Annotated in this window: 55 protein-coding genes, 2 pseudogenes and 1 riboswitch (1 of these 58 cut by a window edge); of the genes and pseudogenes, 31 read left to right on the top strand and 26 right to left on the bottom strand. The window is 71.4% G+C overall.

Annotated elements, in window-relative coordinates; genetic code table 11:
* Positions 1-13: 13 nt before the first annotated feature.
* Positions 14-337, bottom strand: a pseudogene (locus OG246_RS42900) (EamA family transporter); the annotation flags it as partial.
* Between OG246_RS42900 and OG246_RS19105 the strand changes: the two are divergent.
* On the top strand, positions 287-415 hold the full coding sequence (locus OG246_RS19105; RefSeq protein ID WP_266463675.1) for a hypothetical protein: 129 nt from the start codon (positions 287-289) through the stop codon (positions 413-415). The pseudogene OG246_RS42900 and the gene OG246_RS19105 sit on opposite strands and share 51 nt — an antisense overlap.
* A 24-nt stretch (positions 416-439) precedes the next feature.
* Here the strand turns inward: OG246_RS19105 and OG246_RS42895 are convergent.
* A pseudogene (locus OG246_RS42895) lies at positions 440-730 on the bottom strand (EamA family transporter); the annotation flags it as partial.
* A 143-nt stretch (positions 731-873) separates the two neighbouring features.
* Positions 874-1,695, bottom strand: coding sequence for an AraC family transcriptional regulator (locus OG246_RS19095; protein WP_266463669.1), 822 nt, complete (start codon positions 1,693-1,695; stop codon positions 874-876).
* Positions 1,696-1,828: 133 nt separating this feature from the next.
* Between OG246_RS19095 and OG246_RS19090 the strand changes: the two genes are divergently transcribed.
* Complete coding sequence (locus OG246_RS19090; RefSeq protein ID WP_266463666.1) at positions 1,829-2,605, top strand: MerR family transcriptional regulator; 777 nt, start codon at positions 1,829-1,831, stop codon at positions 2,603-2,605.
* Complete coding sequence (locus OG246_RS19085) at positions 2,602-3,228, top strand: hypothetical protein (RefSeq protein WP_266463663.1); 627 nt, start codon at positions 2,602-2,604, stop codon at positions 3,226-3,228. The genes OG246_RS19090 and OG246_RS19085 overlap by 4 nt, the downstream gene beginning before the upstream one ends.
* Here the strand turns inward: OG246_RS19085 and OG246_RS19080 are convergent.
* Positions 3,179-4,609 carry an RNB domain-containing ribonuclease gene (locus tag OG246_RS19080; RefSeq protein ID WP_266463660.1) on the bottom strand — a complete coding sequence of 477 codons (1,431 nt, stop codon included), beginning with the start codon at positions 4,607-4,609 and terminating at the stop codon, positions 3,179-3,181. The genes OG246_RS19085 and OG246_RS19080 overlap by 50 nt on opposite strands.
* 122 nt (positions 4,610-4,731) lie before the next feature.
* Between OG246_RS19080 and yaaA the strand changes: the two genes are divergently transcribed.
* Positions 4,732-5,532: a peroxide stress protein YaaA gene (gene yaaA / locus OG246_RS19075; protein ID WP_266463657.1), complete on the top strand. Its 801-nt coding sequence runs from the start codon at positions 4,732-4,734 to the stop codon at positions 5,530-5,532.
* A gap of 73 nt (positions 5,533-5,605) precedes the next feature.
* The gene (locus OG246_RS19070; RefSeq protein ID WP_266463654.1) at positions 5,606-6,250 is read left to right on the top strand and encodes a bifunctional 4-hydroxy-2-oxoglutarate aldolase/2-dehydro-3-deoxy-phosphogluconate aldolase; all 645 of its coding nucleotides are present in this window, start codon (positions 5,606-5,608) and stop codon (positions 6,248-6,250) included.
* 8 nt (positions 6,251-6,258) lie between these two features.
* Here the strand turns inward: OG246_RS19070 and OG246_RS19065 are convergent, their stop codons facing one another.
* Genes OG246_RS19065 through OG246_RS19055 form a run of 3 tightly spaced genes read right to left on the bottom strand, consistent with a single transcriptional unit; the run spans position 6,259 to position 9,362 of the window.
* Positions 6,259-7,749, bottom strand: coding sequence for a bifunctional RNase H/acid phosphatase (locus tag OG246_RS19065; protein ID WP_266463651.1), 1,491 nt, complete (start codon positions 7,747-7,749; stop codon positions 6,259-6,261).
* A 21-nt stretch (positions 7,750-7,770) separates the two neighbouring features.
* On the bottom strand, positions 7,771-8,514 hold the full coding sequence (locus OG246_RS19060) for a zinc ribbon domain-containing protein (protein WP_266464365.1): 744 nt from the start codon (positions 8,512-8,514) through the stop codon (positions 7,771-7,773).
* On the bottom strand, positions 8,511-9,362 hold the full coding sequence (locus OG246_RS19055) for a Nif3-like dinuclear metal center hexameric protein (protein ID WP_266463649.1): 852 nt from the start codon (positions 9,360-9,362) through the stop codon (positions 8,511-8,513). The genes OG246_RS19060 and OG246_RS19055 overlap by 4 nt, the downstream gene beginning before the upstream one ends.
* Positions 9,363-9,640: 278 nt before the next feature.
* On the opposite strand from OG246_RS19055, the gene OG246_RS19050 reads away from it, so the two are divergent.
* Positions 9,641-11,080, top strand: coding sequence for a hypothetical protein (locus tag OG246_RS19050; protein WP_266463646.1), 1,440 nt, complete (start codon positions 9,641-9,643; stop codon positions 11,078-11,080).
* Between the two features lie 45 nt (positions 11,081-11,125).
* Positions 11,126-11,278, top strand: a complete 153-nt coding sequence (locus tag OG246_RS19045) for a hypothetical protein (protein ID WP_266463643.1) — start codon at positions 11,126-11,128, stop codon at positions 11,276-11,278.
* 143 nt (positions 11,279-11,421) lie between these two features.
* On the opposite strand, the gene OG246_RS19040 is transcribed toward OG246_RS19045, so the two are convergent.
* The 3 genes from OG246_RS19040 to OG246_RS19030 all read right to left on the bottom strand — a co-directional run bounded on the left by OG246_RS19040 (position 11,422) and on the right by OG246_RS19030 (position 14,425).
* Complete coding sequence (locus OG246_RS19040; protein ID WP_266463640.1) at positions 11,422-12,360, bottom strand: 3-oxoacyl-ACP reductase; 939 nt, start codon at positions 12,358-12,360, stop codon at positions 11,422-11,424.
* Between the two features lie 33 nt (positions 12,361-12,393).
* Complete coding sequence (locus OG246_RS19035; protein WP_266463635.1) at positions 12,394-13,470, bottom strand: Zn-dependent alcohol dehydrogenase; 1,077 nt, start codon at positions 13,468-13,470, stop codon at positions 12,394-12,396.
* A 79-nt stretch (positions 13,471-13,549) separates the two neighbouring features.
* Positions 13,550-14,425 carry a MaoC/PaaZ C-terminal domain-containing protein gene (locus tag OG246_RS19030; RefSeq protein ID WP_266463632.1) on the bottom strand — a complete coding sequence of 292 codons (876 nt, stop codon included), beginning with the start codon at positions 14,423-14,425 and terminating at the stop codon, positions 13,550-13,552.
* A 340-nt stretch (positions 14,426-14,765) separates the two neighbouring features.
* Here OG246_RS19030 and OG246_RS19025 point away from each other — a divergent pair, with 340 nt between their 5' ends.
* Positions 14,766-15,968, top strand: a complete 1,203-nt coding sequence (locus OG246_RS19025; RefSeq protein ID WP_266463627.1) for a sensor histidine kinase — start codon at positions 14,766-14,768, stop codon at positions 15,966-15,968.
* Here OG246_RS19025 and OG246_RS19020 read toward each other — a convergent pair.
* Positions 15,952-16,917, bottom strand: a complete 966-nt coding sequence (locus OG246_RS19020; RefSeq protein ID WP_266463623.1) for a zinc-binding alcohol dehydrogenase family protein — start codon at positions 16,915-16,917, stop codon at positions 15,952-15,954. The two genes, OG246_RS19025 and OG246_RS19020, sit on opposite strands and share 17 nt — an antisense overlap.
* A 139-nt stretch (positions 16,918-17,056) precedes the next feature.
* Between OG246_RS19020 and OG246_RS19015 the strand changes: the two genes are divergently transcribed.
* Together OG246_RS19015 and OG246_RS19010 are read left to right on the top strand one after the other, a co-directional pair.
* On the top strand, positions 17,057-17,575 hold the full coding sequence (locus tag OG246_RS19015) for a MarR family winged helix-turn-helix transcriptional regulator (protein ID WP_266463619.1): 519 nt from the start codon (positions 17,057-17,059) through the stop codon (positions 17,573-17,575).
* Positions 17,576-17,580: 5 nt separating this feature from the next.
* The gene (locus OG246_RS19010; RefSeq protein ID WP_266464361.1) at positions 17,581-18,213 is read left to right on the top strand and encodes a response regulator transcription factor; all 633 of its coding nucleotides are present in this window, start codon (positions 17,581-17,583) and stop codon (positions 18,211-18,213) included.
* Positions 18,214-18,301: 88 nt separating this feature from the next.
* On the opposite strand, the gene OG246_RS19005 is transcribed toward OG246_RS19010, so the two are convergent.
* Entirely contained in the window at positions 18,302-20,464 is a 2,163-nt protein-coding gene (locus OG246_RS19005; RefSeq protein WP_266463614.1) for an acyl-CoA dehydrogenase, read from the bottom strand.
* A gap of 223 nt (positions 20,465-20,687) precedes the next feature.
* Between OG246_RS19005 and OG246_RS19000 the strand changes: the two genes are divergently transcribed.
* The 6 genes from OG246_RS19000 to OG246_RS18975 all read left to right on the top strand — a co-directional run bounded on the left by OG246_RS19000 (position 20,688) and on the right by OG246_RS18975 (position 27,019).
* Positions 20,688-22,427, top strand: coding sequence for an MFS transporter (locus tag OG246_RS19000; RefSeq protein ID WP_266463612.1), 1,740 nt, complete (start codon positions 20,688-20,690; stop codon positions 22,425-22,427).
* A 113-nt stretch (positions 22,428-22,540) separates the two neighbouring features.
* Complete coding sequence (locus tag OG246_RS18995) at positions 22,541-23,191, top strand: class I SAM-dependent methyltransferase (RefSeq protein ID WP_266463607.1); 651 nt, start codon at positions 22,541-22,543, stop codon at positions 23,189-23,191.
* Between the two features lie 64 nt (positions 23,192-23,255).
* Complete coding sequence (locus OG246_RS18990) at positions 23,256-23,894, top strand: LysE family translocator (RefSeq protein WP_266463604.1); 639 nt, start codon at positions 23,256-23,258, stop codon at positions 23,892-23,894.
* A 69-nt stretch (positions 23,895-23,963) separates the two neighbouring features.
* Complete coding sequence (locus OG246_RS18985; RefSeq protein ID WP_266463599.1) at positions 23,964-24,917, top strand: N-acetylmuramoyl-L-alanine amidase; 954 nt, start codon at positions 23,964-23,966, stop codon at positions 24,915-24,917.
* A 160-nt stretch (positions 24,918-25,077) separates the two neighbouring features.
* A complete protein-coding gene (locus tag OG246_RS18980; protein ID WP_266463597.1) occupies positions 25,078-25,896 on the top strand; it encodes a hypothetical protein in 819 nt (272 codons plus the stop codon).
* 112 nt (positions 25,897-26,008) lie between these two features.
* Positions 26,009-27,019 (top strand): LLM class F420-dependent oxidoreductase, encoded by a 1,011-nt coding sequence (locus OG246_RS18975; protein WP_266463594.1) that lies wholly within the window; start codon positions 26,009-26,011, stop codon positions 27,017-27,019.
* 21 nt (positions 27,020-27,040) lie between these two features.
* Here the strand turns inward: OG246_RS18975 and OG246_RS18970 are convergent, their stop codons facing one another.
* The gene (locus OG246_RS18970; RefSeq protein WP_266463583.1) at positions 27,041-27,601 is read right to left on the bottom strand and encodes a hypothetical protein; all 561 of its coding nucleotides are present in this window, start codon (positions 27,599-27,601) and stop codon (positions 27,041-27,043) included.
* Positions 27,602-27,742: 141 nt separating this feature from the next.
* Between OG246_RS18970 and OG246_RS18965 the strand changes: the two genes are divergently transcribed.
* Entirely contained in the window at positions 27,743-28,030 is a 288-nt protein-coding gene (locus tag OG246_RS18965) for a hypothetical protein (protein WP_266463580.1), read from the top strand.
* Between the two features lie 20 nt (positions 28,031-28,050).
* Here the strand turns inward: OG246_RS18965 and OG246_RS18960 are convergent, their stop codons facing one another.
* Genes OG246_RS18960 through OG246_RS18950 form a run of 3 tightly spaced genes read right to left on the bottom strand, consistent with a single transcriptional unit; the run spans position 28,051 to position 31,300 of the window.
* Positions 28,051-29,121 carry a prenyltransferase/squalene oxidase repeat-containing protein gene (locus tag OG246_RS18960; protein WP_266463571.1) on the bottom strand — a complete coding sequence of 357 codons (1,071 nt, stop codon included), beginning with the start codon at positions 29,119-29,121 and terminating at the stop codon, positions 28,051-28,053.
* Positions 29,118-29,864: a class I SAM-dependent methyltransferase gene (locus OG246_RS18955; protein ID WP_266463568.1), complete on the bottom strand. Its 747-nt coding sequence runs from the start codon at positions 29,862-29,864 to the stop codon at positions 29,118-29,120. The genes OG246_RS18960 and OG246_RS18955 overlap by 4 nt, the downstream gene beginning before the upstream one ends.
* A complete protein-coding gene (locus OG246_RS18950; RefSeq protein WP_266463565.1) occupies positions 29,858-31,300 on the bottom strand; it encodes a glycosyltransferase family 4 protein in 1,443 nt (480 codons plus the stop codon). Before OG246_RS18950 ends, OG246_RS18955 begins: the two co-directional genes overlap by 7 nt.
* Positions 31,301-31,550: 250 nt before the next feature.
* Between OG246_RS18950 and OG246_RS18945 the strand changes: the two genes are divergently transcribed.
* A complete protein-coding gene (locus OG246_RS18945) occupies positions 31,551-32,243 on the top strand; it encodes a TetR family transcriptional regulator (RefSeq protein ID WP_266463563.1) in 693 nt (230 codons plus the stop codon).
* A gap of 17 nt (positions 32,244-32,260) precedes the next feature.
* On the opposite strand, the gene OG246_RS18940 is transcribed toward OG246_RS18945, so the two are convergent.
* Both OG246_RS18940 and OG246_RS18935 read right to left on the bottom strand, forming a co-directional pair.
* Positions 32,261-32,494 (bottom strand): ferredoxin, encoded by a 234-nt coding sequence (locus OG246_RS18940; RefSeq protein ID WP_266463562.1) that lies wholly within the window; start codon positions 32,492-32,494, stop codon positions 32,261-32,263.
* Between the two features lie 2 nt (positions 32,495-32,496).
* The gene (locus OG246_RS18935) at positions 32,497-33,954 is read right to left on the bottom strand and encodes an aldehyde dehydrogenase (protein WP_266463559.1); all 1,458 of its coding nucleotides are present in this window, start codon (positions 33,952-33,954) and stop codon (positions 32,497-32,499) included.
* 158 nt (positions 33,955-34,112) lie between these two features.
* Between OG246_RS18935 and OG246_RS18930 the strand changes: the two genes are divergently transcribed.
* The 3 genes from OG246_RS18930 to OG246_RS18920 all read left to right on the top strand — a co-directional run bounded on the left by OG246_RS18930 (position 34,113) and on the right by OG246_RS18920 (position 36,840).
* Positions 34,113-34,457 carry a hypothetical protein gene (locus tag OG246_RS18930; RefSeq protein ID WP_266463555.1) on the top strand — a complete coding sequence of 115 codons (345 nt, stop codon included), beginning with the start codon at positions 34,113-34,115 and terminating at the stop codon, positions 34,455-34,457.
* A 149-nt stretch (positions 34,458-34,606) separates the two neighbouring features.
* Complete coding sequence (locus tag OG246_RS18925; RefSeq protein WP_266463552.1) at positions 34,607-35,728, top strand: serine protease; 1,122 nt, start codon at positions 34,607-34,609, stop codon at positions 35,726-35,728.
* 86 nt (positions 35,729-35,814) lie between these two features.
* Positions 35,815-36,840 carry an MBL fold metallo-hydrolase gene (locus OG246_RS18920; RefSeq protein ID WP_266463549.1) on the top strand — a complete coding sequence of 342 codons (1,026 nt, stop codon included), beginning with the start codon at positions 35,815-35,817 and terminating at the stop codon, positions 36,838-36,840.
* A gap of 69 nt (positions 36,841-36,909) precedes the next feature.
* On the opposite strand, the gene OG246_RS18915 is transcribed toward OG246_RS18920, so the two are convergent.
* Positions 36,910-39,042: an NB-ARC domain-containing protein gene (locus OG246_RS18915; protein WP_266463545.1), complete on the bottom strand. Its 2,133-nt coding sequence runs from the start codon at positions 39,040-39,042 to the stop codon at positions 36,910-36,912.
* Between the two features lie 194 nt (positions 39,043-39,236).
* Here OG246_RS18915 and OG246_RS18910 point away from each other — a divergent pair, with 194 nt between their 5' ends.
* Positions 39,237-40,532 (top strand): PP2C family protein-serine/threonine phosphatase, encoded by a 1,296-nt coding sequence (locus tag OG246_RS18910; RefSeq protein WP_266463542.1) that lies wholly within the window; start codon positions 39,237-39,239, stop codon positions 40,530-40,532.
* Positions 40,533-40,561: 29 nt separating this feature from the next.
* Here OG246_RS18910 and OG246_RS18905 read toward each other — a convergent pair whose 3' ends face one another.
* Positions 40,562-41,470 (bottom strand): LysR family transcriptional regulator, encoded by a 909-nt coding sequence (locus tag OG246_RS18905; RefSeq protein WP_266463539.1) that lies wholly within the window; start codon positions 41,468-41,470, stop codon positions 40,562-40,564.
* A gap of 212 nt (positions 41,471-41,682) precedes the next feature.
* Here OG246_RS18905 and OG246_RS18900 point away from each other — a divergent pair, with 212 nt between their 5' ends.
* Positions 41,683-42,570, top strand: a complete 888-nt coding sequence (locus OG246_RS18900; RefSeq protein ID WP_266463538.1) for an SDR family oxidoreductase — start codon at positions 41,683-41,685, stop codon at positions 42,568-42,570.
* 61 nt (positions 42,571-42,631) lie between these two features.
* Here OG246_RS18900 and OG246_RS18895 read toward each other — a convergent pair whose 3' ends face one another.
* Positions 42,632-43,315, bottom strand: a complete 684-nt coding sequence (locus OG246_RS18895; RefSeq protein ID WP_266463534.1) for an aminoglycoside phosphotransferase family protein — start codon at positions 43,313-43,315, stop codon at positions 42,632-42,634.
* Positions 43,316-43,405: 90 nt separating this feature from the next.
* A riboswitch (cobalamin riboswitch) is annotated at positions 43,406-43,494 on the top strand.
* Positions 43,495-43,710: 216 nt separating this feature from the next.
* On the opposite strand from OG246_RS18895, the gene OG246_RS18890 reads away from it, so the two are divergent.
* The 7 genes from OG246_RS18890 to OG246_RS18860 all read left to right on the top strand — a co-directional run bounded on the left by OG246_RS18890 (position 43,711) and on the right by OG246_RS18860 (position 50,972).
* Positions 43,711-44,946, top strand: coding sequence for a prenyltransferase/squalene oxidase repeat-containing protein (locus OG246_RS18890; RefSeq protein WP_266464358.1), 1,236 nt, complete (start codon positions 43,711-43,713; stop codon positions 44,944-44,946).
* On the top strand, positions 44,943-45,566 hold the full coding sequence (locus OG246_RS18885; RefSeq protein ID WP_266463531.1) for an SCO2322 family protein: 624 nt from the start codon (positions 44,943-44,945) through the stop codon (positions 45,564-45,566). The genes OG246_RS18890 and OG246_RS18885 overlap by 4 nt, the downstream gene beginning before the upstream one ends.
* 79 nt (positions 45,567-45,645) lie before the next feature.
* Positions 45,646-46,860, top strand: a complete 1,215-nt coding sequence (locus OG246_RS18880) for a CbiQ family ECF transporter T component (protein ID WP_266463528.1) — start codon at positions 45,646-45,648, stop codon at positions 46,858-46,860.
* A complete protein-coding gene (locus OG246_RS18875) occupies positions 46,857-48,533 on the top strand; it encodes an ABC transporter ATP-binding protein (protein ID WP_266463525.1) in 1,677 nt (558 codons plus the stop codon). The genes OG246_RS18880 and OG246_RS18875 overlap by 4 nt, the downstream gene beginning before the upstream one ends.
* Complete coding sequence (locus OG246_RS18870) at positions 48,530-49,357, top strand: ECF transporter S component (RefSeq protein WP_266463522.1); 828 nt, start codon at positions 48,530-48,532, stop codon at positions 49,355-49,357. Before OG246_RS18875 ends, OG246_RS18870 begins: the two co-directional genes overlap by 4 nt.
* Before the next feature lie 377 nt (positions 49,358-49,734).
* Complete coding sequence (locus tag OG246_RS18865; protein ID WP_266463519.1) at positions 49,735-50,151, top strand: lytic transglycosylase domain-containing protein; 417 nt, start codon at positions 49,735-49,737, stop codon at positions 50,149-50,151.
* A gap of 104 nt (positions 50,152-50,255) precedes the next feature.
* On the top strand, positions 50,256-50,972 hold the full coding sequence (locus OG246_RS18860) for a YoaK family protein (protein WP_266463516.1): 717 nt from the start codon (positions 50,256-50,258) through the stop codon (positions 50,970-50,972).
* A 36-nt stretch (positions 50,973-51,008) separates the two neighbouring features.
* Here OG246_RS18860 and OG246_RS18855 read toward each other — a convergent pair whose 3' ends face one another.
* Positions 51,009-51,884, bottom strand: coding sequence for an LLM class flavin-dependent oxidoreductase (locus OG246_RS18855; RefSeq protein ID WP_266463513.1), 876 nt, complete (start codon positions 51,882-51,884; stop codon positions 51,009-51,011).
* A gap of 46 nt (positions 51,885-51,930) precedes the next feature.
* Positions 51,931-52,950, bottom strand: a complete 1,020-nt coding sequence (locus OG246_RS18850) for an aldo/keto reductase (protein WP_266463510.1) — start codon at positions 52,948-52,950, stop codon at positions 51,931-51,933.
* 258 nt (positions 52,951-53,208) lie between these two features.
* On the opposite strand from OG246_RS18850, the gene OG246_RS18845 reads away from it, so the two are divergent.
* Positions 53,209-53,805, top strand: coding sequence for a TetR/AcrR family transcriptional regulator (locus OG246_RS18845; RefSeq protein WP_266463508.1), 597 nt, complete (start codon positions 53,209-53,211; stop codon positions 53,803-53,805).
* 37 nt (positions 53,806-53,842) lie between these two features.
* Here OG246_RS18845 and OG246_RS18840 read toward each other — a convergent pair whose 3' ends face one another.
* From OG246_RS18840 to OG246_RS18830, 3 genes are all read right to left on the bottom strand, one after another.
* Positions 53,843-54,226 carry a hypothetical protein gene (locus tag OG246_RS18840; RefSeq protein ID WP_266463505.1) on the bottom strand — a complete coding sequence of 128 codons (384 nt, stop codon included), beginning with the start codon at positions 54,224-54,226 and terminating at the stop codon, positions 53,843-53,845.
* 297 nt (positions 54,227-54,523) lie between these two features.
* Positions 54,524-55,024 (bottom strand): hypothetical protein, encoded by a 501-nt coding sequence (locus OG246_RS18835; protein WP_266463503.1) that lies wholly within the window; start codon positions 55,022-55,024, stop codon positions 54,524-54,526.
* Positions 55,025-55,057: 33 nt separating this feature from the next.
* Positions 55,058-55,456, bottom strand: partial view of a hypothetical protein gene (locus tag OG246_RS18830; RefSeq protein ID WP_266463500.1) — the 3' portion only. It continues 240 nt past the right edge of the window; only the last 399 of its 639 coding nucleotides appear in the window; the start codon falls outside the window, past its right edge — the gene reads right to left on this strand; the stop codon is at positions 55,058-55,060.

Below are 55,456 nucleotides of genomic sequence, written 5' to 3'. Positions count from 1 at the left end.
CTGTGGTCAGGGACTCGTCCAGGAAGGTCACGCCTGCTATCACCGCGACCGCCGGGTTGACGTACGTGAAGACGACCGCCCTCGTCGCGCCGGCCTCGCGGATCAGTTCCAGGAAGACGACGAAGGCGAGGGCCGTGCAGATGACTCCCAGGCCCGCGAGGGAGGCCAGGACCGAGGGCGAGGGGACCTCAGAAGGCCAGGTCAGCGCTGCCGCGGGGGCGTATACCAGGGCCGCGAGCAGCAGGCACGGGGCTATCAGCTGGAGCGTGGGGACCGGCTTCAGGTAGTGGGCGACGATCAGGGGTGCGGTCGCGTAGCCGAGGACCGTGATCAGCATCTCCGCGAGGGAGCGGGCGTCGCCGCCGGTGAGGTGCGGGACGGTCAGGACCGCTACGCCGGACAGGCCCAGGCCTAGGCCGGTGATTCGGCGGATGCCGAGGCGTTCGGTGTCGCCGAAGAAGCGGGCGAGGACGACTCCGACGATCGGTACGCCCGCGATCAGCAGGCCGGCCGTGGAGCTGGAGAGGTGGCGTTCCGCGTCCGTCAGCGTCCACCAGGGGCCGATGATCTCGATGACGGCGAAGGCCAGCATCGGGCGCCAGTGCGTCCGTACGACGCGGACCAGGCCCCCTTGCCGTACGGCGAAGGGGAGCAGGAGCGCGGCGCCCAGCGCACAGCGTGTGAAGACGACCATGGACGGGGAGACCCCGTCCACCGCCACTTTGATCATCAGGTAGGGGATGCCCCAGAGGACTCCCATCAGGGAGAAGAGAAGCCAGCCGCGTGCAGTCATGCGGGCAGTCTCGGGGCGGGGCGACGGGCGTGTCTTGAACGCTGTTGCGCCGGCCCATCCGGTGCTGGGGTCGCGAAGAGCTACGCCGCCGGGAACACGCTCATGCGGTACGCCGCCGGAGTCACACCCAGCACCCGCCGGAACCAGCGTGTCAGGTGCGCCTGGTCCGCGAAGCCCACCAGGCCCGCCACCTCTGCGGGGCGCCGCCCGGCCTCCAGGAGACCGCGGGCCTGCGTCACCCGGTGCTGGGCGAGCCAGGCGTACGGCGGCATCCCCATCGTCGTACGGAAGGCGCGCAGGAGTTGGTAGCGGGAGAGGCCTAGGTCGGCGGCGAGCGCGGCGAGGGAGGGAGGGCTTTGCAGTTCGTCGGCGAGGCGGTCGCGTACCGCGTGGGCGATGTGGCCGGCGCCCGGGATCGTGTCGCACACCGGGCGGGCCGTGGAGTGGCGGCGGGCGAGGGCGGTGAGCAGCCATGGGAGGCGGGACTCGGCCTCCAACGGGTCGGGGCAGGCGCTGAGTTCGGTGTGCGCGGTGCGCAGGGCGGCGGCCAGTTCGGGGTCGTCGAGGAGCGGTTCGCGGAAGTGCGGGAATGTCAGGGTGCCCTCGGTGAGGAGGGAGGGGGCCGGGTACATGGCGCGGTACGCATAGCCCTCGCACTCGGCGGGCCCGCCGGTGTGCGCCTCGCCGGGGGCGAGTACGACGATCGATCCCGGGCCGGTGCGGATCCGGCCGCCGCGGTAGTCGATGAGCTCGGCGCCGCGGACGCAGACGCCGACGGTGAACTCCGCGTGGGCATGCGGGGCGTAACGGTGCCGGTCGAAGCGGGCGGTCAGCAGATCGAGCGGGCCCCCGTCCCGCCCGAGGGTGGCCCGGGTCCACAGGGCCTGCTCACGTCCGCTCACCCCGTGCCCCTCCGCAACCTCGGCTCACTCTCAGGGGTGCAACGCCTGAGCGCCCCGCTTCCATGCCGCGAGCGGGTTACGCGCTCAGAGCGTCGCTTGACCCTGCCGCAACGTCAACGTTTCTACTGGGGTCATGCGGATCGGAGAACTCGCCACGGCCGTCGGTGTCACGACGCGGACCGTGCGGCACTATCACCACCTCGGGCTGTTGCCCGAGCCCGAGCGGCGGCCCAATGGGTACCGCGAATACGGGCTGCGGCACGCCGTCGTCCTCGCGCGGATCCGGCGGCTGACCGAGCTGGGGCTCGGGCTCGCCGAGGTACGGGACGTGCTCGCGGACGACGCGGGGCGTGAGCTCGCCGAGGTGCTCGCGGAGCTGGACGAGGATCTGGCGCGGCAGGAGGAGGCGATCCGGGAGCGGCGGGAGCGGTTGCGGGCGCTCATGCGCGAGGGGGTGCCGCCGGAAGGGCCCGTCTCGCCCGAACTGACCGCGCTGTTCGGCGAGATGGCGCACGGCACGGGGCACGGACCCGAGTCCGCCATGGCGGCGAAGGACCGCGAGATGCTCGCGCTCATCGATACGACGGCCGACCCGGAGGACCGGGACCGGCTGCTGGCAGCGCTGCGCGCGGCATTCGCGGCGCCGGGTGCGGTGGAGCGTGCGCACAAGGCGTACGCGCTGCTCGACGAGCTGGCGGACGCGGATCCCGGCGACCCGCGCGTGGACGAGGCCGCACGGGCTCTCGCCGACAGCATGCCGGAGGCCCTGCTGCCCAGCGGCGACGTGGACCAGGACAACAGCTTCCTGCGTGCCTTCTTCGCCGACTTCCCGCCGGCCCAGGCGGAGGCGATCCGCCGCACGATGCGGATGGTCGCGGAGCGACAGCGTACGGAAGGGAGTTCACCATGAGGGCCGTGTACGGACTGCTACGGCTGCTACGGCTGCTCATTGCCCACGAGCTGCGGCTGATCGTGAGTCTCTGGCGGTGGGTGGCCCGGCGGCCGCCCCACGGGGTGGGCGAGGGGCGCGGGTTCGGTCATGCGCGTGGGCAGGCCGCGATGATGTTCGGGTTCGCGTTCGTCTGCGTCGTTGAGAGTGTCGGGATGTCCGTGCTGCTGCGCGACTATCCCGTCACGCACCAGGTCGTCCTCGTCCTCGACGTCTACACGGTGGTCTTCGTGATCGGCCTCTACGCGGCCGGCGTCACCCGGCCCCACGTGCTGGACTCCACCGCCCTGCGGGTGCGCAACGGCGCCCATGTCGACCTACGGATACCGCTGGAGGACATCACCTCCGTACGCCGCGAGATGCGCTTCACCCACGAGCGGGCGGACGGCGAACTGAACCTCCCCGTGAGCGCGCAGACCGAGGTCACTCTCGAACTCGCCACCCCCGTACGGCACTTCACCTTCATGGGCCGGGAGCAGACCGTACATCTAGTACGTCTCCACGCGGACGACCCCGACGAACTGGTCCGGAGCCTCACGCGGGCGCGAACCGCACTTTCGCCGCTCCCGGATCAGCCTGCGTGAGCCGCACCCGCAGCCGCTCCCCCAGCGGCAGCGGCGCGGGCCCGCCCACCAGCCGGGCGAACACCGCCGGAGACTCCAACTGCACGGTCCCGACGGTGGGTTCACGCTCCTGTACGTCCACCACGCAGCCGTCGAAAACCTCGCCGACCCGGTCCTTGAGCAGCGCGGCCTCCACGATGTCGACGCACTCGCGCTCGACGGTGCCCTGACGCCGGGTGCCGTCGGCCATCTCCTTGGGGAGTTCGGCGAGGGCGGCCAACACCCAGTCGGGGGGCGACTGTTCGGCGACGGCGGCGAGGCAGATCTCGGAGGCGTAGCGGTCGGCGAGGCGGCGCAGTGGTGCCGTGCAGTGGGCGTAGGGCGCGGCGACGGCGGCGTGCGAGGTGACCTCGGGGAGGACGCCGTCCTGGAACACCGTGTAGCCCGCGCCGCGCAGCAGCGTCGTGCATTCCTGGAGGAAGGCCGCGTGGTGCGGCCGGTGCGGGTCGAGGGAGCGGATGAGTCGCGCATACGAGACGTGGTGCGGCCATTCGATGTGCAGGGCCTTGGCGGTGCGGCGGAGCCGGCCGACCGCGCCGTCGGGTGCGGCGGGGAGGGTGCGCAGGACGCCGGTGCCGTGGGCGAGCATGAGATCGGCCGCGGCCATCCCGGTGAGCAGGGAGATCTGCGCGTTCCAACCGTCGGCGGGGAGCGGGGCGCGGTAGGCGAGTTCGTACGTCCCGTCCTTCTCGACGATCTCCTGCTCGGGCACGTTGAGCGAGATGCCGCCGCGCTCCACCTCGAGGCCCTCGCGCAGCAGCCCGACGACCTTCAGCAGCGCGAGCGGCTCCTCCGCCGTCCCGTCGTCGATCCGCCGCTGTACGTGCGCGTAGTCGAGCTTGGCGCGGCTGCGTACGAGGGCACGGTGCACGTCGACGGTCTCCGTACGGCCGTCCGCGTCGAGGTCGATGGTCCACAGCACGGCCGGGCAGGTCTGGTCCGGGAGCAGGCTGGCGGCGCCCTCGGAGAGCCGGGCCGGGTGCAGCGGGACCTTCTCGTCCGGGAAGTACAGGGTCGTCACACGGCGGTGGGCCTCGGCGTCCAGGGCGCCGCCGGGTGCGACGAATGCGGCGACGTCGGCGATCGCGTACCGGACACGGAAGCCTCGCTCGCGGCGTGAGAGGTGCATCGCCTGGTCGAGGTCGTTGGAGGTCGGCGGGTCGATGGTGAAGAAAGGGATGTCCGTCGCGTCGCGGGCGGGCAGGCGGGGTGGCCGCGCGGCTTCCTCGAGCACTTCGGGCGGGAAGCTCTCGGGCACGTCGAGCTCGGTACGCAGTGCGCGCAGGGCGGCCCGCAGGGGGGCCTCGGCTGCGCCGGTGACACGGATGCGACGGCGAGGCATGGGTCGAGCGTAGGCCGCGCCGCATCGGGCGGCACGCCGACGCCGCACAAGGCGGCACTCCGAACGCTTTCAGACACCCCTTAGGCTGGCCCGGGCCAATTCCACCGTAGGGAGATACCACCGTGCTCGTGCTGCTGCCGCCCTCCGAAGGCAAGGCGCCCTCCGGCCGGGGAACCGCGCTGAAGCTGGAGTCGCTGTCGCTGCCGGGGCTCACCGAGGCGCGTCAGGCGGTCCTCGACGAGCTGGTCGAGCTGTGCGTCGGAGACGAGGAGAAGGCCCGCGAGGTGCTCGGGCTGAGCGAGGGCCTGCGCGGCGAGATCGCCAAGAACACGGAGTTGCGGACGGCGGGCGCGCGCCCGGCCGGGGAGATCTACACGGGGGTCCTGTACGACGCCCTGGACCTCGCCTCGCTCGACCCTGCGGCCAAGCGCCGCGCGGGCCGCTCCCTCCTCGTCTTCTCGGGTCTGTGGGGCGCGGTCCGGGTGACCGACAGGATCCCGTCGTACCGCTGCTCGATGGGTGTGAAGCTGCCCGCGCTGGGGGCGCTGGGCGCGTACTGGCGTACGCCGATGGCCGCCGCGCTCCCCGAGGCGGCCGGCGACGGACTCGTCCTCGATCTGCGGTCCTCCGCGTACACGGCCGCCTGGAAGCCGAAGGGCGAGGTCGCCGAGCGGACCGCGACCGTCCGGGTGCTCCACTCGCAGATCGTGAACGGCGTCGAGAAGCGGTCGGTCGTCAGCCACTTCAACAAGGCGACCAAGGGGAAGATCGTGCGCAGCCTGCTCACGGCGGGGGCGGCGCCGAAGACTCCGGCGAAGCTGGTGGAGGCCTTGCGGGATCTCGGGTACGCGGTGGAGGTGGCGGCGCCCGGGAAGGCGGGCAGGCCTTGGGCGCTGGACGTGGTGGTTACGGAGATCCACTGAGGCCTCATTAACTCCATTGCAGCATGTGCAATGACCATTGCGCATGCTGCACACCCCGGGCAGGATGAGCGGCATGACTTCGCCGCTGCCCTCATCTCCGCATGCCTCCGTGCTGGACCTCGCTCCGGTCGTCCCCGTCGTCGTGATCACGGACGCCGCCGACGCCGTGCCGCTCGCGCGGGCGCTGGTCGCGGGCGGGCTGCGTGCGATCGAGGTGACGCTGCGGACACCGGCGGCGCTCGACGCGATCCGGGCGGTCGCGGCGGAGGTGCCGGACGCGGTGGTGGGTGCCGGGACGGTTCTCTCGCCGGCTCAGGTGGATCAGTGCGTGTCCGCGGGGGCGCGCTTTCTGGTCAGCCCGGGCTGGACGGACGTACTGCTTGCCGCAATGGAGGGGTCCGGGGTGCCGTTCCTGCCGGGGGTGTCCACGACGTCCGAGGTCGTGGCGCTGCTGGAGCGGGGGGTGCGCGAGATGAAGTTCTTCCCGGCGGAGGCGGCGGGCGGTACGGCGTATCTGAAGTCGCTGGCGGGGCCGCTGCCGCAGGCTCGGTTCTGTCCTACGGGCGGTATCGGGCCGGTCTCCGCGCGGGAGTATCTGGCGCTGCCCAACGTCGGGTGTGTGGGCGGGAGTTGGATGCTTCCCGAGGACGCGGTCGCTGCGCGGGACTGGGGGCGGATCGAGTCGCTGGCGCGGGAGGCTGCCGCCTTGCGCCGGTAACGGCAACCTCAGCGGAGGTGGGACGTGTCGTTGAACAGGCGCAGGCTCGCGTTGCCGTCCGCGTAGTACGCCACCGCGGAGAGGGAGGCCGCGGACAGCTCCATGCGGAACAGGGACTCCGGCGGGGCGCCGATCGCGAGGCGTACGAGGGTCTTGATCGGGGTGACGTGGGTGACGAGCAGGACGGTGCGGCCCGCGTACGCGGCGATGAGCTTGTCGCGGGTGATGGCCATACGGCCGGCGGTGGCCTCGAAGCTCTCGCCGCCGCCGGTGGGTTCGGCCTTCGGCGACGCGAGCCAGGCGTTCAGGTCGTCGGGGTAGCGGTCCCGTACCTCGGCGAAGGTCATGCCCTCCCAGGCGCCGAAGTCCGTCTCGCGGAGGCCGTCTTCGACGGTCACGTCGAGGCCCAGGCGGGCGGCTACGGCTGCGGCGGTCTGCCTTGTGCGGGTGAGGGGGGACGCCACGATCGCCTGGATCGTGCCGCGGGCGGCCAGTGCGGTGGCGGCTCGTTCGGCCTGGTCTCGGCCTACGTCCGACAGGGACGGGTCCGATCCGCCGCTGCCTGAGAATCGCTTCTGGGGGGTGAGGGGGGTCTCGCCGTGGCGTAGGAGTACGAAGGTGGCGGGGGCGCCCATGTCCGGGGTTGAACCCCAGCCTGTTGACGGGGCCGTCGTGGCCACGTTTCGCGCGGCCCGCACGTCGGCTTCGGCCTTTGCGGCTGCGCCGCCGGACGGGGGGCTGGCGGGAGTCTTCGGAGTGCGGGTCGTCGGGGGCTGGTCGCGCAGTTCCCCGCGCCCCTGAAGGGGCGCTCCCGAGCCCGGCGCGCCAAGGGCTGCGCCTCCCGGTGACGGGGAACTGTCGGGAGTCCTCGGAGTGCGGGTCGTCGGGGGCTGGTCGCGCAGTTCCCCGCGCCCCTGAAGGGGCGCTGCCGCACCCTGTGTGTCTGAGGGCACCGACCCTGACATTGCCGCCCTTACCCTTGCCGCGCCCGCCGTTGCGTCCCCGGGTGGGCCCGAGGGCTCAGGTGCGGCCGGCCTCGACGCCCTCGTGTCCAGGTCCGCCGTCGACGCCGACGGGGACCACTGTTCGCCCCGCTTGCCTGCGTCCATCGCCTCGTTGGCGAGTCGGTCCGCGTGCTTGTTCTGCTCTCGCGGGATCCACTCGTACGTGACCTGGGACGGGGGGAGGATGCTGGCCGCCTCTGCCGCCAGGGGCTTCATGTCGGGGTGTTTGATCTTCCAGCGGCCCGACATCTGCTCGACCACGAGCTTGGAGTCCATGCGGACGCGGATCGGGGCGGAGGGGTCAAGGTCGCGGGCGGCCTTGAGGCCGGCGATCAGGCCGCGGTACTCGGCCACGTTGTTGGTGGCGACGCCGATGTACTCGGCGGCCTCCGCCAGGGTCTCCCCGGTGGCCGCGTCGATGACCACGGAGCCGTAGCCCGCGGGTCCCGGGTTGCCCCGGGAACCGCCGTCGGCCTCGACGATGAACTCCCGCACCGCACAAGCTCCTTATAGGTCTTACAGGCCGGACTCGGACGTGCGCACCAGGATGCGGCGGCAGTTCTCGCAGCGGAGGACGGCGTCCGGGGACGCGGCCTTCACTTCGTTGACCTCGGTGATGTTGAGCTCGAGGCGGCAGCCCTCGCAGCGGCGCTGGTAGAGGCGGGCCGCACCGACGCCGCCCTGCTGCTGGCGCAGCTTGTCGTAGAGCTTGAGGAGGTCGGCGGGGACGGAGCCCGCGATGACCTCGCGCTCCTTCGTCGCGGTGGCCACCTCGCCGTCGATCGACTCAAAGGCAGCGTCGCGGCGCGCGGTCGCGTCGTCGATCTTCGACTGGACGGAGGAGACCCTCCCGGTCAGCTCGGTGGACCGCTCCTGCGCGGACTCACGGCGTTCCATGATCTCCAGGACGACGTCTTCCAGGTCACCCTGCCGCTTGGCGAGGGAGGTGATCTCGCGCTGGAGGTTCTCCAGGTCCTTGGGGGACGACACGGCACCCGAGTCGAGGCGCTTCTGGTCGCGGACGGCGCGCTGGCGCACCTGGTCGACGTCCTGCTCCGCCTTGGTCTGCTCGCGGGCGCAGTCACCCTCCTCGGTCTGCGCGGCGACGAGCAGGTCGCGCAGTTGAGTGAGGTCCTTGTTCAGCGACTCGATCTCGGTGTGCTCGGGCAGCGACCTGCGCTTGTGCGCCAGCTGCTGAAGGCGCGCGTCGAGGGACTGGACGTCGAGGAGTCGGATCTGGTCGGCGGGCGCGGCGTTCAGTTGGGGGCTCCTGATGTATCGGTAGTCGAGGCCGCGTGGGCGGTCCAGGGGTCGGTGACCGTCTTGGAGACGTGGACGCGGAGTCCCCATCCCTTCCGGTCGGAGATCTCGTCGAGCTGGGCGGCGGCCAGCTCGCACCAGGGCCACTCGGTGGCCCAGTGCGCCGCGTCGAGCAGCGCGAGAGGACTGTGGGCGCGGGCTTCGGACGCCGGATGGTGGCGCAGGTCCGCGGTGAGGAAGGCGTCCACGCCCGCGGCGCGTACGTCGTCGAAGAGGCCGTCGCCGGAGCCGCCGCTGACCGCGACGGTCCGTACGAGGGCCTCGGGGTCGCCCGCGACACGGATGCCCTGCGCGGTGGCGGGCAGCCGCTCGGCGGCGCGGGCGGCGAGCTCGCGGACGGTGAGCGGGTGGTCCAGCTCACAGACGCGGCCGAGGCCCCGGCGGCCTTCAGGGTCGGTCGGGTCCGGCACGAGGGGGCGTACGACCCGGAGGTCGAGCGCGCCCGCGAGGGCGTCGGAGACTCCCGGATCGGCGCGGTCGGCGTTCGTGTGGGCGACGTGCAGCGCGATGTCGTTCTTGATCAGGGTGTGCACGGCGCGGCCCTTGAAGGTGTCGGCCGCGACCGTCGTCGTACCGCGAAGGTAGAGCGGGTGGTGGGTGACGAGCAGGCCGGCGCCCAGTTTCACCGCCTCGTCGACGATGTCCTGGACGGGGTCGACGGCGAACAGTACGCGCGTGACCTCCTGGTCGGGGTCGCCGCAGACGGTGCCGACCGCATCCCATCCCTCGGCCCGCTCCGGGGGCCAGAGGGCGTCGAGCGCGGCGATGACTTCAGACAGACGGGGCACGGGGAAAGGCTACCTGGCTCACGCCGGTCCCCCACCGGCCGCGGGCCACTCCGCCAGGACACGGGCGACGGATCGGCCGGGTCCCCGGCGACGGACGGGCCGCGGTCACCCCGCTCCCCTCTCCTGTTCCCTTCCCCGCCGTCCGTCCCGTTCAGCACATCCGCCCCCGTTCCCTCAGGCGAATCGGGACATGGCCATCCTTATGTGTGAAACGTGCGCCCGCCGGTCCCACGTCTGTGCGTGCGAAAACTAGTTTCGTGGCCGGAGGTGACCGAACGATGACGGCCTGTGCCACCGAACCCGGGAACGGGGCGGCTGAGAACGAGAACGAGCCGGCCGCCCGCCCCGCCTGCGTGATCACCGCTGACGGAACGTACGCGGCACGCCTCGCCCTCGACGGCGAGTCCCAGTCCTGGTACCCGGAGCGCTGGACCCTGGACGGCGCCGAGCCGTACGCAGTACCGCTGCCCGCCCACCAGCCGGAGGAGCCCGGCACCGAGGTGCTGCCGCTGACCGACGGCCGGGTGCTGATCCACCGCGAGGCGGACGGGCGGCACGCGTTCTCGCTGCTGTACCCGACCGGGCCGGGCACCGGCGAGCTGCCGCTCGGCGCGGTGGAGTGTCCGGACCAGGGCACCCGGCTGCGGCTGCTGCCGCCCGCGCCGGACGGGGATCGCGCGTACGCCCTCGCCGTGGGACGGGGGTCCACGGCGGTGTGGCTGGTGGCGGGCGGCGCGTTCGGGCCCGAGCATCTGGCCGAGGTGCCGGGCCGCTGCGCGGGCGGGGTGTGGCTGGACGGCACGGGACGCCTCCTTGCCCTGGACCGCTGCCAGGACGGCCGTACCAAGACGGTCGTCGTCGACCTGGAGCGCGGCGGCGAGATGTCCCCCCTGCTCCAGATCGCCGAGACCAGCAACGACCGGCTGCTCCTCGCGGACCCCGACAGCGGGCTGCTCCTCATCCGCTCCGACGCCCCGTCCCCGGGCCACGACCGCCTCGGCTGGGGTGTCCTCGGCAGCACCCTGCCGGTCCGCTTCCCGGAGAGCCTCCACCCGGCTGACTGCGCGGTGACCCCGTTCGCGATCCAGCCCGGCCAGGTACTGATGCCGGAGAACTGTTCGGTCGCCCTGCGTATCGACGGCCCGTCCGGCACCTGGGTGGGCCTGTGGCGCCCCTCCGAACGACAGGTCCACCATCTCCCGGCGCCCGAGGGGTGGTTGACGGGGGCGGGCCTGTGGAGCAGGGAGGGCGTGCTCCAACTGCCGTACGCGACGGGGACGGTGGCGTACGGGGTGGCGAAGGTGCAGGCGCCCGCGGCACAACCGGAGAGGGCCACGCCCGCTCCCCCGGAGCCGGAGCCGGAACGGGCGGCCACACCCCGCCCGGTCCCTCTCCAACAGGCACCTTTGACAAGCCGAGCGGCACTTCCACCCAGTCCGGCGCCACTCCCGGCCCATGCGGCAACACCCCCGGCCCGCGCGGCAACACCCCCAGCACGTCCAGCGCCGCCCCCAGCCCGCGCGGCAACACCCCCAGACCATCCGGCGCCACCCCTAGCCCGTCCAGCAACACCCCCAGCCCGTCCGGCGTTTGAGGACGAGGCCGTCCAGGCCGACAGCGGGGGTCTGGGGGCGGCAGCCCCCAGGAACGGGACGGGTAGGGGCGGAGGGGGCGAAAAAAGCACACCCACCGAAACCCCGGCCTTGGCCCCTGGTTAGAATCCCCCGGCACAAGAAGGATCTTGTTTACGGGGTGAACACCAGATGAGCGACACCAGCACGATGGAATGGCCGACGACTGACGCCCAGGCCGAGGGCCACGGCAAGCACCGCGGCCCGGTGGTCTCCGGCGGGGACGCGGACGCGACCCCGCAGGGCCGCCACCGCAAGCCGTCCGACCAGGGCAACAGGGCCTGACGACTGGTCACGGTCACAATCGGCAAGGCAACTCCACGGCCCCGCTCGCTGCACAGCGAGCGGGGCCGTTCCGTGCACCAAGCCAGTAACCGGCAGCCAGTAGCCGCCCGTATGCCCCAGTCCAGTTGCCGCCCGCAAAAGGGCTACCCGCGCTTGAGCCCCAACACCTCCGCCGCCGCGAACGTCTCCCCCGTCGGCCGCCCGGCGTAGTGCGGGGTGAGCAGCGCGTCCAGCTCGTCGTAGGTGAAGGTGTCCTGTTTGCTGTCGAACTTGGCTGCCACCCGCGGCCGTTCGACGACCGCGACCATGCCGCCGTGCACGACGAGCAGCTGACCGTTGACCTGCGCGGCGGCGGGCGAGGCCAAGTAGCCGACGAGCGGGGCGACATGCTCGGGGGCGAGCGGGTCGAGGCCGTCGTCGGGCTCGGCGAGACCGGCGAACACGTCCTGCGTCATACGGGTCCGGGCGCGCGGGCAGATCGCGTTCGCGGTCACGCCGTACTTGGCGAGAGCCAGCGCCGTGGACGTGGTCAGCCCCACGATCCCCCCTTTGGCCGCAGCGTAGTTGGGCTGTCCGGCCGAGCCCGCGAGGAACGCCTCCGAGGAGGTATTCACGATCCGCCCGTACACCGGCCCGCCCGCCGCCTTGGACCGCGCCCGCCAGTGGACGGACGCGAAGTGGGTCGTGTTGAAGTGGCCTTTCAGGTGCACCCGGATGACCGAGTCCCACTCGCCCTCCGACATCGAGAAGACCATCCGGTCACGCAGGATGCCCGCGTTGTTGACCAGGATGTCGAGCTTCCCGAACTCGGCGACCGCCAACTCGACCAGTTCTCGGGCCTGTTCGTGGTCGGCGACGTCGCCGGTGTGGGCGACGGCCCGCCCGCCCGCGTCACGGATCTCGGCGGCGACCTCCTCCGCGGGGCCGGCCGACGCCGCGCCGGAACCGTCGCGCCCGGACTGGCCGTAGTCGTTGACGACGACGGCCGCACCGAGCCGGCCGAGTTCGAGCGCCTCGACGCGTCCGAGCCCGCGCCCCGCGCCGGTGACGATCGCAGCCAGCCCCTCAAGTGGCAGTGACATCAAGGTCCTTAGGGGTTGTGAGGATCGGCGGGTTCAGATCTCGATGCACGTACGCAGCGCCGTGCCCGTCCGCATCTGGTCGAGCGCCTCGTTGATCTCGGCCAGCGGCACCCGGTGGGTGATCAGGCCCTCCAGGTCGATGCGCCCCGCACGCCACAGGGCGACGGTCCGCTCGTAGGAACGCAGGACGTCTCCGCCGCCGTACATCGAGGGCAGGATCCGCTTCTCGTCGAAGAACAGCTCGAACATGTTGAGCTGGAGGTAGTCGTCCATGGCGCCCGCGCCGACGATGACGAGGGTGCCGCCGCGCCGGGTGTTCTCGTACGCGGTGCGGGCGGTGGCCGAGCGGCCGACGACCTCGAAGACGTAGTCGAAGCCCTCGCCCGCGGTGATCCGCTGCTTGGCGTCGGCGAGTTCGTCCGGGGAGACGGCATGGGTGGCGCCGAACCTCAGCGCGGCCTCGCGGCGGGAGGCGACCGGGTCGACGGCGACGATCTCGGCGGCGCCCTTGAGTCGCGCGCCCTGGATCGCGGAGATGCCGACGCCGCCGCAGCCGATGACGGCGACCGACGAACCGGCTTCCACGTCGGCGGTGTTGAGGGCGGCGCCGAGTCCGGTGGTGACCCCGCAGCCGATGAGGGCGGCGATGTCGAAGGGCACGTCGTCGGGGATCGGCACCGCGCACCCGGCGTCGACGACGACCTCCTCGGCGAAGGTGCCGGTGCCCGCGAAGCCGAAGACGTCTCCGCCGGGGCGCTTGAAGTTGGGCGTGCCGGCGTTCATGAACCCGGCCAGGCACAGTTCGGTCTGGCCGCGCTTGCAGGCGGGACAGACTCCGCAGGCCGGCAGCCAGCAGACGACGACGCGGTCGCCGGGCTTGACGTTGGTGACGCCCTCGCCGACCTCGACGACCTCACCGGCGCCCTCGTGTCCGGGCACGAACGGCGCGGGCTGCGGCAGCACGCCGTTCATCGCCGACAGGTCCGAGTGGCACAGCCCCGTGGCCCGTACCCGGATCCTGACCCTGCCTGGACCGAAGCCCACGGCCTCGACGTCGTCGTGGACTTCCAGTTTGTCCTGGCCTATCTCGTGCTGTACGGCTGCGCGCATTGGTGCGGCTCCCCTCAGGAAGGACGTGCCGGATCAGGAAGGACGTCCTGGAAGAACGTCACGGAGGTACGTACGACTGTCAGGCGTGCTCGACGAGGGTGTCGGCGAGGACCGGCGCCTCGTCCCGTTCGACCGCGGTCACCGTCACCTGGACCCCGGCGTCCCGCCGCCACATCCGGATGCGCAGGGTCTCGCCGGGGAAGACGACACCGGCGAAGCGCGTGGAGTACGAGCGGACGCGGGTCACGTCCCCGCCGAGCAGCGTGTCGACGACCGCCTTGAGCGTCATCCCGTATGTGCACAGCCCGTGCAGGATCGGCCGGTCGAACCCGGCGAGTTTGGCGAACTCGGGGTCGGCGTGCAGCGGGTTCCAGTCGCCGGAGAGCCGGTAGAGCAGGGCCTGGTCCTCGCGGACCGGGCGGTCAACGGTCTTGTCCGCGGGGCCTGTTGGTGGTTCGAGGCGGGCGGAGGGGCCGCGGTCGCCGCCCCAGCCGCCTTCCCCGCGTACGAAGATCTGGGCGTCGTTCGTCCACAACGGGCCCTCGGTGTCGGTGACTTCGGTGCGCATGACGAGGATCGCGGCCTTGCCCTTGTCGTACACGGCGGCGATCCGCGAGGTGGTCGTCGCCCTGCCCTCGACCGGGATCGGGCGGTGCAGCCGGATGCTCTGGCCGCCGTGCAGGACGCGGGCGAGGTCGACTTCGACGCCGGGCATGGAGAGGCCGCCGATCACGCCCGGGGAGCCCGCGCCCGCGACGGTCACGAAGCTCGGCAGGACGTGCAGCCTGGACTCCAGGGTGTAGCGCAGCTCGTCCGGGTCGGTCGCGGGGCTCGGCCTGTCGGGATTGGCGCCCGCGCCGACGCCGAGGTGGTAGAGCTGGACGTCCTTGTGATTCCAGGCGATCTCTCCGGCCCGGGGCTCGGCGGCGACGGCCTTGGCGGCGTCAATGGGCATGGGACTCCTGATCGCTAGCGCGTACGTCATCCGGTTGTGGCATGGAGACGGTTGTGGCATGGAGACCCCGGTGCGGCCGTCCGCACCGTCGGCCGCACCGAGGTCGACACTGGGCCGTGGAAAGCGCCTCTTCTAGAACGCGTTCCAGTCCGGCGACCCCTTGTATAGCCCAGCGCCCAGTAGTTGTGAAGCCTCCTGACACCATGTCAGATCTGTGCCGGATCGACGAGCCATGACATTTGTCCCGCCCAACTCCTTACAAACGCATCTGGCCGGGCGGCGCCCCTGATCCGTAGCGTCTTACTCATCGCACGGACAAGATGGACCAGGGGGAGAAGCGATGGCCTGGAAGAAGAACTGCAACACCGCCACCCTTCGGAAGTCCGGGGAGGCGCGACCCGACGACATCGGCCCGCCGCCCAGCGGCTTCACGATGCTGCCGTGGTTGCTGATGGGCATGGGCGCGTTCTCCAACCTCGTCCAGGGCAAGACGCCGAACCCCTGGATCGGCGGCCTGGGTTTGCTCGCCTTCAACACCCTCTACATCCATGTGGTGTTCCGCGCCTTCGCGAAGGAGTGGCGCCAGGCCCGTTCCACCCGGGTGGCGCTCGTCCTGATGGGCCTGCTGACCTGCGGTCTCGCCATCGGCTACGGCGACTCCTGGCTGTGGTTCTTCCCGCTGCTCGGCCTCGCCGTGGGCTCGGTGGTCCGGGGCAAGCTCCTGGGCCGCCTCGCCGTCGGCCTGAGCGTGCTCGCCGGGACCATCGGCTGGTTCCACGAGGGCTGGGCCGCGATCAACATCGCGTACGGCACCTTCCTGTCCACCGCGGTGACCGCCGCGATCCTGTCCCTCTCCGACGCGGTACGGGAACTGCGCGCCGCCCGCGAGGAGTTGGCGCGCCGCGCGGTCGAGAAGGAGCGGCTGCGTTTCTCCCGCGACCTGCACGACCTGCTGGGCCACACGCTCTCGGTGATCGTCGTGAAGTCGGAGGCGGCCCGCCGGCTGGCCCACCGTGACCTGACCGCGGCGCTCGTCCAGGTCACGGACATCGAGTCGGTCGGACGCCAGGCCCTCACGGAGATCCGCGAGGCGGTCACCGGCTACCGCACGGGCAGCCTCGCCACGGAGCTGGACGGCGCCCGCTCGATGCTGTCCGCCGCGGGAGTCGAGCCCGCCGTCCGCCGGTCGGGCACGCCCCTGGCGCCCCAGACCGAGGCCCTCCTCGGCTGGGTGGTCCGCGAGGCCGTCACCAACGTCGTACGGCACAGCGGCGCCGCCCGCTGTGACATCACCGTCGACGGCACCCCCGAACGCGTCCGCCTGACCATCACGGACGACGGCACCGGCGCCTCCACCCCCGTCCAGGAGCCCGTCGCGGGCACCGGCCTCAAGGGCCTCAAGGAACGGCTCGCGGCGGCGGGCGGCTCGCTGGAGGCGGGACCGGGTTCGCGGGGCGGGTTCACGGTGTCGGCGGAACTGCCGGTGGATCCGGAGGGGTTGAGGGATCCGCTGGAACCGCAGCTGGTCAGTCAGCAGGGGTGAGCACGATGCGCTGACCAGGCGCCGTGGGGGTGCTCCACGCCCGCTCGACCCCCGAGAGGGGAAGGGCGAGCGGGTCGACGGCCAGGGTGCCGGAGGCGATCTCCGTGGCGAGCGAGGGCAGTTCGGCGACGATTCCGGCGGTGGTCACCGAGCCCTGGCCACTGCCCATGATCTGGAGGTTCGCCGCACGCAGCAGGTAGGAGGGCAGGGTGATCTCCGCGCCTGCCATGGAGCCGATCTGGATCCAGGCCAGCGGCTTGGCGCGCTCGGGGCGGGCGGCGAGCAGGGCGGGCATGGCGTGTTCGGCGACCGGGCCCCACAGGTAGTCGATGACGACGTCCGCGTCTCCCGCGCTCCGGCCGAGCTGGTCGGCGACCTTCTCGGGGTCGCCCAGCAGGGAGACGGTCTCGTCCGCGCCGAGGCCGGGCAGGAGGTCCAGGCGCTCGGGGTCGCGGCCGGCGGCCACGACATGGGCGGCGCCGAGGTGCTTGGCGATCTGGACGGCGAGCTGTCCGGAGTTGCCCGTCGCGCCCAGGATCAGGACGCGGGCGCCGGGCTCGAGAGTGACGCGGCGGCGCAGGGCGACCCAGGAGGACATGCCGGGGTTCATCGCGGCGGCCACCGCGACCGGGTCGGCGCCGGCCGGCAGGGTGATGGCGCGGCGGCGGTCGACGACGGCCTGCTCGGCCATGGTGCCCAGGGCGGTGTCGGGGGCCACGAAGTAGAGGAGCTCCCCTTGCGGGGTGCGGCCGACCGCGTCGATGCCCGGGACCAGGGGCAGGACGCCGCCGGAGGTGTAGTGGGTGCCGTCGGCGTCGGAGCGCACCCGCGGGTGGAGACCGGCGGCCAGGACGTCCACCAGGATCTCGTGCTCCCCGTCGGGCCGGGGTGTGTCGATGGTGTCGAAGCGGGGCGGGGCGTCGAAGGAGTGGACGACGGCGGCGTACATGGCTGACCTCCTGGATCGAGTGGACACACGTATGGTTTGCGGCGCGTACTACTTTTGCGCAACAGTGGAAGTAGTTTGTGTCGCGTACTACTTCGAAGTTAGTTTGCGTCACGTACTAAGTCAAGCGGAGGCAGCCACGATGAGCCCAAGCTCCCCCAGCCCCACCCCGGATCCGGCCCCGGCAGTCGCTGCAGGTGGCCTGCGGCCCGATGAACCGCAAGGCACCGCCGAACCGCAGACCACCGCGGACGCCCTGATCCAGCTGTCGTTCCTGGTCCAAGGCGTCGTGACGGGTATCGCCGCCAACCACGACCTGTCCCTGATCCAGGTCCGCCTCCTCGGCATCCTGCGCGACCGCCGCCCCGGCATGCTCGAACTCGCCCGTCACCTGGGCCTGGACAAGTCCTCCATGACCGGCCTGGTCACCCGCGCCGAGAAACGCGGCCTGGTCCAGCGCCTGCCCTCACCCGACGACGGCCGCGCCGTCCTGGTCGCTCTCACCCCGCTCGGCCGGCAGCTCACCGACCGCTGCACCACCGAGGTGGACCAGCGGATCGCCGCCCTGACCGCGCCCCTGACCACGGCCGAACACGCCCAGATCCGCACCCTGTCCGCAAAACTCCTCCAGCGGCCCCCGAGCCATACCCTGACCCCGTGAACGAGATGCCCCGGGATCACCGGCCCGCCAAGTCCATTCGCGTCCTGCTCGCGGAGGATCAGGGAATGATGCGGGGCGCGCTCGCTCTGCTGCTGGGGATGGAGGCGGACATCCAGGTGGTGGCGCAGGTGTCGGCGGGGGACGCGATCGTGGACGCGGCGTTGACGCACCGGCCCGATGTGGCGCTGCTGGACATCGAGTTGCCGGGGATGAGCGGGCTGGACGCGGCGGCCGAGCTGCGCGACCAGGCGCCCGACTGCCGGGTCCTGATCCTCACGACCTTCGGCCGCCCCGGGTATCTGCGACGGGCCATGGAGGCGGGGGCCGCGGGCTTCCTCGTCAAGGACGGCCCCGTGGAGGAGCTCGCCCAGGCGATCCGGCGGGTGCTGACCGGTGAGACCGTGATCGATCCCGCGCTCGCCGCGGTCGCGCTGAGCGCCGGGCCCAACCCGCTCACCGCCCGCGAGTGCGACGTCCTGAACGCCTCGGCGGACGGCGCCACCGTCGCCGACATCGCGACCAAGCTCAACCTCTCCGAGTCGACCGTCCGCAACTACCTCTCCGCCGCCATCGGCAAGACGTCCACCCGCAACCGCATGGAGGCGATGCGGGAGGCCCGGCAGCAAGGGTGGCTCTGACACACCGGGTTCGGGAGCGCCCCTTCAGGGGCGCGGGGAACTGCGCGACCAGCCACAACGCACCCGCAGGCGACACACACGACAGCTCCTAATCCCGCGGCAACCCAAGAATCCGCTCAGCAACAACATTCAACTGAACCTGCGTCGTGCCACCGGCGATGGTCAGACACCGGGACAACAGAAACCCATGCACGGCCCGCTCCCCCACCCCCTCACGCAACGCCCCCGCAGCACCAAGGACTTCGAGCCCCAGCTCGGCAACCTTCTGTCGATGCACAGTCTGGATCAACTTCCGCACCGAGGCCCCGGCCCCCGGCTCCACCCCCGAAACCTGCCGCAGAGTCGTCCGCAGCCCGATGCATGCCAACGCGTGCGCCTCGGCGATCAGCGCGCCGAGACGAGCCGCATCAACCCCGTCCCCGCGGGCGATCAACGCCTCAAGCCCCGCACCGAAGTCCAACTGGTCGGCCATGTGCACACGTTCGTTGCCCAGTGTGTTGCGGGCGACCCGCCAGCCGTCGTCGACCTCGCCGACGACCGCGTCCGCGGGGAGCAGCACGTCGTTGAAATAGACCTCGTTGAAGAGGGAGTCGCCGGTGATCTCCTTCAGGGGGCGGATGTCGATGCCGTCGGTGTTCTTCATGTCGACGACGAAGTAGGTGAGCCCTTGGTGCTTGGGCGCCGCCGGATTCGTCCGGGCGAGGAGGATCCCGTGGTCCGCCCAGCGCGCCGAACTCGTCCACACCTTCTGCCCGTTGACGCGCCAGCGCCCGTCGGCGGTCCGCTCGGCGCGGGTGCGCAGCGACGCGAGGTCGGACCCGGCGTCCGGCTCCGAGAAGAGCTGGCACCAGAGCAGGTCCCCGCGCAGGGTCGGCAGGAGGTAGCGCTCCTTCTGCCGGTCGCTCCCGTACGCGACGAGGGAGGGTACGACCCAGGTGGCGATGCCCAGGCCGCTGATCCGTACGTCCGCCGCCGCCAACTCCTGCTGTACGGCGAGCTGTTGAACGGGGCCGGCACCCAGCCCGTACGGCGGGGGCAGGTGCGGGGCGGCATATCCGGTGGGTGCCAGCAAGCGTCGTACGGCCGCGGGATCGAGTCCGTGCGCGCCCCCGATCGCCTCCCGCGCCTCCGCCCGGTACGCGGACGCCTCCTCGGGCAGCTCCAGGCGCAGTTCCCGCCGTACGCCGTCCCGCGCGAGCCCGGCCGCCCGCCGCAGGTGTCCGTCCCCGGGGCCGAGCAACTGCCGTGCCACCAGGGCCCGTCGGAGATACAGGTGGGCGTCGTGCTCCCAGGTGAACCCGATCCCGCCGAGGATCTGCACGCAGTCCTTGGCGCAGGAGTACGCGGCGTCGAGGGCGACCCCGGCCGCAAGGGCGGAGACCGACTCCCGTACGCCGTCGGGCTCCTGGGAAGCCCGCGCCGCGTCCCAGGTGAGCGCTCGTGCCTGCTCGACCCGTACGAGCATGTCGGCGCACAGGTGCTTCACGCCCTGGAAGCGGCCGATGGGGTGGCCGAACTGTTCGCGGACCTTGGCGTACTCGGCGGCGGTGTCCAGCGCCCAGGCGGCAGTGCCGCAGGCGTCCGCCGCGAGGACGACGACGGCGAGGTCGCGGACCAGAGTCGAGCCGACGGCGAGGACGCGGTCGGCCGGGACCCGCACCCCCTGGGCCCGTACCTCGGCGGTCGCCCGCGTCGGATCGGCGCTCTCGTGGGGCCGTACGAGGAGATCCGCGGCGTCCACCGCCACCCACACCGTTCCGTCCCCGGGCCCCGAGGCCGCCAGAACCAGCAGATCCGCGTCGGCGCCCGACAGCACGGGCGGCGCCGTCCCGTCGAGCACGAACCCCTCACCCGCGGCCACGGCGGTCAGCGTCCCCGCGTCCAGGGCCACGGCCCCGATCCGCGACCCCTCCCCCAAGGCCCGGACCAGCCCGTACGCCCCCGCCCGCGCCAGCACCACCGACGCCAGCACGCTCGCGGCGTACGGCCCGGGTAACGCCCCCCGCGCGGCCTCCTCCACGACCACGGCGAGATCTACGAGGCTCCCGCCCCCACCGCCGTACGCCTCCGGAAGGTGCACGGCGAGCAGCCCCTGCGCGGCGAGTCCGTCCCAGTAGGAGGGTCTGCCGCTTCCCGGCGCGTCGAGCAGTTTGCGGATCTCCTCGGGCGGCGCGGCCCGCGCGATCCAGCCGCGTACCGCCTCGGCCAGTTCCCGCTGCTCCGGTGTGATCCCGATGCCGACGCCGCCCATGCGTGCCTCCCCAAGGACCTGGACCCGGGGATTTCCCCCGAGGTGCGCGCAAGACTAGAACACGTTCCATTCTGACGGTAGGTCAGATCCTCATGACTCGGTCAAGAATTCGTTAGCAGGATGAAGCATCGGAATAGTTGCCCGGGCACACCGGGTTCACCTTGCACGTATCCCGCACGGATCACCCACCCCTGAATCTCTTCCGGCCTGGAGGCCTCACGTAATGACGCACACGACGACAGAACAGCCCACGCGGAGGCCGAGCGGCGCGATCGTGCCGGTGCTCGCCTTCGCGGGCATCGTTGTCGCGGTGATGCAGACCCTGCTGGTGCCGGTCATCAAGGACCTGCCGGAGCTGCTCGGCACCGCGCCCAGCAACGCCACCTGGGTGATGACCTCGACCCTGCTCGCGGGAGCCGTGGCCACGCCGATCATGGGCCGCCTCGGTGACCTGTACGGCAAGCGGCGCATGCTGCTCCTGAGCCTGTCCGTGATGGTCGTCGGCTCACTGATCGCCGGCTTCACCAGCCAGCTCCTCGTGATGATCGTCGGCCGGTCCCTCCAGGGCTTCGCCATGGGCGCGATCCCGCTGGGCATCGGTCTGATGCGCGACATGCTGCCCCGCGAGAAGCTCGGCTCGGCGATGGCCCTGATGAGCTCCTCGATCGGCGTCGGCGGCGGACTCGCACTGCCGCTCGCGGCCCTGGTCGCGCAGCACGCCGACTGGCACGCCCTCTTCTTCCTGGCCGCAGGGCTGGGCATCGTCTCGATCGTCCTCACCCTCGTCGCCGTACCGGAGTCCCCGATGCGCGCCAAGGGCACCTTCGACGTCCTCGGCGCGATAGGACTCTCCGCGGGCCTCATCCTCTTCCTGCTGCCGATCACCAAGGGCAGCGACTGGGGCTGGACCTCGGTCACCACGCTCGGCCTGTTCGGCGCCGCGGCCGTCGTCCTCCTCCTGTGGGGCGTGATGGAGCTGCGCGTGAAGGCCCCGCTGGTGGACCTGCGCACCACCGCCCGCCGCGCGGTGCTCTTCACCAACCTCGCCTCGATCATGGTCGGCGTCGCCTTCTACGCCGTCTCGCTCGTCCTGCCGCAGCTGCTCCAGCTGCCGAAGTCCACCGGCTACGGCCTCGGCCAGTCGATGGTCGTCGCGGGCCTGTGCGTGGCGCCGCTCGGCCTGACGATGATGTTCACGGCGCCGGTGTACGCCAAGATCTCCGCGAAGTACGGCCCCAAGGTCACCCTGATCCTCGGCATGCTGATCATCGCGATCGGCTACGGCGCGGGCCTCGGCCTGATGAGCGCCGCCTGGCAGACCATCGTCATCGCGGTGGTCCTGGGCGCGGGCATCGGCCTCGCGTACTCCTCGCTCCCCGCGCTGATCGTCGGCGCTGTCCCCGCCTCGGAGACCGGCGCCGCCAACGGCCTCAACACCCTGATGCGCTCGATCGGTACGTCCGTGTCCAGCGCCGTCATCGGCATGGTCCTCGCCAACACGGCCAACAACGTCGGGGGCGTCGCCGTCCCCACCATGCACGGCTTCCGGGTCTCCTTCCTGATCGCCACCGGCGCCGTCGCCGTCGGCCTGCTGATGGCCCTCTTCCTGCCCCGCGGACGCCCGGCGACCGCGCCGCAGCTGCGCGCCAGCAGCGAGGAGGACGCCGCCCTGGAGCGGGCGCAGGAGATTCTCGGCGGCTTCCGCGGCCGGGTCCTCGACGCCGGCGGCGACCCCGTCGCCCGCGCCAAGGTCACCCTCATCGACCGGCGCGGCCGCCAGGCGGGCGCGACCCTCTCCGCGGAGGACGGCAGCTACGCGCTCGCCGTACCCGCCGAGGGCCCGTACGTCCTGGCCGCCAAGGCCACAGGCCACGGCCCGCTCGCCTCGTCGGCGACGCACGCCGGGGACGACCGTGCGGTCGACGTGGACCTGGCGCTGCCGGGCGAGGCCGTTCGGGCCTGAGCTGTCGTGTGTTCTGTGCACCCCCGTCGCCCAGGCGACGGGGGTGTTGGTGCACCATGGGGCGCCCACACACACGTACGCCCTGTTCCGTACTGCTTCCATGGAGGAACCCCATGCCCGCGGCACCCAAGCCGGAGATTCTCGCCGCCTTCGAGGCCGCCAAGGGGTTCATGCCCACGGGCGAGGGGCTCGCGCTGTACGAGGCCGCCGTCGAGGCCGGCCGGCTGGGGCTGCCGCTCCTGGAGGTCGGCACGTACTGCGGGCGCTCCACGATCCTGCTCGCCGACGCGGCGCGCGGGGCCGGAGTCACGGCGATCACGGTCGACCACCACCGGGGCAGCGAGGAGCAGCAGCCCGGGTGGGAGTACCACGACCCGACGACGGTCGACCCGGAACTCGGCCTCATGGACACGCTCCCGGCCTTCCGCCGCACCCTCCACAAGGCGGGCCTTGAGGACCACGTGGTCGCGGTCGTCGGCCGCTCGCCGCAGATCGCCACGTTCTGGAAGTCCCCCCTCGGCCTCGTCTTCATCGACGGCGGTCACACCGACGAGCACGCGTCCGGCGACTACGAGGGCTGGGCGCCGCACGTCGCCGAGGGCGGGCTGCTGCTGATCCACGACGTGTTCCCGGACCCGGTGGACGAGTTCACCGGGCAGGCTCCGTACCGCGTCTACCTCCGGGCCCTGGAGTCCGGCGCGTTCACGGAGGTGTCGGTGACGGACTCGCTGCGGGTGCTGCGGCGTACCGGGCCGGGGATCTGAGGCCCGGCCCGCCCAGTGGAAATTGGCTGGAGACGGACGCGGCCTCCGTGCTCACATGGGCCGCATGATGCCTGCCGACCGACTGCTGGCCTTCGCGGCCATGTCGTTCCTGCTGATCGTGATACCCGGCCCCAGCGTCCTGTTCGTGATCGGGCGGGCGCTGGCGCAGGGCCGCCGGGCCGCGCTGACGACGGTCGCGGGGAACACGCTCGGGGCCTGCGTGCTCGTCGTGGCGGTGGCGCTCGGGGTCGGGGCCGTGGTGGAGCGCTCGGTGCTCGTCTTCACGGTGCTGAAGCTGGCGGGCGCCGCGTACCTGGTGTATCTCGGCGTCAAGGCGGTGCGGCAGCGCCGGTCGCTGCAGGCCGCGTTCACCGGTGACGGTCCCGCGCACGGCGGTCTGCGCACCCTGTGGGAGGGGTTCGCGGTCGGCGTGGCCAACCCCAAGACCATGGTGTTCTTCGCCGCCGTACTGCCTCAGTTCGTCAACCGGAGCCAGGGGCACGTCAGCGCTCAGATGCTGCTGCTCGGGCTGGTCTTCAATGTCATCGCGGTGGTCTTCGACAGCGCCTGGGGACTGGTCGCGGCCGGCGCGCGGAGCTGGTTCGCGAACTCGCCGCGGCGGCTGGCGCTGGTCGGCGGAGTCGGCGGGCTCACGATGATCGGCCTCGGTGTGACGGTCGCGGCGACGGGCCGCAAGGAATAGATCAGGGCGGGTCCGCCTTCCCGGGGACCCTGCGGGCCACCCGGCACACCGCCCCGTAGGGTGGCAGGCGTGTCGTACGTAGGCCCTGACTTCGAACCTCCCCAGCCGCGCCGCTCCCGGCGCGGGCCGCTGACCGTGGCGGTCGCCGCGCTGGTGCCGGGTGCGCTGGCCGGGTGGCTGGTGTGGCAGGCGGTGGCTGACGACTCCGGGGACGGAGCCGCGCCGCAGCAGACGCGGGGGGCCGCCTCTTCCGCGCCCTCCACCTCCTCCGCCTCCGGGTCGCCGACGCCCTCGAGCACCGGCGACGGCAAGGAACCGAGCCCCACGTCGTCCGCGCCCGCCGCCTCCGGCCCCCTCAAGGGCAAGGTCGTCGTGATCGACCCCGGGCACAACCCCGGCAACTTCCAGCACACGGCCGAGATCAACCGCAAGGTGAACATCGGAACGAACTCGAAGGAGTGCGACACGACGGGCACCGCGACCAACGCGGGTTATACAGAGGCCCAGTTCACCCTCGACGTGTCGCGGCGGCTGCGCACGATCCTCCAACAGCAGGGCGCCACGGTGAAGTTCACCCAGAACGGCGACCGTTCCTGGGGCCCGTGCATCGACGAGCGGGCCGAGATCGGCAACAAGGCGAACGCCGACGCGGTCGTCTCGATCCACGCGGACGGCGCGGGCGCCGGCCAGCGCGGCTTCCACGTGATCCTTCCCGGAACCGTCCACGACGGCGCCGCCGACACCCGCCCGATCATCGCGACGTCCCGTGATCTCGGCGTGCGCATCGCGGGCAACTTCGCCCGCGAGACCGGCACCGCGCCCTCCAACTACATCGGCGAAGGCACGGGTCTCGACGTCCGGACGGATCTCGGCGGTCTCAATCTGTCAACGGTTCCAAAGGTGTTCATCGAGTGCGGCAACATGCGTGACAGCCAGGACGCCGCCCGGCTGACCAGCGGCGCGTGGCGGCAGAAGGCGGCAAGTGGGATCTCTGATGGAATCGTGAGTTTCCTGCGCGGGTGACGATCAGTGCGTCGAACCCGGCGGACACCCTGGTGAAGCGGGCGATAGTGTCGTCTCTACGATGAGGGGCCACCCCCGCGCTTCACACCACGGCCTTACGGCGGCATGGTGGCAGCGACGCCTCCACCGACGACGAGACGACCACGAAGGACCGACTGAAGTGAATATCCGCTCCCTCACTCGAGGCGACGGCGTGGTGATCGGAGCAGCGGTATTGCTCTTGATCGCCTCGTTCCTCGGCACGTACGACACCTCCGGCGACGACATCCCCAATGCCTGGGACAACCTGGGCCTTCTGATGAGCGTGTACGTCGGCGGCATCATCGGTGCGGCTCTGATCGTTGTCGCTCGCGCGCTCCCGCAGCCGCGCAAGGTCATCGGGCTCGACCTCGGTCAGCTCGGGGTGGCCCTGACGATCTTCGCCGCGTGGACCTCGCTCTGGACGATTTTCGACCCGCTGGGCGCGTTCAGCGACAGCTTCGGCTCCGCGGAAATCGACACGGGCATGGGTCTGATCCTCGGCCTGCTCGCCGCTCTGATCCTGGCCGGCGCCGCGATCGCCACCCCGCTCGTCCCCGCCCTGACGGCCGCGCTCCTCCCGGCTCCCAAGCCCGCCGCCCCGGGGCCCTACGGCGGTCAGCCGCAGGGTGGTTACGGCTACCCGGGCGCCCAGCAGCCCGGCCAGCCCTACGGCGCGCAGCCGCAGCAGGGCCAGCCGTTCGGTGGTCAGCCGAGCCAGCCGCAGCAGGCTCCGGCGCCGCAGGTGCAGCAGCCGGCCGGGGACTTCTCCCCGTTCTGGTTCGCCGTGCCGGTGCCGCGTCCGCTGTACGCGGAGGACGGTTCGCCGACGCCGATCGCCGAACTGGCGCCGGGCACCTGGTACCTGGCCGTCGAGCAGCGCGGCCCCAGCCTGGTGGCGCAGACGCAGGACGGCCGTCGCGGTGTTCTGCAGGACACGTCGGGGATCCAGCGCGGCTGATCCGCACTCCGGTTCCGCACGGCCCCTCGCCCTTCCGGGCGGGGGGCCGTTGTCGTACGCTCGACCGGGCCTGCATCTGACATACCGTCAGAACAGCGCGCCTGGAGGAGACATGCGGCTCGGGCTCGCACTCGGCTACTGGGGACGCGGCCCCTCCGCCGACCACGTACCGCTCGCGCAAGAGGCGGAGCGCCTCGGCTACCACTCCGTGTGGACCGCCGAGTCCTGGGGCAGCGACGCCTTCACCCCGCTGACCTGGATCGCCGCGCAGACGTCAAGGATCAAGCTGGGTACGGCGGTTGCGCAGATGGCGGCCCGCTCCCCCACCACCACCGCGATGCACGCGCTCACCCTCGACCATCTCTCGGGCGGGCGCATGATGCTCGGCCTCGGCCTGTCGGGGCCGCAGGTCGTCGAGGGCTGGTACGGGCGCCCGTTCCCGAAGTCGCCGCTGACCGCGACCCGGGAGTACGTCGATGTCGTACGCCAAGTCCTCAGGCGCGAGGCCCCGGTCGAACTCGACGGACGCTTCCACTCCCACCCCTACCGGGGCCCGGACGGCACCGGCCTCGGCAAGCCGCTCAAGTCCATCACTCATCCCCTGCGGGCCGAACTGCCCGTCCTGCTCGGCGCCGAGGGCCCGAAGAACATCGCGCAGACCACGCGGATCGCGGACGGCTGGCTGCCGCTGTACTGGTCGCCGACACGTCCTCAGGCGTACGAGGCCTCGCTTGCGGACCTGCGGGACGGCTTCCTCATCGCCCCCATGGCCCGCGCGCACGTCTGCGACGACCTCGCCGAAGGGCTGCTGCCCGTGAAGGCCATGCTCGGCTTCTACATCGGCGGGATGGGGCACGCGGCCCGCAACTTCCACGCCGATCTGATGGCGCGGATGGGCTTCGAGGAGGAGGCCCGGCGCGTCCAGGAGCTGTTCCTCGCCGGGCGCCGCGAGGAGGCCGTACTCGCCGTCCCCGACGCCTTCGCGGACGACATCTCACTCGTCGGCCCGCGTGAACGCATCGCCGAGCGCCTGGAGTTGTGGCGGAAGGGCCCGGTGACCGACCTGCTGGTGCTCTCCTCCGACCCGCCCACACTCCGCGTACTCGCCGAGCTCAACTCCTAGATCCTGTACGGCGGACAGGCCCTAGCCGCCGGTCAGCTGGGAAGCCGAAGGTACCTGGTCCGTCACCTCGGCACCGGCGCTCTTCCCGGCGTCCTTCACGTCGTTGATGATGTCGTCGAAGGAGCCGACGACCGCGTCCGTCGAGTCGCCCTTGCGGAGCTTGGACGGCAGGTCCTTGAGCGCGGCGATGCCCGCCGCGAGCGGGGCGACGGCCTTCGCGAGCGTCGGGTCGCCCTGGGCGTTCTTGGTCGCGGCCTTGAGGCGGTTGTACGTGAACGCGCCCGCGACGCCGGCCTTCACGAGGGCGAGCCTGCGTCCCTTGGCGCCCTTCTTGAACTTGCCGGCCTTCCAGGGCTTCACGATCCACTGGTAGGTGGCTCCGGCCGCGAGCCCCGCGTTCACCACGAAACGGGTCTTGGCGAACTTCTGCTTCTCGGCCGAGGTGGTCGGCGTCGGAGTGGCGGCCGCGACCACCGCGGCGGTGTCCTGGGTGGCTGAGCCACTGCCACAGGCGGTGGCTCCGGCGAGCAGGGCGCAGCAGAGACTGAGCGCCACGACGAGGCGCCGTATCGGTACGGGCACGGGGTCCTCCGGGAAGGGAACGGTCCTCCCCGGTTCCGGGAGAACACGGCTCTTCCAGCAGCGTCGCCCGGGGCCCGCGATTGCGCCACTTGAGCGAACCCGTTCGGGTTTCATCCACGCTTCGCGGGCAATCCGGAGGGCATGGCCCCTGAGAATCGTTCCAACCCGGCGGGGACGGTCATCGCGCTCGTCGCAAATGCGATGGCCGTGATCATCGGTCTCTGGATCATCATGTATCTAATGGACGCGAACCGCGCCAACGATCTGGTGCAGTTCGTTCACGACGTGGCGGCGTGGCTTGCGGGCTGGTCCCGCGACCTGTTCACGTTCGACGAGGAATGGGCTCGCGTCGTCGCGGGCTACGGCCTCGCAGCCATCGTCTACCTCTTCGTCGGCCACGCCGTGGCCAACCGGATGCACCGGCGCTGAGAACCTGCGGAACTGGACCTCTACTGGCAGCAGTCGGGGTCCAGGCCCGTCGGGAGGCGTTCGCCGCTGAAGACGGCGCAGGTGGGCTCGTCGCCGCCCAGTGCGGCGACGGCCAGCAGGAGTGAGCCGGCCGTCCAGCTGGTGAGCTCCTCGGGCCAGATGGCCCGGTCCTCGAAGACGTAGCCGGTCCAGTACAGGCCCGTCTTCGGGTCGCGCAGGTGCTGGATGGACTGGAGGATCTCCAGTGCGCGGTCGGATTCACCCACGGCCCAGAGCGCCAGGGCGAGTTCGGCCGATTCACCGCCGGTCACCCACGGGTTGGGGCTCACGCAGCGGACGCCGACTCCGGGGACCACGAAGCGGTCCCAGCCCTCCTCGATACGGGACTTGGCCTCGGCGCCGGTCAACGCGCCGCCGAGCACCGGGTAGTACCAGTCCATCGAGTAGCGGTCCTTGTCGAGGAACCGCTCGGGGTGCCTGCGGATCGCGTGCCGCAGCGCGCCCACCGCCAACTCCCAGTCGGGCTGCGGCTCTTCACGCTGCTCGGCGATGGCGAGCGCGCAGCGCAACGCGTGGTGGATCGACGAACTCCCGGTCAGCAGCGCGTCGTCGACGGCCCGGCCGTCGGCCTCGCGCTTCCAGCCGATCTGCCCGCCGGGCTGCTGGAGCCGGAGCACGAACTCCATCGCCGCGTAGACGTTCGGCCACATCCGGTCCAGGAACGCGTCGTCGCCCGTCGCGAGATAGTGGTGCCAGACGCCGACCGCGATGTACGCGCAGAAGTTGGTCTCCAGGCCGTGGTCGGTGACGTCCTCGAAGTCCCCGTCGGCGTAGGCCGCGTACCAGGAGCCGTCCTGGTTCTGGTGGCGGGCGAGCCACTCGTACGCGCGCTCCGCCGCCTCGGGCTCCCCCGCCGCGTCCAGCGCCATGGCCGCCTCGGTGTGGTCCCAGGGGTCCAGGTGATGTCCGCGGTACCACGGGATGGCACCGTCCGGGCGCTGCACCGCGAGGATCCCGCGCACCGTGGCGGCAGCCTGCTCGGCGGTGAGGACCCCGGGCAGGACGAGGTGTTCTGTCCGGGGAGTTGTCACGAAGCGTCCACCGCGGCGGAGGCGGCGGGCAGGTGCGGCTTGGTCGCGTACGCCACGAAGCTCTTGCCGATCAGCGGGTTCAGCGCGTTCTCCGCGACCCGGGTGGCGAGCGGTTTCTTCATGATGTCCCAGACCAGGAGCTTGTGGTACGCCCGCACGGGCAGCACCTTGTCGTTGTCGACGCCGAACGCGCACTTCAGCCACCAGTACGGGGAGTGCAGCGCGTGCGCGTGGTGGGTGCCGTACGGCCTGAGCCCGGCCTCCCTGATCTTGGCGAGGAGTTCGTCCGCCTTGTAGATGCGGATGTGGCCGCCCTCGACCTCGTGGTACGCGTCGGACAGCGTCCAGCAGACCTTCTCGGGCCCGTAGCGCGGCACGGTGATCGCGATGCGGCCGCCCGGCTTGAGGACCCGGACCATCTCCGCGAGTACGCCCTTGTCGTCCGGGATGTGCTCCATGACCTCGGAGATGATCACGACGTCGAAGGACTCGTCGGGGAACGGCAGCGCGAGGGCGTCGCCCTCCATGGCCGTCGCGGTGGCCCCGGCCGGCGCCTCGCCCGCCTCCTTCATCGCCTCGAACCACTTGGCGACCTCGCGGATCTCCTCGGCGTTCTGATCCAGCGCCACTACCTGGGCACCGCGCCGGTAGCACTCGAACGCGTGCCGGCCGGCACCGCATCCGAGGTCCAGTACGCGGTCGCCCGGGGCGAGCGGGAACCGGGAGAAATCGACGGTCAGCACGTGGCCCTGCTTTCGCGATCGGGGGCGGGGTCTGTTGAGGCCGCGGAGCGGCCGGGAGTCTGGGGCGCGGAGCGGCGGGGGCCTGCCGCGGAGCGGCTGGGGGGTTCGGGCGCGGAGTGGTCGGCCGGCCCGCCCGCGGAGCGGGTCATTGCCTCGCGGTAGCGGGAGACCGTGCCCTCGGCGGCTCGGGCCCAGGTGAAGCGGTCCAGTACGCGCGTGCGGCCGGCGGCGCCCAGGCGGGCCCGCAGTTCCGGGTTGCCCAGGACGCGGCTCAGGGCGGCGGCCAGTGCGCCCGAGTCGCCGGGGGGCACGGCGAGGCAGGTTTCGCCGTCGGGGCCCGCGACCTCCGGGATGGCCCCGCCGGTGGTGGCCACGAGCGGCGTGCCCGTCGCCATCGCCTCGGCGGCGGGGAGGGAGAACCCCTCGTACAGGGAGGGCACGCAGGCGACCTCGGCCGACCGTACGAGGTCGACGAGTTCGGCGTCGGAGATCCCCTTGACGAACTCGACGGCGCCTTCGAGGCCGTACCGCTCGATGGCCTGCGCGACGGGCCCGTCCTCGGCACGCCTGCCGACGACGACGAGGTGCGCGCCCGGGTGCTCGGTGCGCACCTTCGCGAGCGCCTCGACGAGGAAGACGAGCCCCTTGAGCGGCACGTCCGCGCTGGAGGTGGTGACGATCCGGCCCGGCACCTGCGGCACTGAGGGGTCTGGCGAGAAAAGGTCGGTGTCGGCGCCGATGTGGACGACGTGCACACGGTCGTCGCGTACGCCGAGGTGTTCGACGATCTCCTGGCGTGAGGTGCCGGAAACGGTGAGCACGGACGGCAGGCGGCGCGCGACCCGCTTCTGCATGCGCGTGAAGGCGTACCAGCGGCGTACGGACATGCGCCGCTTCCAGCCCTTGGCGGCGTCCAGCTCCAACTGCCGGTCGACGGTGATGGGGTGGTGGATGGTGGTGACCAGCGGGGCGCCCATGTCCCCCAACAGCCCGTAGCCGAGGGTCTGGTTGTCGTGGATGACGTCGAACTCGCCGCGGCGGGCGCGGAGATGGTGCCGGGCGCGCAGCGAGAAGGTCAGCGGCTCGGGAAAACCGCCGGTCCACATGGTGGAGACCTCCAGCGCGTCGACCCAGTCCCGGTACTCACCGCGCTTGGGGGTGCGAAAGGGGTCGGGCTGGCGGTACAGGTCGAGGCTGGGCAGCTCGGTGAGACTGAGGGCGGGAAGGCCTTCGTCCAGCACCGGATAGGGCTGGGAGCCGATGACCTCGACATGGTGTCCGAGTCGGGCGAGCTCGCGCGAGAGGTGTCGTACGTACACACCCTGGCCGCCGCAGAACGGGTTCCCCTTGTACGTGAGAAGCGCGATGCGCAACGGTCGTTCGCCGTCGGCGGCCGCGCCCTCTCCGGGGCCCGCCTCCATGGCCTCAGCGGTCACTCTCGGCCCCCTTCTCCCTGCACTTTCCCGCGAGATTACGCCGGGACGCTAATCTAGAACAAGTTTCAGACTTGATCGTTCAAGGAGCATTGAATCTACCGGCAGGTAGCGCCGCTGTGAGCGGTGGATCAGGTGATTCACGCCACGACGAGGTGGCATGGTCGCCCGATCCGCGCGGCGGTCGAATACCCTGCTGCGCCGACTCCTCGCTTCTCTCGCTGATGTCACGGAATGTCACGGAACGGGAACCATGCCTGCGGAAGCCAAGGCGGACACGAACAGCGCGCGACCGGACTCGCACCCCACCGCGCCGCACCCCCCGCGCACCACCACACACTCCACCGCGCTCCCCGCCTCTCCCCCGCTCACCGAGCGGCAGGAGGCGCGCCGCCGCAGGATCCTGCACGCGAGCGCGCAACTGGCCAGCCGGGGCGGCTTCGACGCGGTGCAGATGCGCGAGGTCGCGGAGTCCTCGCAGGTCGCCCTCGGCACCCTCTACCGCTACTTCCCGTCGAAGGTCCATCTGCTGGTCGCCACCATGCAGGACCAGCTGGAACACATGCACGGCACCCTGCGCAAGAAGCCGCCGGCCGGGGACACGGCCGCCGAGCGCGTGGCGGAGACCCTGATGCGGGCCTTCCGCGCCCTCCAGCGCGAGCCCCATCTCGCCGACGCCATGGTCCGCGCGCTCACCTTCGCGGACCGCAGCGTCAGCCCCGAGGTCGACCAGGTCTCCCGGATGACCACGGTGATCATCCTCGACGCGATGGGCCTCGACGACCCCACCCCCGCCCAGCTCTCCGCCGTCCGCGTCATCGAGCACACCTGGCACTCGGCCCTCATCACCTGGCTCTCCGGCCGGGCCTCCATCGCCCAGGTAAAGATCGACATCGAGACGGTCTGCCGCCTGATCGACCTGACGGACCCGGGCGAGCGGCGCTGAGACCAGCGCCGCTTCCCCTACTCCTCGGGCGGGAACACCGGCTCCCCGCTCCCCAGCAGCGTGATCATGATCGCCTCCACCGGGCACCCCTCCGCCGCCTCCAGGATCTTCTCGTTGGCGTCGGTCTCCGGTTCTGCCGGGTGGGACTGCATGCCGGTGTCGAGCCGGAACGAGCCCGGGGCGAGGTGGACGCACTGGGCCGAGCCGATGCAGAGGGAGCGGTCGACCTCGATCTGCCAGCGGTCGCCCATTCCTACGCCTCCCAGCCGGCCGGCAGGTGGATCATCTTGTGCTCCAGGAACTCGCTGAGGCCCTCGGGCCCGAACTCCCGTCCCAGCCCTGAGTTCTTGTAGCCGCCGAAGGGGCCGAGCATGTCGAGGCTGAAGGTGTTCACGTTGTACGTGCCGGTACGGACCCCGCGGGCGAACTCGATGCCGTGCCCGACGTCCGCCGTCCAGACGCTGCCGCTCAGCCCGTAGTCGGAGTCGTTGGCGATCTTCAGCGCCTCGTCCTCGTCACCGTAGGGAAGGAGGCAGATCACCGGGCCGAAGATCTCCTCGCGGGCGATCCGCATGGAGTTGTCGACGTCGCCGAAGAGGGTCGGCTCGACGTACCAGCCACGGTCGAGGCCGGGCGGACGGCCGCCGCCGGTGAGGACTTTGGCGCCCTCCTCCTGGCCGATGCGGATGTAGTCGAAGTTCCGCTGCTGCTGCCGTTTCGCGACCAGCGGGCCGACCTGCGTCGCCGGGTCCAGCGGGTCGCCGACGACCAGCGCGCTCGCCGCCGCGGCGAAGGCGTCCGCGAACTCGTCGTAGCGCGAGCGCGGCAGCAGGATGCGGGTCTGGGCGACGCACGCCTGGCCGTTGTTCATCCAGGCCGCCCCGACGATCCCGGGGACTGACGTCGCGATGTCCGCGTCCGGCAGGACCACCGCCGCCGACTTGCCGCCCAACTCCAGTGTCACGCGGGTGAGATTGCGCGAGGCGACCTCCATCACGCGCCTGCCCGCGTCGACCGACCCGGTGAAGGACACCTTGTCGATCCCGGGGTGCCCGACCAGGTACTCGCTCACCTCGCGGTCCGCCGGGAGGATCGACAGGACGCCCTCCGGCAGCCCGGCGTCCTTCGCGATCTCCCCCAACAGATAGGCGTCCAGGGGTGATTCGGGCGACGGCTTGAGTACGACGGTGCAGCCGGCGAGGAGCGCGGGGGCGAGCTTGGCGGCGGCCACGAACTGCGGCACGTTCCACGGGACGACGGCCGCGACCACGCCCACCGGCTCCCGCCGCACGAGGATCTTCCCGAGGACTCCGTCGCGCGTCTCCTCGTACGTGAAGCCGCGCGCGACCGTGATCGCCGCGTCCCACACCATCATCGCGCCGAGGGCCTGCGCGAGGACGCTCCAGGAGTACGGGGAGCCGTTCTCGGAGGAGATGACGCGGGCGATCTCCTCGTGGCGTACGGCGATCCCGTCCTTGATCCGGCTCACCACCTCGACCCGCTCGTCGAGGCTCATCCGCGGCCAGGGCCCCTCGTCGAAGGCCTGCCGTGCGACGGCGACGGCACGGTCGACGTCCGCCGTCGACGCGTGCGGGACGCGTCCGATGACCTCTTCCGTGTGCGGCGAGATCACCTCGATGACGTCCTTGCCCAGCGGGTCCGTCAACTCCCCGCCTATGAACAGCTGTCCGTGTTCCACAAGCTCGGTCATGGCCGACTGCCTCTCCGGGGACGTTCCCTGACGGTTCATCAGATATGGAAACTGATACCAGTTCCACTCGGAGGAGTCCACGGCCCTCACACCACTTCGCCACACCTTCCGGATCTCCCCGGCTCTACGATGATCAAGTCAAGGGGAGGTAAACGGGGATGGCGAGCAACAGAGGGCCGGGCCGCCGGTGGGCGATCGCCGTGGCGGTCGTGGCACTCACCGTCTGCGGTGCCGGGTGGGCCGTTTCGGCGAACGGAGAGGCGCAGCACCCCGGGGTGTCCAGCCAGACGGCGACGCCCGCCACCCGGGACGAGATGATCCGCGACTGGGGCAAGACGCTCACAGAGCACGGGGAGCAGCTGCCCGACACCTCGAAGATGAGCACCGCGGAGATCCGGACCGGCTGGCAGCGGGCCATCGTCCAGTACGCGGAACCCGCCGACATGCCGACCGTGTACCCGTGCGAAGGCCTGAAGGTTCTGTTCGACCCGGACTGCTGGTAATCGGCAACTCCAGTCATTCCACGGCGGGTTGACCACGCATCGCGCATCGCGCATCGCGCATCACCCCACATCCACCAGCGCCATCCATCACGCGCCATTCATGCCGCGTCGATGTGTCATGCGCGCGTCACGAATAGAGGACAAGGCAGATGAAACTCAAGCTCCTGACCACCACCGCGGCCTGTACCGCCGTACTGCTGGCAGGCCTGGTCGCCCCGGCCTCGGCGGCAGTCCCGGCGGCGACCCCGTCCGGCGTCGGCGTCGACATCGAGACCAAGTCGCCCGAGGAGGTCCTGGCCTACTGGACCCCTGAGCGGATGAAAAGAGCACTCGCCGCCCCCGAGCGGCTGCCCTCAGTGCCCGCCGGGAACGTCAAGAGCGAGCGGGCCTTCGCGGGCACGTCCGCCGCCGAGGCCGAGCATGTCACCGCCTCCGCCGACGCGGTCCAACCCGCCGCCGGAGCCGCATCGTCCACCCTCTCCACTGTCTCCTCCAGCGTCTCCGCCCAGGCGGCAGCGGCCGCCGACATCGCTGTCGCCCAGGACGTGCCGGCCTCCACCTCCATCCCCAACGTCGTCGTGGGCAAGCTCTTCTACACCGAACCCGACGGCAGCCCGGGCGCCTGCTCCGCGTCGGTGATCGTTTCGGATACCGCGAACACCATCTGGACCGCGGCCCACTGCGTCCACCTGGGCGACGGCAGCGGGGACGCGGGCTGGTTCAGCAACTTCCAGTTCATCCCGGGCTACAAGGACGGCCAGGAGCCGTGGGGCGTCTGGGTCGCGGACCGGGAATACGCGCCCACCGAATGGCTGGAGGAGGGCGACAGCGAGGAGTCCGACATGGCCGCCGTGGTGCTGTCCCCGAGCGACACGTACGGCAACATCCAGGACAACATCGGCGCGCTGGGCTACCAGTTCGGCTCCGTCACCGACTACGACGAAGCGTTCACCGTCGGCTACCCGGGCGAGGGCTACAACCGCACCGACATGGACGGCGAGCAGATGATGTACTGCTTCGGCAACACCGAGGACGCCTCGTCGCTGAACCCCCTGGACGACCGGCTGAAGATGGACTGCGACATGGGCAAGGGCGCCAGCGGTGGCCCGATGTTCATCGGCGCACTGAGTTCCAATCCGCAGATCGTCGGCGCCAACAGCCACTACGAGTCGGACGCCACCACGGATGAGCGCCTCGACGACGACCTCTTCTCCTCCACCCACGACGCCAACGCGGTGGCGGTCATCAACGCGGTCAACGACAGCGCCTGACCCATTGCCCGCACCTGTCAGGTGACTTGGGCTCCCATTGGAACTGGTTCTAGTTATAGTGGCCGGAACCGGCGACAGGGGAGCCCATGACGAAGGTGACCGACCACGGTGGGGGCGTACGGTCCCTCGAGGTCCCCATCCCCGACAATCCCCTCGGCCACACGCTGGTGTACGTCGTCGACACCGACCGCGGCGCGGTCCTGATCGACACCGGCTGGGACGACCCCACCTCCTGGGACACCCTCGCGGAGGGGCTCACCGCCTGCGGCACCTCGGTCGCCGAGGTCCACGGCGTGGTCATCACCCACCACCACCCCGACCACCACGGCCTGTCGGGCAAGGTGCGGGAGGCTTCCGGGGCGTGGCTGGCGATGCACGCCGCGGACGCCTCGATCGTACGGCGGACGCGGGAGAACCGGCCCGAGCGTTGGTTCGCGTACATGACGGCGAAGCTGACGGCGGCGGGTGCGCCCGAGGAACACGTGGCACCCCTGCGCGGCGCCCGCTCCAGCACCTTCCCCGGCTTCTCCCCCGCGCTACCCGACCGCGAGATCGTCCCCGGCGAACTCCTCGAACTGCCCGGCCGCCGCCTCCGCGCGATCTGGACTCCCGGCCACACCCCCGGCCATGTCTGCCTCCACCTGGAGGAGGCTCACCCCGCCCAACTCCCGGGCAACGGGCGCCTGTTCTCCGGCGATCACCTGCTCCCGGAGATCACCCCGCACATCGGCCTGTACGAGGATCCTGACGACGCCACCGTCACCGACCCGCTCGGCGACTACCTCGACTCCCTGGAGCGCGTCGGCCGTCTCGCCCCCGCGGAGGTACTCCCGGCCCACCAGCACGCGTTCGCCGATGCCCCTTCCCGCGTAGGGGAGTTGCTCACCCACCACGAGGACCGCCTCACCGGCCTCCTCACCCTCCTCTCGGCCCCCCTCACCCCCTGGCAGCTCGCCGAGCGGATGGAATGGAACCGGCCCTGGGAGCAGATCCCCTACGGATCGCGGAACATCGCGGTGTCGGAGGCCGAGGCCCATGTGCGGAGGCTGGTGAAACTGGGGCGGGCGGAGGCGGTGACGGGGAGCGATCCGGTGACGTACGTCGCCGTGTAGCCACCGGTGTCGTACGTCGCCGTAGCCACCGGCCTTCGCGGGCCGCGGCACCGGCCCCGTCCCGGCCCGTCAGCGACCGTGGGCCGCGTAGTCGAGGCCCTCCTCGTACGGCATGGTGTGCCCCTCCTCGTACGCCTTCTCATAAGCCAGGTCGCCGATCTCGTCGCGGACGCGGAGTTCGTGGGAGCGGCGGGTGGCGATGAGGTCGGGTGAGTCCATCTGGGCGCGGCCGGTGAGTTCCCAGACGCGTTCGCCGATGCCGAGGAGGCGGGCGGCCCGGTGGCCGTCGCCGGCCGCGACGACCGCGGCGGCGAGGACGTCGAGGGCCATGGCCGCGCCGACCGTGTTGTGCATCAGGGTGTGTCCGGCCAGGGCGGTGCGGGCGTTGGCGACCGCCGCGCGGACGTCACCTTGGGCCAGGTCCGCCTGGGCGACGATGCCGTCGGCGAAGGCGCCCGCCCACGACTCACCGCACTTCACGCTTGCCTCGTGCACCTCCTCGGCCACCACACGCGCCCTGCCGTGGTCGCCGCGCAGCATGTGTGCGAAGGAGAGCGCCACGCGGACCTGGAGCTGGGCGGCGCCGTACGCGTCCTCCCGGACGGGCAGCCGGGGAGTGCGGCACAACAGGTCGATCGCCTCGGACAGCCGTCCGCTCAGGGCCAGTTGGCCGCCCCCGACATACGCCGCGGCCACCACCGCCACCGGATCGCCCTGCGCCTCGGCGGCCTCCGTACACCGCTGCGCCCAGCCGGCCGCAACCTCCAGGTCGCCCTGGAGCAGCGCGACCGCGCCGCGTGCCCACAGAGCGCGGGTGCGGTCGGGTCCCGGGGCCGGGTCGGTGGCGAGCACCAGGTCCAGGCAGTGCTGGGCGTCGCGCAGATAGCCGCAGTGCCGCCAGAGGAAACCGGCGTCGGCCGCCATGGCGAGGGCGACTCGGCTGTCGGGTTCGGTGAGCGCGCAGTCCATGGCGGCGCGGAAGTTGGCGTGTTCGGTGAGGACGCGCTCGCACCAGGCGGCCTGGCGTCCGGTGTTCCACTCGGCGCAGCCCTCGCGGGCCAGGTGCCGGTAGTGGTCACGGTGGCGCAGGCGTACGGCCTTCTCCTCGCCGAGCGCGCGCAGCCAGTCGGCGCCGAACTCCCTTACGGTGTCGAGGAATTGGAAGCGGGCCGGGTCGGTGCGGTGGCGTCGCACGATGGACTGCTCGACGAGCCGGGCGAGCAGTCCGGCGATCCGCCCGGCGGGCAGCGGGCCGCCCGCGCAGACCTCCTCGGCGGCGTTCAGGCAGAAGCCGCCTGCGAACACCGAGAGGCGGGCCCAGAGCAGCCGTTCCAGCGGTGCGCACAGCTCGTGGCTCCAGCCGATGGCCGTACGGAGGGTGTGGTGGCGCGGGGGTCCCGCGGCCTGCGGGGAGGTGAGCAGGTCGAGCCGGGAGGGGAGGTGTTCGCCGAGGCGGCCGTGGAGTTCGGCCAGGGTGAGTTCCGAGAGGCGGACGGCCGCGAGTTCGATGGCGAGCGGGATGCCGTCGAGGTGGCGGCAGACGGCTTCCACCGCGGGGCGGTTGGTGTCGTCGAGGGCGAATCCGGTGGCGGCGGCCGCGCGTTCGGCGAACAGGGCCACCGCGTCGTCGGCGACGGGCAGCGGATCCACGTGCAGGACGCGCTCGCCCGGCAGGCCGAGCTGCTCCCGGCTGGTGACGAGGATGCGCAGCCCCGGCAGGACCGGCAGCAGGGTCTCGGCGAGCGCCACGCAGTCCGCGAGCACGTGTTCGCAGGAGTCGAGGATCAGCAGCAGCCGCTTGCCCTTGGCCCATTCGGCCACCACCTCGGTGACCGGTCCCGTCGACTGGTCCGCGAGCCGCAGCGCCTCCACGACGGCCAGGCCCACCAGCCCCGCGGTGTGCAGTGCGGAGAGCTCCACCAGCCATACGCCGTCGGGGTAGGCGTCCCGGACCCGGGCGGCGGCCCGTGCCGCAAGCCGTGTCTTGCCGACCCCGCCGACCCCGACGAGGCTCACAAGCCGACCGATACCGACTCCGGGGTCCAACTCCCCGTCCAGCCAGGCGAGTTCCTCACCTCGCCCGACGAAACTCCGCGTCTCCGGAAGCAGATTGCCGGGACGGCCGGGGCCTCCCGGACGACCACCGCTCCCGCTCGCCCCGGACTGAACCCGCTTTCGCCCCGCGCTCGTCTCGTCGGACACACCGACCAGTCTGACCCGGCGATGCTCACGCGTTGCCACTGTCCGACAACTCGGACAGAAAGGCGACAGAGCCCCATCACTTCCGGGCACCTTTCGACGAGATGCGATCAACTCCCTGTTGGTGAGGTGGGGGAGGGCGATATTCGGTGATTGTCGGGCGAGTGAGTGACGGGCGAGAGGGAGCTGAGGAACGGATGGCCGCCACGGGCGGAGGCGGTGAAGGCGATGGGGGCGACGAGAGTTGGCCCGGGGACGCCACGAGGCCGGCGCGAATGCTGCCGGCCCAGCCGGGCATCGAGAGACCGGCGCGGAGACGGCTGCCTACCCAGCTGGACATCGAGAAACGGGCGCGGCGTCGGCTGCCGACCTGGCCGGGCGTCGAGAACCGGGCGTCGGGCTTCAAGAACCGGGCGCGGCGACGGCTGTCGGTGCCGCTCGCGGCGGAGTGGCGGGCCCGGTGGCTGCTGCCGGCCCCGCTGATTGCCTGTCTACTGATCGCCGTGCCGGATCTGCTCGTCTCCCGGGTGCCGCCACTCGTCACGCTGCTGTTGATCGGCCCGCTGCTCGCGTGCGTCAGTTTCGGGGTGCGGCACACCGTGGTGGTCTGCTGCTGGTCGGCGGCGCTGGGCCTGGCGATGGGGATCGGTGACGGTTCGGTGCCGGGTCTCGATTTCGGCGTGCAGTGGAGCGGACTGCTGCTCGGCTGCGCCCTCACCGTGTACGCGGCCCGGCAGCGCGAGCGTCTCACCATGACGCTGGCCCAGACCCGGGAGGTGGCCCGGATCACCCAGGAGGCGATCCTGCGGCCCATCTCCCGCACCCTCGACGGCACTCAGGTGCACACCCGGTACCACTGCGCCGCCCGCGAGTCGACCGTCGGCGGCGATCTGTACGACGTCGCGGTGACACCGTACGGACTGCGCGTCCTCGTCGGTGACGTACGCGGTCACGGTCTCGACGCCGTCCGGCTGACCGCCGAGACGATCGCGGGCTTCCGTGAACTCGCCTACACCGCGCCCACTCTGACCGCCCTGGTCGGCGCCCTGGACGCCCGCCTCACCCCGGAGCTGGGCCCCGAGGACTTCGTCACCGCCGTGTTCGCCGAGTTCGCGCCCGGCGAGGTTCGCCTCGTCAACTGCGGTCACCCGCCGCCCCTGCGCTCCGGCCACCGCGTCGAGTTCCTCGAACCCCTGGTCCCCACACCGCCGTTGGGCCTGCGCCCGGAGCCCCGCCAGTACCGCGTACGCCTCCAGCCCGGCGACCGCCTCCTCCTCTACACCGACGGCCTGACCGAGGCCCGCGACCCGGAAGGCACCCCCTTCCCCGTCCTGGGCGAAGCCGCCCTGGCCCTGCGTGAACCCCTCCCCCAAGAGGCCCTCCACACCCTCTACACCCGCCTGACCGCCCACACCGGCACCACCCTCACCGACGACCTGGCCCTCGTCCTGTGCCAGCCGGCGGCATCGACGATCCCGGTACGCGTGCCGTGAGGTGGCGTACGAGCCGGTCCTGACCGAAGTCAGTGGTCAAGGCCCCCGCTCGGGCCGTCGAGTTGACTCTGGGCGCACGTGCGGAAGTCCGCCACGAGGCGGCTGCGGTCGTCGGCGCGGGTCGCCAGGACGACGTGGCTCGGCTCGACGCCGTGCAGGGGGACCATGGTGAGGTCGGGGCGGTGGCCGCCCGCGGCGGTGGCCGGGATGATGGTCATGGCCTGGCCGTCGGCGATGAGTTCGAGCTTGTTCTCGAAGTCCTCGACGAGGGGTCCGTCGGGTGCCCGGCTTCCGTCGGGCCGGGGGTCGATGCGCCAGAAGGCGTTCCAGTCCGCGTCGGGCACGCGGAGCAGGGGTTCGTCGGCGATGTCGTCGAGGGTGACGGACTCCTTGCCTGCCAGGCGGTGTCCGACGGGCATGAGCAACCCTCGGGGCTCGTCGTAGAGGACCGTCACGTTCAACTGGTCGGTCGGAAACGGCAGTCGGGTCACCAGCGCGTCCACTCGGCGATCGAGCAGGCATCCGCGCCGTTCGTTCCACGCCACGTGCAGGGCCTGTACGTCGGCGTCCCGGTGCCGGCGCCGCAGTGCGCGCACCGCCGGGGTGACGATGATGCCCATCGTGTACCCGATGGTGATCCGGCTGGGCTCGGCGGCCGCACGGGTGTGGGCCGCGGCCTGGGCGGCGGACCGCAGCAGCGCCTTGGCCCGGGGCAGGAAGACTTCCCCGGCCTCGGTGAGCCGGCTGCCCTGCGAGGTGCGGTCGAGGAGCCGGGCGCCCAACTGCTGCTCCAGGCGGCGGATCTGCCGGCTCAGGGACGGCTGATTGATGTGGAGGACCTCGGCGGCACGGCCGAAGTGCAGGTGCTCGGCGACGACGGTGAAGTACCGCACCAGCCGCAGATCGAGGTCCGGCGGAGACTGCGACGAGTCGGTCATACCCGGATAGTATCCGCCTCCGTTCACCGGTCAGACCCATGCATGCGCTCTGAACTGGGGTGATGCCTGGTTCGTATCGCCTCATACGGAACAGGCCTTGGACGCGGAACCCTCGGCACGCGCAGAGTCCTGGACATAACCCGCAAGCCATAACCCGCAAGCCGCAAGCCATGACTCGCAAGCCATAAGTGGCATGCCGTAAGGAGCGCACCATGCGCGTGTTCGTCACCGGCGCGACCGGATTCATCGGTAGCGCCGTCGTCCGCGAGCTCATCGACGCCGGGCATCAGGTACTCGGCCTCGCCCGCTCGGACAAGTCCGCCGCGTCACTGACCGCCGCGGGGGCCGAGGTGCACCGCGGCGCTCTGGACGACCTCGACAGCCTGCGCGCCGGAGCGGTGGCGGCGGACGGGGTGATCCACACCGCGTTCGTCCACGACTTCACCGACTTCGCGAACGCCGCCCGGACGGATCAGCGTGCCATCGAGACGCTCGGCGAGGCGCTCACTGGAACAGGCCGGCCCTTCGTCGTCGCCTCCGGGACCGCGTTCGCACCCGGCCGTCTCGTGACGGAGGAGGACGGTGTGCCCGAGGCGACCGTGGTGCCCCGGGTCTCGGAGCAGACGGCGCTGCCGTTCGCCGAGCGCGGTGTGCGCGTCTCGGCGGTGCGGCTCCCGCCGACGGTGCACGGCGAAGGTGATCACGGTTTCATCCCGATGATCATCGACATCGCCCGGACCAAGGGTGTTTCGGCCTACCCGGGCGACGGTTCCAACCGCTGGCCCGCCGTGCACCGGCTCGACGCCGCGCACCTGTTCCGGCTGGCTCTGGAAGCGGCGCCGGCGGGCACACGACTGCACGGGGTCGGCGAGGAAGGGATACCGGTCCGCGACATCGCCGACGTCGTCGGGCAGCAGCTGAAACTGCCGGTGACCGCCGTTTCCCGCGAGGAGACGGCGGACCACTTCGGCTGGCTCGGAGCCATCCTGGCGCTGGATGTCCCCGCGTCGAGCGCCCTGACGCGAAAGCAGCTGGGATGGCAGCCCGTACAGCCCGGGCTCATCGCGGACCTTGAGGAAGCCCACTACTTCAAGGACTGATTCATGGGCCGGTTCAGGGGCCGGTTCAAGGACTGATCCAAGGGCCGCTTCAAGAACCGGTTCAAGGCCTGAGCACCTGGGGCGGCAGCAGCCCGCGGATCAACTCCTCGGCATCCCCCAGGACTTGGACCTCCGCCTCGCTCATCGTCGGATTGGCCGCCCGTCGCCGCCTCGCCTCCGCGAGGCCGGCGTCGGTCACGCCGGGTGTGCCGTCCCCGAGCATCGCGGCCAGCGCATCACGAGCCACCTCCGCGTGGAGTTCGCCGCCGACGGCGACCTGGGCGAGGATCACGGCGGACATGCCCCAGTCGAGTCCGGGCGGGCCCTCCTCGGTGTTGGCCCAGTCGATGACCTTCGGGCCCTCGGGGGTGAGCATCACGTTGTCGGGGTGAAGGTCCAGGTGCAGGACGCGCACGGCGGGGTCGGCGGAGAGCCGGGCGGGCACGGCGTGCAGCGCGCGCAGCAGCCCGGCGAGGATGACGCCGGCTTCCCGGGGGCCGAGCAGCCCCACTCCGAACGCCTCCAGCATGGTCGGCCCGGACAGCCGCTCCATCACCAGGTCGGTACGGGTCGCAAGCCGCACACCCGGCACCGGAAAACCGTGACCTCGTACGTGTTCCATCACCGCGGCCTCGGCGGTGGCGTCGCCCCACCCCTCGCGGTCCCGCCGCAGCACCCACGCGGCGTCTATCTCGTAGACGTCCGCCGTACGCCCCGAGCCGAGCAGTCTCCCCGTCGTCCTCATGGCCCGAACCTACCCGGGGCTCACAGGCGGCCCTCAGCGGCTCTCCCATGGGCCGGTAGAGTGAACGCGTCGTCATCACACCCGTACGGGGGGAAGCCGGTGCAAATCCGGCGCTGACCCGCAACCGTGAGCCACTTGAGCAGCCTGAACGGCTTGGACAGGTGGTGAGCCGGATCGCCACGTCCGGGACGTGACCGGCTCGCGCCATCGGCAGTCCGCCGGTGGCAGGCACCGTCGAGGCATACGGGGCCGGAGCCGCCCGGATACTCCAGCGTGCCCGGTGCTGCCCGGATCCCCCACAGGGGAGAGTCATGTTTGTTCGCCGCAGCGCCGCGGTACAGGCCGCGGTACACGCCACGGCACACGGCAGGGCACACGTCGCGGTACGTGCCGCGATGGTGGCCGCGGTATCGGCCGCCACCGCCGTGATCGGTACGGCCGTCGCGCCGGCCGCCCTGGCCGACGACGCGTCCCCTTCCGCCTCCCCCTCCCAGGCCTTCCCGTCCGGTCTGTACGGCTCCACCGACCCCACCTACGACGGCGTCTGGCGCCAGTCGCTGGCGCTGCTCGCCCAGCACACCGTGGGGGTGAAGCCCGCGGCCAAGGCCGTCGACTGGCTGACCGGGCAGCAGTGCGCGGACGGAGGGTTCGCTCCGTACCGCGCCGACGCCACCGCCAAGTGCGACGCCAAGACGATGGTCGACACCAACAACACGGCGGCCGCCGTTCAGGCCCTCGCCGCCCTCGGCGGGCACGACTCCGAGACGGGCAAGGCCGTCGCCTGGCTGAAGTCCGTGCAGAACACGGACGGCGGGTGGGGATACGTCGCGGGCGGGGCGAGCGACGCGAACTCCACGTCCGTGGTGATCGGGGCGCTGGCCGCGACGGGCGAGAAGCCCTTGGACGTGACCTCGAAGGGTCGCGAGTCTCCGTACGACGCCCTGGCGGAGCTGTCGATTCCCTGCGACGCGGACGGCGGCGGCGCGTTCGCCTACCAGCCGGACAAGAAGGGGAAGCTCGCGGCGAACGCCGACGCGACCGCGGCGGCCGTGACCGGCTCGCTCGGCAAGGGCTTCGCCGGCGAAGCCGTGAAGCCGGCCGGCGACGGCGCCTCGTGCAAGACCACCGCCGGCGTCGACCCCGAGCAGGCCGCACAGAACGGCGCCGCGTACCTCGTCGGGGCCCTCGCCAAGGACAAGTACCTCACGTCGGCGCTGGCCGGCTCCGAGGACCAGCCCGACTTCGGCAACACCGCGGACGCGGTCGTGGCGCTCACCACCGCCGGTCACGGCGACAAGGCGGCCGACTCGGTGCGCTGGCTGGAGAGCAACTCCGCGCAGTGGGCCGCGCAGAGCGGACCGGCCGCGTACGCGCAGCTGATCCTCGCCGCGCAGGCGAGCGGCTTCGATCCGCGTGACTTCGGCGGCCGGGACCTCGTCGAGCAGCTGGGCGCTACGGGTCCCGCGCCGCAGACGGCCGCCGAATCGACCGAGGAGTCGACCGCCCCCAGCGCCGACGAGGAGAGCGACAGCGACGGGCTCGGCGTCTGGTGGATCGTCGGCGTCGGTCTCGTCGCCGGTATCGGCGTCGGCTTCCTGATCAGCGGCCGCAACAAGAGGCAGCAGCTGTGAGCCGACGCGGTACGACTGCCCTGGTCCTCGCCGTTCTCCTCCTCCTGCTCGGGACGGCGGGGCAGGCCCAGGCCGTCGGCTACCGCTACTGGTCCTTCTGGGACCTCACCGGCGGCCGGTGGACGTACGCGACGCAGGGGCCGTCGACCGCGCGGCCGTCCGACGGCGACGTCCAGGGTTTCCGCTTCGCGGTGAGCGAGGACTCGCAACAGGCGTCGAAGCCCCGCGGCGACACGGACTTCGCCTCCATCTGCGCCAAGTCGCCCGCCCAGCAGGGCAAGAAGCGCGTGGCCCTCGTCATCGACTTCGGTACGCCCACGGACGCGCCGTCCGGCGAGACCCCACCGTCCCCGCGTACGGCCTGCGCCCGCGTCCCCTCCGACGCCACCTCCGCCGAAGCCCTGGCCGCCGTCGCGAGACCCCTCCGCTACGACACCAACGCCCTCCTGTGCGCCATCGCGGGCTACCCGTCAACGGGCTGCGCCGACCAGATCTCCACCACCGCCAAGCCCAAACCGACCGACCAGGGCGGCCCGTCACTCGGCCTCCTGGCCGGAGCAGCAGCCGTCGCAGCACTGGGCGGAGCAGCAATCTGGCAGTCCCGACGCCGGCGAAACTGAGCCGACGATGACAACGGGCAAGGACGAAAACACCGGCAAACGGCTCGCCTGGCGGGGGAGCACGTCTGCTGCTACCGCTGTGGGCAATCGTCCCGCAGGGCGGGACGGGTGGGCACAGCCACCAGCGCCGGGTGCCATCCAAAGCCAAGGCTCACGGCACCGCCGTGACCTCACGCCGAAGGCGACCCGCACCAACGCCGTCCACCCCGGCGCCTGGTGGATCTGGGCACTAGGGCTCGGAACAGCCGCCACCCGCACCACGAACCCCCTCCTCCTCACCCTCCTCATCGGCGTAGCCGGATACGTAGTGGCGGCACGCAGGAGCGAGGCCCCCTGGGCCCGCTCCTACGGCGCCTTCGTCAAGCTCGGCATAGCCGTCCTCGGCATCCGCCTCGCCTTCGCCATAGTCCTCGGCTCCCCCATCCCCGGCACGCACGTCATCGTCACCCTCCCCGAAGTCCCCCTCCCCCACTGGGCCCAAGGCATCCGGATCGGCGGCCGGGTCACCGCGGAAGGCCTGGTCTTCGCCCTGTACGACGGCCTGAAACTGGCCACGCTCCTCATCTGCGTAGGCGCGGCGAACGCCCTCGCCAACCCGGCGCGGCTGCTGAAGTCGCTGCCGGGCGCGCTGTACGAGGCGGGCGTAGCCGTAGTCGTCGCGCTGACCTTCGCGCCGAACCTGATCGCGGACGCCCAACGGCTGCGCGCCGCCCGCCGTCTGCGGGGCCGCGCCGACCGGGGCCTGCGGGGCCTGCTGCACGTCGGACTCCCGGTCCTGGAGGGCGCGTTGGAACGCTCGGTCGCGCTGGCGGCGGCGATGGACGCGCGCGGGTACGGCAGGACGGCCGAGGTACCGCCCGCCGTCCGCCGCACCACGGCCGCCCTGACGCTGGGCGGCCTGCTCGGCGTCTGCGCGGGAACGTACGGACTGCTGACCGCCGAAGGCGGGACGTACGGCCTGCCCGTGCTGCTCGCCGGGCTGGCCGCGGCGCTCGGAGGCCTGTGGCTGGGCGGCCGTCGTTCGGTGCGGACGCGGTACCGGCCGGACGCTTGGGGCGTACGGGCCTGGCTGGTCGCGGGTTCGGGGGTCGCCGTCGCCGCGCTGCTGATCGTGTCCGCCTCGTACGACCCGTCGGCGCTGCGCCCGGGCGTCGTACCCCTGGTGGCCCCCACCCTCCCGCTCCGGCCGGCGGCGGCGATCCTGCTCGGCCTGCTGCCCGCCTTCGTCACCCCGGCTCCCGCCCGAACTCCCACTCCGACTCCGACTCCGACTCCCAGGAAGCAACCCTCATGATCCGCTTCGAGGATGTCTCCGTGACGTACGACGGGGTGGCCGAACCCACCGTCCAGGGCGTGGACTTCGAGGTCCCCGAGGGTGAACTCGTGCTGCTGGTCGGCCCGTCGGGGGTCGGCAAGTCGACGATCCTCGGCGCGGTCAGCGGTCTCGTCCCCCACTTCACCGGAGGCACTCTGCGCGGCCGGGTCACGGTCGCCGGCCGGGACACCCGCACGCACAAGCCCCGTGAACTCGCCGATGTCGTAGGGACGGTGGGCCAGGACCCGCTGTCCCACTTCGTCACGGACACGGTCGAGGACGAACTCGCGTACGGCATGGAGTCGTTGGGCCTGGCGCCGGACGTGATGCGCCGCCGCGTGGAGGAGACCCTCGACCTCCTCGGCCTCGCCGACCTCCGCGACCGCCCGATCGCGACGCTCTCCGGCGGCCAGCAGCAGCGCGTCGCCATCGGCTCGGTACTGACCCCGCACCCGAAGGTCCTGGTCCTCGACGAACCCACGTCGGCCCTCGACCCCGCCGCCGCCGAGGAGGTCCTCGCCGTCCTCCAACGCCTCGTCCACGACCTCGGCACCACAGTCCTCCTCGCCGAACACCGCTTGGAACGCGTCATCCAGTACGCCGACCAGGTCGTCCTCCTCCCCTCCCCCGGCGCCGCCCCACTCCTCGGCCCCCCGTCCGAGGTGATGGCGGTCTCCCCGGTATACCCACCGGTAGTAGCCCTGGGCCGCCTGGCCGACTGGTCCCCCCTACCCCTGACGGTCCGCGACGCCCGACGCAGGGCGGGCGCGCTACGGGAACGACTCGCGACGCCGACTCCCCCACCCGTACGCGTATCTACACCCACACCCGCCCCCGTCGCCGGGCCACCCCGCCGTGCCCGGTTCCTGCGCAAGCACACCTCGGAAGCCCCAGTACCCCAGCAACCGGCCGAGGTCGAAGCCCTCACCGTCCGCCGCGGCCGCATCGAGGCGCTCCGCCGCGTCGATCTCACCGCCGCCCCCGGCGAGACCATCGCGCTGATGGGACGGAACGGCGCCGGGAAATCCACGCTGCTCGGTGCGCTGGTCGGGCTGGTCGAGCCGGCGGGCGGATCCGTGCGGGTCGGTGGGGCGGTCCCGCATCGCGCCGCCCCGCGGGACCTCGTACGCCGCGTGGGTCTCGTACCGCAGGAACCGCGGGATCTGCTGTACGCGGACACGGTGGCCGCCGAGTGCGCGGCGGCCGACGCCGATGCGGGCGCCGGGCCCGGTACCTGCCGGGCGCTGGTGTCCGAGCTGCTGCCGGGTATCGGGGACGGCACGCACCCGCGTGACCTGTCGGAGGGCCAGCGGCTGGCGCTGGCGCTGGCCGTCGTGCTGACGGCCCGCCCCCCGCTGCTGCTCCTGGACGAGCCGACCCGCGGCCTCGACTACGCGGCCAAGGCCCGCCTGGTCGCTCTTCTGCGCACGCTGGCCGCCGAGGGGCACGCGATCATCCTGGCCACCCACGACGTGGAGCTCGCCGCCGAGCTCGCCCACCGTGTGGTGATCCTCGCGGACGGCGAGGTCGTCGCCGACGGCCCCACCGCCGAGGTGGTCGTCGCGTCCCCGTCCTTCGCCCCGCAGGTCACGAAGATCCTGGCCCCGCAGCCGTGGCTGACCGTCGCCCAGGTCAGGGAGGCGCTCTCATGACCACCCGCCGACCCCAGCGCCAGGCCCGCGCCATCCGCCTCGGCCCCCGCTCGCTCCTCGCCCTGGCCCTCGCCGGCGCCACCGGCCTCGCCGGTTTCACCTGGCCCCTCTTCGCCGACCCGTCCTCCCAGGTCAGCGCGCACGCACAGGACGCGCCGTGGCTCTTCGCGGGCCTCCTCGTCCTCCTCGTAGGGGTCGTCACCGCGACGATCTCGGAGTCCGGTCTCGGTCCGAAGGCCGTGGCGATGCTCGGTGTGCTGGCCGCCACCGGCGCCGCGCTGCGGCCGATCGGGGCCGGGACCGCCGGGATCGAGCCGATGTTCTTCCTGATGGTGCTGAGCGGGCGGGTGCTGGGGCCGGGGTTCGGGTTCGTGCTCGGCTCCGTGACGATGTTCGCGTCGGCGCTGCTCACGGGTGGCGTGGGGCCCTGGATGCCGTTCCAGATGCTGGCCATGGGCTGGTTCACGATGGGCGCCGGGCTGCTGCCGGGCCCTGACCGGCTGCGCGGGCGCGGGGAGCTGGCCATGCTCGCCGCGTACGGGTTCCTCGCGGCCTTCGCATACGGCACCGTCATGAACCTCGCGGGCTGGCCCTTCATGGACGCCCAGGCCTCGAACGTCGCCTTCGACCCGGGGAGCACCCTCCCCGCCAACCTGGCCCGCTTCGTCGCGTACTGCCTGGCCACCTCGCTCGGCTGGGACCTGGGCCGGGCCGTCGTCACCGTCGTGCTGACCCTCACGCTCGGCGCGACCCTCCTCAAGGCGCTGCGCCGGGCCACCCGGCGGGCCGCATTCGAGACCCCGGTCACGTTCGAACCCAGTTGATCTGCGGCGCCCGTCACACCGCCCGGCCGCACCCCGTACACATGCGTACGCCGTCCGTCACACGCGGGGTGAGCCGTCCCACAGGACCTTGGTCACATACGAAGCGCGGTAGTAGCCGAAATTGATGACATGTACGCGCCCGCAACCCCTCTGACCTGGGGTTTGAGAGCCAGATCACACAAGGTACTTTCTACTCGCATGCGACCACCACTAGTAAAAGGGGTCATTGCGGACGGACCCTGAGCCTGTTTCTCTGGAGCAGTCGCCAGGCGCCACGAGCCCACCCGGGTTCGCGGCGCCCACGCATTCCCCACCACGTACCTCGTGGCTCCGGCATGCGTACGACGACTCCATGTCCCCGAAGAAAAAGGTTCTCCGTGTCCGTCTCCGTCATCCGTCGCATCGCTTCCCCGAAGAAGGCCCTCACCGCCGTCGCCCTGGCCGCCGCCACGACCGGCATGGTGCTGACCGCCGCTCCGGCGCAGGCTGCGACGACCGCCTCGGCCTCCTCCGCGAAGACGATCGCGCACAAGGTGATCCCGGACGCCGCGCAGTTCAACGCGTTCAGCAAGATCGTCGAGCACGAGAGCGGCTGGGACGTCAACGCCACCAACTCCTCGTCCGGCGCCTACGGCCTGGTCCAGGCTCTGCCCGGCTCGAAGATGGCTTCCGCCGGCTCCGACTGGAAGACCAACCCCGAGACCCAGATCAAGTGGGGTCTCAACTACATGAACGACCGCTACGGCAGCCCGGTCGGCGCCTGGAACTTCTGGCAGGCCAACGGCTGGTACTGAGCCACCCCAGCAAGCATGTGAAAGCGGCGGCCCCGATTCCCGGGGCCGCCGCTTCCGTGTACCCGCGCCCGGCCATACGAGGGCGCACATGGTCCACTGGACCAGTGACCACCGAGCCACCCGAGCCGGGGACCCACGACCCCGAAGCACGCGACCCCGAGGCCCGCGGCCTCCCCCTGGTCGTCGTGCTCCTTGTACTGACCGTGGTCAGCGGGCTGATCGACGCGGTGAGCTATCTGGGGCTCCACCACGTCTTCACCGCCAACATGACCGGCAACGTGGTCGTGCTCGGCTTCGCCGCCGCCGGGGCGCCGGGTTTCTCGGTGTCCCACACGGCGGCGTCACTGGGCTGCTTCCTGGCGGGTGCGGTGATCGGAGGACGCGTCGCCAGATGGCTCGGCGGCGGATCGCGCCGCACCTGGGCCCGGGTGACGCTCGCCGCCGAGGCGGTGCTGGTGGGCGCGGCGTCGGTGGTGGCCTTCGCGGCCCCGGACGCGACCGGCACGACGTACGCGATCATCGCCCTCACCGCCCTCGCCATGGGCCTGCGCAACGCGACCGTACGCAAGCTGGGCGTACCCGATCTGACGACCACCGTCCTGACGATGACGCTGACCGGCATCGCCTCCGACTCCCGCCTGGCCGGCGGCAAGGGCACCCACTCCCCACGCCGCGTCGCCGCGGTCGTCGCGATGCTCGCGGGCGCGCTGCTCGGCGCGTGGCTGGTGCTCGACCACGGTCTGGGTGTTCCGCTGCTCATCTCCGCCGTGGCGGTGGGGGTGCTGGCGGTGACCACGTCGGGGCGGGAGCACTGGCGGTGACGGATCGGCGGGGAGTCCCGACGGAAGCTCGTTGCGTCACCCCGACGTGCTGATGAGCTCGTCGGCGACCCACCGTGCGACATCGGCGGGGTAGGGCGCCGGCAGTCCGAGGACGATGTGCCCGAAGCCGGCGTCGATCGCTTCGCCGATCGCCTGTCGGGTGACGCCGGGCCGGTCGTAGGAGACGGCCAGGTGGATCGAGCGGGTGATCGAGGCGGGGTCGCGGCCGATCTCGGCGCAGTAGCGGTCGAGCAGTGCGCTGCGGTTTCTTACGTCGTCGATGTCGCCGCCGGGGATGTTCCACAGGTCGGCGTGCTCGGCGACTATGCGGAGCGTCGCCGACGAGCGTCCGCCTATGAGGATCGGCGGGTGGGGGCGCTGGACGGGCTTGGGGTTGCCGAACGCACCGGTGAGCTGGTGGTGGGTGCCGTGGAAGTCGAAGGGTTTCTCCTCGGTCCACAGCCGACGGATCACCGTGCAGGCTTCGGCGAGGCTCTCCACAGCCTGCGGGGTGTCCAGGAAGGGCAGACCGTGTGCCGGGTACTCGCGGCGGGCCTGCGGAGGGCTGGGGCGTGAGCCGACGCCGATGCCGAAGTCGAGCCGCCCTTCGGAGACGATGTCGACGGTCGTGGCGATCTTGGCCAGCAGCGCGGGCGGCCGGATCCGGTTGCTGGTCACCAGCAGGCCGAGCCGAAGTCGTCGGGTGTGGGCGGCGAGGGCCGAGAGCAGCGTCCAGCCTTCGTGGGCCGGTCCGTCCGGGTCGCCGCCGATCGGCATGAGGTGATCGAACAGCCACGCGTGCTCGATCTCCGGGATGGTGTCCGCCTCGCGCCAGACGCACAGGATGTCCTGGTAGTCGACCTGCATGGGGGCGGTCATGATCCCGAAACGGGGTCGGGGTGTGGGCGGCATGGAGTCGGTGCTCCTTTCGAGGATGTGGGGACCGTTCCTCGGACGCTCAGCGGCGCCGCAGCGACGGGTCGAGCAGCGCGGGCGGAGTGTCGTACTTCTCGTGCGCGGCCAGGTCGACACCGGGGGCGACGATGGCGTCGATGGCGTCGAGTACGTCGGCGGAGAGCACGGTGTCCGCCGCGGCGAACTGCGAGTGGAGGTGATCCACGGTGCGGGGGCCGATGATCGCGCTGGTCACGGCGGGGTGCGCGGTCACGAATCCGAGCGCGAGCTGGATCAGCGTGAGGCCTGCCTCGTCGGCGACCTTGGCCAGCTGCTCGACCGCGTCGAGCCTGGCCCGGTTGGCGGGGATGGCGGTGTCGAAGCGCTCCGGCATGAACTTCGAGCGGCTGGTCGTGATCTCCCGGCCCTCGCGGATGGCGCCCGACAGCCAGCCCGAGGCCAGCGGGCTCCACGCCAGCACACCGAGCCCGTACTCCTCGGTGACGGGCAGGACGTGGGTCTCGATCCCGCGCTGCAGGATCGAGTAGCTGGGCTGTTCGGTGACGTAGCGGCTCAGGTGATGCTCGCGGGCGGCCCACTGGGCCTGCACGATGCGGTGCGCCGGGAAGGTCGAGGAGCCGAAGTAGCGGATCTTTCCCGCGCGTTGCAGGTCGTTCAGGGCCGACAGCGTCTCCTCGTCGCTGGTGGTCGGGTCCCACCGGTGGATCTGGTAGAGATCCACGTGGTCGACGCCGAGACGGCGCAGGCTGTTGTCCAGCTCCGTGACCAGCCAGCGGCGCGAACCGCCCTGGTGGTTGCGCTCGTCACCCATCGGCATGCTCGCCTTCGTGGCCAGCACGATGTCGTCGCGGCGGCCGGCGATGGCTTTGCCGACCATCTCCTCCGACTCGCCGTCGCTGTACATGTCCGCGGTGTCGATGAGGTTGATCCCGCCCTCGAGGGCGGCGTCGACGAGGGCGGTGGCCTCGTCCTGGGTGGTGCGCCCGATCTTGCCGAAGTTCATCGCGCCGAGTGCGAGGGAGCTGACCTGCACACCGGTGCGGCCCAAGGTGCGGTACTGCATGACTGTGTTCCTCCATGGCGGGGTGACGCGCGGATGAGGCATGGATGAGGCCTGGATGGAGCGTGACGGCAGTGCATGGCTTGGCCGCCGGGCCCGTGCTCTGGCATCATGAGCAAACGGAACCTCGTTCCGGAACGACGATACGGAACACTGTTCCGGTTAGCAAGCCTCGGCGGCGGGTTCGGCACGCCTCGATGGCGGGTTCGGCAGGTCTCAGTGGCGGGTTCGGCACGCATCAGTGGCGGAGGGAGTGGCGCGGTGAGCGACAGCGATGAGAGTGCGGGCGCGGGGCGCGCGGCCCAGCCCAAGCGGGCGGACGCCCGGCGCAACAAGGAGACCCTGCTCGACGCGGCCGCCGCGGTCTTCGTCACCTCGGGCGTGGAAGCACCGGTACGCGACATCGCGGCCAAGGCCGGCGTCGGCCTCGGCACGATCTACCGCCACTTCCCGACGCGGGCGGATCTGATCATCGCCGTCTACCGGCACCAGGTCGAAGCCTGCGCCGAGGCCGGTCCCGCCCTACTGGCGACCAGCGCGACGCCGCACGCCGCACTGGGCCAGTGGATCAACCTCTTCGTCGATTTCCTGGTCACCAAGCACGGACTCGCCGGCGTACTGCAGTCCGACAGCCCAGGCTTCGACACGCTGCACGCGTACTTCCTCGACCGCCTCGTGCCCGTGTGCACCCAACTACTGGACGCCGCAGCCGATTCCGGCGAGATCCGCTCCGACCTGAAGGCCTACGAGCTCATGCGCGGCGTCGGAAACCTCTGCATCGGCGCGGACAGCGACCCCCAGTACGACGCCCGCCGACTGGTCGAACTCCTCATCGCGGGACTGCGGTTGCCGAGCTGACCGACGGCAGCCGGCGTGAACCACACGAATCACGCCGTCACTTGAGGGTCAGCACCTGGTTCTCGTCCTCCGTCGTGGCCCAGAGGACTGTCTTGCCTTCGGATTCGCCGGTCCACATGGTGGCCGTGCAGCCGTCCTCGAAACGGATCAGCACGGAGGTGGAGTCACCGTCGTCGATGGAACTCCACGTGCCGTCACCGGACTTATTCCGAAGTCCGTCCGCGGGGCAGGAGAAGTATTTGAGGGTCAGGCCGGCCGCAGAGAAGACCTTGTTCTCCTTCAACGCCAGCTCGGCTCCCTCGCCCGCCCAGGTGCGCACCAGGACGGCGTTCTGGACCAGCTTTCCTTCCGGATACCGCCCGTAGTCCGTCGATGCGTAGCAGCCGGACACCAGAAGGACTGCGACGGCGGGTACCGCCACCCGCCACAAGGTCACCCGCCGCAAGGCCGCCCGACGCAAGGCCGCCCACAGCCAGGCGCTACCGCGCTTCGCGCCTGGCTGTTCTCGGTGCTCGCTCACCCGTTCCCCGTTCATCAGTTGAGGATCACCACACGGAACGTGATGGTCATGAAGTGAAGGACTCCGCGAAGTCCCCCACCCTGATCCGCCCCACCGTCTCCGGAAGCGCACCGGCCGCGTCTCCCGAGGCGGGACGATCGATCACCTCGATCGCGAAACCGTTGTTCCTCGGGACCAGTTGGGGTTGACCGCCGGCCGTCACATGCCCAGCTTGTCGAGGAGCCGGAAGAACAGTTCCTCCGCGAAGTCCGAGTCCTCCTCGGCGAAGACCTCGGCGAGTCCCGGCATGTCCGGCGTGCGGCCCGCCGCGCTCGCCCAGGCGGCCGCGGCGCGTGCGGCCGCCTCCGGGGACGGGAACTCGGCGTCGAAGTCCTCGTCGTCGTCCTCGCAGTAGGCCTCGGTCGCCTCGCGCGCGAGGCAGGCCTTCCAGTGCCCGCCGGCCACCGAGAAGCCCTCCACGTGGACCGCGTCGCTGTCCAGCACGAAGCCGGTCAGGGCCGGTGCCCCCGTCTCCTCGACCAGTTCGGCGAGCAGCGCGGGAGCATCGTCCGCGAGCTCGGGGCCCGGGTACTGGCCGACTTGCCAGCCGTCGGCCCGCCGCCAGTGCTCCTCGATACCGTCGTGACGTTCGACGACGGCCGACAACTCGTCGAGCGGAGTCTCACTCCGGCACACGACGAACGAACCCCAGAACCCCATGCGTCCTCTTCCTCCGCCTGAACGCCTGAACGCCTACGCGCCGGCCGCACGCCGGGCAAGCCGCTCGCGCGCCCAGGCGACGAAAGGCGGAAACTCCCCGTCGGCCTCGGCCTTGTCCACCAGGGCCGCCACATCCGCGACCGGGTCGTCGTCCACGCGCAGCACGATCTCGCTGACGGTCGCGTTCTTGAGCCGCAGGAGGCCGTCGTTCGGGTTGGTGCGTGTCTCCGCCAGCAGGGTCCTGCGGTCCAGCAGGGGCACCGTCCGCGGGAGGGCCACCTCCGTGAGGGCGCGGGCCAGTTCTCGCCCGCAGCCCTCACGCGTCTCCGGCTCCGAGAACGCCCACCGGGACCTGAACGGCATCTCCGAGTCGGGCTGGTGAGCGACCCCCGCCGGCGGAATCACCTCGTACTTCGCCAGGGCACCGCTGGC

This window comes from Streptomyces sp. NBC_00620 (genome assembly GCF_026341825.1).
Classification (GTDB): domain Bacteria; phylum Actinomycetota; class Actinomycetes; order Streptomycetales; family Streptomycetaceae; genus Streptomyces.
The sequence above is the reverse complement of the archived record's forward strand: the minus strand, read 5'-3'. Positions and strand labels throughout refer to the sequence as shown.

Excerpts from the sequence above, each read along its gene's own strand:
- OG246_RS19030 (WP_266463632.1), bottom strand. The coding sequence starts at position 14,425 with ATGCCCATTGACGCCGCCAAGGCCGTCGCCGCCGAGCCCCGGGCCGGA.
- OG246_RS19010 (WP_266464361.1), top strand. The coding sequence starts at position 17,581 with ATGCCCCGGGATCACCGGCCCGCCAAGTCCATTCGCGTCCTGCTCGCG.
- OG246_RS18945 (WP_266463563.1), top strand. The coding sequence starts at position 31,551 with ATGCCTGCGGAAGCCAAGGCGGACACGAACAGCGCGCGACCGGACTCG.
- OG246_RS18990 (WP_266463604.1), top strand. The coding sequence starts at position 23,256 with ATGATGCCTGCCGACCGACTGCTGGCCTTCGCGGCCATGTCGTTCCTG.
- OG246_RS18920 (WP_266463549.1), top strand. The coding sequence starts at position 35,815 with ATGACGAAGGTGACCGACCACGGTGGGGGCGTACGGTCCCTCGAGGTC.
- OG246_RS18910 (WP_266463542.1), top strand. The coding sequence starts at position 39,237 with ATGGCCGCCACGGGCGGAGGCGGTGAAGGCGATGGGGGCGACGAGAGT.
- OG246_RS19080 (WP_266463660.1), bottom strand. The coding sequence starts at position 4,609 with ATGCCTCGCCGTCGCATCCGTGTCACCGGCGCAGCCGAGGCCCCCCTG.
- OG246_RS19070 (WP_266463654.1), top strand. The coding sequence starts at position 5,606 with ATGACTTCGCCGCTGCCCTCATCTCCGCATGCCTCCGTGCTGGACCTC.
- OG246_RS18935 (WP_266463559.1), bottom strand. The coding sequence starts at position 33,954 with ATGACCGAGCTTGTGGAACACGGACAGCTGTTCATAGGCGGGGAGTTG.
- OG246_RS18870 (WP_266463522.1), top strand. The coding sequence starts at position 48,530 with ATGACCACCCGCCGACCCCAGCGCCAGGCCCGCGCCATCCGCCTCGGC.
- OG246_RS19005 (WP_266463614.1), bottom strand. The coding sequence starts at position 20,464 with ATGGGCGGCGTCGGCATCGGGATCACACCGGAGCAGCGGGAACTGGCC.
- OG246_RS18835 (WP_266463503.1), bottom strand. The coding sequence starts at position 55,024 with ATGGGGTTCTGGGGTTCGTTCGTCGTGTGCCGGAGTGAGACTCCGCTC.
- OG246_RS18940 (WP_266463562.1), bottom strand. The coding sequence starts at position 32,494 with ATGGGCGACCGCTGGCAGATCGAGGTCGACCGCTCCCTCTGCATCGGC.
- OG246_RS19020 (WP_266463623.1), bottom strand. The coding sequence starts at position 16,917 with ATGTACGCCGCCGTCGTCCACTCCTTCGACGCCCCGCCCCGCTTCGAC.
- OG246_RS19050 (WP_266463646.1), top strand. The coding sequence starts at position 9,641 with ATGACGGCCTGTGCCACCGAACCCGGGAACGGGGCGGCTGAGAACGAG.
- OG246_RS18925 (WP_266463552.1), top strand. The coding sequence starts at position 34,607 with ATGAAACTCAAGCTCCTGACCACCACCGCGGCCTGTACCGCCGTACTG.
- OG246_RS19040 (WP_266463640.1), bottom strand. The coding sequence starts at position 12,360 with ATGTCACTGCCACTTGAGGGGCTGGCTGCGATCGTCACCGGCGCGGGG.
- OG246_RS19035 (WP_266463635.1), bottom strand. The coding sequence starts at position 13,470 with ATGCGCGCAGCCGTACAGCACGAGATAGGCCAGGACAAACTGGAAGTC.
- OG246_RS18850 (WP_266463510.1), bottom strand. The coding sequence starts at position 52,950 with ATGCAGTACCGCACCTTGGGCCGCACCGGTGTGCAGGTCAGCTCCCTC.
- OG246_RS19085 (WP_266463663.1), top strand. The coding sequence starts at position 2,602 with ATGAGGGCCGTGTACGGACTGCTACGGCTGCTACGGCTGCTCATTGCC.
- OG246_RS19015 (WP_266463619.1), top strand. The coding sequence starts at position 17,057 with ATGAGCCCAAGCTCCCCCAGCCCCACCCCGGATCCGGCCCCGGCAGTC.
- OG246_RS18995 (WP_266463607.1), top strand. The coding sequence starts at position 22,541 with ATGCCCGCGGCACCCAAGCCGGAGATTCTCGCCGCCTTCGAGGCCGCC.
- OG246_RS18875 (WP_266463525.1), top strand. The coding sequence starts at position 46,857 with ATGATCCGCTTCGAGGATGTCTCCGTGACGTACGACGGGGTGGCCGAA.
- OG246_RS18905 (WP_266463539.1), bottom strand. The coding sequence starts at position 41,470 with ATGACCGACTCGTCGCAGTCTCCGCCGGACCTCGATCTGCGGCTGGTG.
- OG246_RS18900 (WP_266463538.1), top strand. The coding sequence starts at position 41,683 with ATGCGCGTGTTCGTCACCGGCGCGACCGGATTCATCGGTAGCGCCGTC.
- OG246_RS19000 (WP_266463612.1), top strand. The coding sequence starts at position 20,688 with ATGACGCACACGACGACAGAACAGCCCACGCGGAGGCCGAGCGGCGCG.
- OG246_RS18975 (WP_266463594.1), top strand. The coding sequence starts at position 26,009 with ATGCGGCTCGGGCTCGCACTCGGCTACTGGGGACGCGGCCCCTCCGCC.
- OG246_RS18930 (WP_266463555.1), top strand. The coding sequence starts at position 34,113 with ATGGCGAGCAACAGAGGGCCGGGCCGCCGGTGGGCGATCGCCGTGGCG.
- OG246_RS18965 (WP_266463580.1), top strand. The coding sequence starts at position 27,743 with ATGGCCCCTGAGAATCGTTCCAACCCGGCGGGGACGGTCATCGCGCTC.
- OG246_RS19025 (WP_266463627.1), top strand. The coding sequence starts at position 14,766 with ATGGCCTGGAAGAAGAACTGCAACACCGCCACCCTTCGGAAGTCCGGG.
- OG246_RS19090 (WP_266463666.1), top strand. The coding sequence starts at position 1,829 with ATGCGGATCGGAGAACTCGCCACGGCCGTCGGTGTCACGACGCGGACC.
- OG246_RS18855 (WP_266463513.1), bottom strand. The coding sequence starts at position 51,884 with ATGCCGCCCACACCCCGACCCCGTTTCGGGATCATGACCGCCCCCATG.
- OG246_RS18890 (WP_266464358.1), top strand. The coding sequence starts at position 43,711 with ATGGTGGCCGCGGTATCGGCCGCCACCGCCGTGATCGGTACGGCCGTC.
- OG246_RS19045 (WP_266463643.1), top strand. The coding sequence starts at position 11,126 with ATGAGCGACACCAGCACGATGGAATGGCCGACGACTGACGCCCAGGCC.
- OG246_RS18895 (WP_266463534.1), bottom strand. The coding sequence starts at position 43,315 with ATGAGGACGACGGGGAGACTGCTCGGCTCGGGGCGTACGGCGGACGTC.